At 68.7% G+C, this 57175-nt stretch carries 53 protein-coding genes, 5 tRNA genes and 1 pseudogene (2 of these 59 cut by a window edge); 16 read left to right on the plus strand and 43 right to left on the minus strand.

Going from position 1 to position 57175, the window contains the following annotated elements; translation table 11 throughout:
* Positions 1-72 carry the 3' end of a peptidylprolyl isomerase gene (locus tag ACFWGD_RS00270; RefSeq protein WP_377776530.1) on the plus strand. The gene continues 768 nt to the left of window position 1, outside the view, so the window shows 72 of its 840 coding nt (coding positions 769-840); its start codon lies off the left edge, out of view; its stop codon occupies positions 70-72.
* 104 nt (positions 73-176) lie between these two features.
* Here the strand turns inward: ACFWGD_RS00270 and ACFWGD_RS00275 are convergent, their stop codons facing one another.
* The 8 genes from ACFWGD_RS00275 to ruvC all read right to left on the minus strand — a co-directional run bounded on the left by ACFWGD_RS00275 (position 177) and on the right by ruvC (position 9310).
* Entirely contained in the window at positions 177-2438 is a 2262-nt protein-coding gene (locus tag ACFWGD_RS00275; protein ID WP_377776531.1) for a RelA/SpoT family protein, read from the minus strand.
* Positions 2431-2997: an adenine phosphoribosyltransferase gene (locus tag ACFWGD_RS00280; RefSeq protein WP_377776532.1), complete on the minus strand. Its 567-nt coding sequence runs from the start codon at positions 2995-2997 to the stop codon at positions 2431-2433. The genes ACFWGD_RS00275 and ACFWGD_RS00280 overlap by 8 nt, the downstream gene beginning before the upstream one ends.
* 179 nt (positions 2998-3176) lie before the next feature.
* On the minus strand, positions 3177-4532 hold the full coding sequence (gene secF, locus ACFWGD_RS00285; RefSeq protein ID WP_377776988.1) for a protein translocase subunit SecF: 1356 nt from the start codon (positions 4530-4532) through the stop codon (positions 3177-3179).
* Between the two features lie 26 nt (positions 4533-4558).
* Positions 4559-6439 (minus strand): protein translocase subunit SecD, encoded by a 1881-nt coding sequence (secD, locus tag ACFWGD_RS00290; protein WP_377776533.1) that lies wholly within the window; start codon positions 6437-6439, stop codon positions 4559-4561.
* Positions 6440-6514: 75 nt separating this feature from the next.
* Entirely contained in the window at positions 6515-6934 is a 420-nt protein-coding gene (gene yajC, locus ACFWGD_RS00295; protein WP_377776534.1) for a preprotein translocase subunit YajC, read from the minus strand.
* A 94-nt stretch (positions 6935-7028) separates the two neighbouring features.
* Entirely contained in the window at positions 7029-8078 is a 1050-nt protein-coding gene (gene ruvB / locus ACFWGD_RS00300) for a Holliday junction branch migration DNA helicase RuvB (RefSeq protein WP_377776535.1), read from the minus strand.
* A 39-nt stretch (positions 8079-8117) separates the two neighbouring features.
* Entirely contained in the window at positions 8118-8762 is a 645-nt protein-coding gene (ruvA, locus tag ACFWGD_RS00305; RefSeq protein ID WP_377776536.1) for a Holliday junction branch migration protein RuvA, read from the minus strand.
* A complete protein-coding gene (gene ruvC / locus ACFWGD_RS00310) occupies positions 8759-9310 on the minus strand; it encodes a crossover junction endodeoxyribonuclease RuvC (protein ID WP_377776537.1) in 552 nt (183 codons plus the stop codon). The genes ruvA and ruvC overlap by 4 nt, the downstream gene beginning before the upstream one ends.
* Positions 9311-9530: 220 nt before the next feature.
* Here ruvC and ACFWGD_RS00315 point away from each other — a divergent pair, with 220 nt between their 5' ends.
* Together ACFWGD_RS00315 and ACFWGD_RS00320 are read left to right on the plus strand one after the other, a co-directional pair.
* Positions 9531-9992 (plus strand): DUF3817 domain-containing protein, encoded by a 462-nt coding sequence (locus ACFWGD_RS00315; protein WP_377776538.1) that lies wholly within the window; start codon positions 9531-9533, stop codon positions 9990-9992.
* Complete coding sequence (locus ACFWGD_RS00320) at positions 9980-10966, plus strand: phosphotransferase family protein (protein WP_377776539.1); 987 nt, start codon at positions 9980-9982, stop codon at positions 10964-10966. The genes ACFWGD_RS00315 and ACFWGD_RS00320 overlap by 13 nt, the downstream gene beginning before the upstream one ends.
* 83 nt (positions 10967-11049) lie before the next feature.
* On the opposite strand, the gene ACFWGD_RS00325 is transcribed toward ACFWGD_RS00320, so the two are convergent.
* The 14 genes from ACFWGD_RS00325 to ACFWGD_RS00390 form a co-directional block, all read right to left on the minus strand.
* A complete protein-coding gene (locus tag ACFWGD_RS00325) occupies positions 11050-11811 on the minus strand; it encodes a YebC/PmpR family DNA-binding transcriptional regulator (protein WP_377776540.1) in 762 nt (253 codons plus the stop codon).
* Positions 11812-11933: 122 nt separating this feature from the next.
* A complete protein-coding gene (gene pdxT, locus ACFWGD_RS00330) occupies positions 11934-12518 on the minus strand; it encodes a pyridoxal 5'-phosphate synthase glutaminase subunit PdxT (RefSeq protein ID WP_377776989.1) in 585 nt (194 codons plus the stop codon).
* Between the two features lie 82 nt (positions 12519-12600).
* Positions 12601-13491, minus strand: coding sequence for an acyl-CoA thioesterase (locus ACFWGD_RS00335; protein ID WP_377776541.1), 891 nt, complete (start codon positions 13489-13491; stop codon positions 12601-12603).
* Positions 13492-13605: 114 nt separating this feature from the next.
* Entirely contained in the window at positions 13606-14508 is a 903-nt protein-coding gene (gene pdxS, locus ACFWGD_RS00340; protein ID WP_377776542.1) for a pyridoxal 5'-phosphate synthase lyase subunit PdxS, read from the minus strand.
* Between the two features lie 118 nt (positions 14509-14626).
* Positions 14627-15130 (minus strand): NUDIX hydrolase, encoded by a 504-nt coding sequence (locus ACFWGD_RS00345; protein ID WP_377776543.1) that lies wholly within the window; start codon positions 15128-15130, stop codon positions 14627-14629.
* A complete protein-coding gene (locus ACFWGD_RS00350; protein ID WP_377776544.1) occupies positions 15127-16266 on the minus strand; it encodes a glycosyltransferase family 4 protein in 1140 nt (379 codons plus the stop codon). The genes ACFWGD_RS00345 and ACFWGD_RS00350 overlap by 4 nt, the downstream gene beginning before the upstream one ends.
* A 1-nt stretch (position 16267) precedes the next feature.
* Positions 16268-17233 (minus strand): phosphatidylinositol mannoside acyltransferase, encoded by a 966-nt coding sequence (locus ACFWGD_RS00355; protein WP_377776545.1) that lies wholly within the window; start codon positions 17231-17233, stop codon positions 16268-16270.
* Complete coding sequence (gene pgsA, locus ACFWGD_RS00360) at positions 17230-17892, minus strand: phosphatidylinositol phosphate synthase (protein WP_377776546.1); 663 nt, start codon at positions 17890-17892, stop codon at positions 17230-17232. Before pgsA ends, ACFWGD_RS00355 begins: the two co-directional genes overlap by 4 nt.
* 49 nt (positions 17893-17941) lie before the next feature.
* Entirely contained in the window at positions 17942-18613 is a 672-nt protein-coding gene (locus ACFWGD_RS00365; RefSeq protein WP_377776547.1) for an HIT family protein, read from the minus strand.
* A complete protein-coding gene (gene thrS / locus ACFWGD_RS00370) occupies positions 18585-20642 on the minus strand; it encodes a threonine--tRNA ligase (protein WP_377776548.1) in 2058 nt (685 codons plus the stop codon). Before thrS ends, ACFWGD_RS00365 begins: the two co-directional genes overlap by 29 nt.
* Positions 20643-20732: 90 nt before the next feature.
* On the minus strand, positions 20733-21962 hold the full coding sequence (locus tag ACFWGD_RS00375; protein ID WP_377776549.1) for a Dyp-type peroxidase: 1230 nt from the start codon (positions 21960-21962) through the stop codon (positions 20733-20735).
* Between the two features lie 93 nt (positions 21963-22055).
* Positions 22056-22682: a copper chaperone PCu(A)C gene (locus ACFWGD_RS00380; RefSeq protein WP_377776550.1), complete on the minus strand. Its 627-nt coding sequence runs from the start codon at positions 22680-22682 to the stop codon at positions 22056-22058.
* 5 nt (positions 22683-22687) lie between these two features.
* A complete protein-coding gene (locus ACFWGD_RS00385; RefSeq protein ID WP_377776551.1) occupies positions 22688-23263 on the minus strand; it encodes a copper resistance protein CopC in 576 nt (191 codons plus the stop codon).
* Positions 23264-23531: 268 nt separating this feature from the next.
* Positions 23532-23603, minus strand: a tRNA-Val gene (locus ACFWGD_RS00390).
* A gap of 450 nt (positions 23604-24053) precedes the next feature.
* On the opposite strand from ACFWGD_RS00390, the gene ACFWGD_RS00395 reads away from it, so the two are divergent.
* From ACFWGD_RS00395 to ACFWGD_RS00410, 4 genes are all read left to right on the plus strand, one after another.
* Positions 24054-24126: transfer RNA gene (locus tag ACFWGD_RS00395), tRNA-Gly, on the plus strand.
* Between the two features lie 68 nt (positions 24127-24194).
* Positions 24195-24265, plus strand: a tRNA-Cys gene (locus ACFWGD_RS00400).
* Between the two features lie 32 nt (positions 24266-24297).
* Positions 24298-24372: transfer RNA gene (locus ACFWGD_RS00405), tRNA-Val, on the plus strand.
* 18 nt (positions 24373-24390) lie between these two features.
* A tRNA-Gly gene (locus ACFWGD_RS00410) sits at positions 24391-24466 on the plus strand.
* A 131-nt stretch (positions 24467-24597) separates the two neighbouring features.
* Here ACFWGD_RS00410 and ACFWGD_RS00415 read toward each other — a convergent pair.
* Positions 24598-25104 carry a ferritin gene (locus tag ACFWGD_RS00415; RefSeq protein WP_377776552.1) on the minus strand — a complete coding sequence of 169 codons (507 nt, stop codon included), beginning with the start codon at positions 25102-25104 and terminating at the stop codon, positions 24598-24600.
* A gap of 118 nt (positions 25105-25222) precedes the next feature.
* Between ACFWGD_RS00415 and ACFWGD_RS00420 the strand changes: the two genes are divergently transcribed.
* Genes ACFWGD_RS00420 through msrB form a run of 3 tightly spaced genes read left to right on the plus strand, consistent with a single transcriptional unit; the run spans position 25223 to position 27802 of the window.
* Positions 25223-25987 (plus strand): dihydrofolate reductase family protein, encoded by a 765-nt coding sequence (locus ACFWGD_RS00420; RefSeq protein ID WP_377776553.1) that lies wholly within the window; start codon positions 25223-25225, stop codon positions 25985-25987.
* A gap of 10 nt (positions 25988-25997) precedes the next feature.
* Positions 25998-27356: a glycosyltransferase family 87 protein gene (locus tag ACFWGD_RS00425; RefSeq protein WP_377776554.1), complete on the plus strand. Its 1359-nt coding sequence runs from the start codon at positions 25998-26000 to the stop codon at positions 27354-27356.
* Positions 27353-27802 (plus strand): peptide-methionine (R)-S-oxide reductase MsrB, encoded by a 450-nt coding sequence (msrB, locus tag ACFWGD_RS00430; RefSeq protein ID WP_377776555.1) that lies wholly within the window; start codon positions 27353-27355, stop codon positions 27800-27802. Before ACFWGD_RS00425 ends, msrB begins: the two co-directional genes overlap by 4 nt.
* On the opposite strand, the gene ACFWGD_RS00435 is transcribed toward msrB, so the two are convergent.
* The 4 genes from ACFWGD_RS00435 to hemE form a co-directional block, all read right to left on the minus strand.
* Positions 27771-28013, minus strand: a complete 243-nt coding sequence (locus ACFWGD_RS00435) for a hypothetical protein (RefSeq protein ID WP_377776556.1) — start codon at positions 28011-28013, stop codon at positions 27771-27773. The genes msrB and ACFWGD_RS00435 overlap by 32 nt on opposite strands.
* A 184-nt stretch (positions 28014-28197) precedes the next feature.
* Positions 28198-28902: a hydrogen peroxide-dependent heme synthase gene (gene hemQ, locus ACFWGD_RS00440; RefSeq protein WP_377776557.1), complete on the minus strand. Its 705-nt coding sequence runs from the start codon at positions 28900-28902 to the stop codon at positions 28198-28200.
* A 178-nt stretch (positions 28903-29080) separates the two neighbouring features.
* Positions 29081-30523 (minus strand): protoporphyrinogen oxidase, encoded by a 1443-nt coding sequence (hemG, locus tag ACFWGD_RS00445; RefSeq protein ID WP_377776558.1) that lies wholly within the window; start codon positions 30521-30523, stop codon positions 29081-29083.
* A complete protein-coding gene (gene hemE, locus ACFWGD_RS00450; protein WP_377776559.1) occupies positions 30520-31617 on the minus strand; it encodes a uroporphyrinogen decarboxylase in 1098 nt (365 codons plus the stop codon). Before hemE ends, hemG begins: the two co-directional genes overlap by 4 nt.
* A 97-nt stretch (positions 31618-31714) precedes the next feature.
* Between hemE and ACFWGD_RS00455 the strand changes: the two genes are divergently transcribed.
* On the plus strand, positions 31715-32290 hold the full coding sequence (locus tag ACFWGD_RS00455; RefSeq protein ID WP_377776560.1) for a DUF3000 domain-containing protein: 576 nt from the start codon (positions 31715-31717) through the stop codon (positions 32288-32290).
* 745 nt (positions 32291-33035) lie between these two features.
* On the opposite strand, the gene ACFWGD_RS00460 is transcribed toward ACFWGD_RS00455, so the two are convergent.
* The 6 genes and pseudogenes from ACFWGD_RS00460 to ACFWGD_RS00485 all read right to left on the minus strand — a co-directional run bounded on the left by ACFWGD_RS00460 (position 33036) and on the right by ACFWGD_RS00485 (position 39936).
* Entirely contained in the window at positions 33036-34241 is a 1206-nt protein-coding gene (locus ACFWGD_RS00460) for an MFS transporter (RefSeq protein WP_377776561.1), read from the minus strand.
* 759 nt (positions 34242-35000) lie between these two features.
* Positions 35001-35407 (minus strand): annotated as a pseudogene (locus ACFWGD_RS00465) (transposase); the annotation flags it as partial.
* A 306-nt stretch (positions 35408-35713) separates the two neighbouring features.
* Positions 35714-36469: an ABC transporter ATP-binding protein gene (locus tag ACFWGD_RS00470; protein ID WP_377776562.1), complete on the minus strand. Its 756-nt coding sequence runs from the start codon at positions 36467-36469 to the stop codon at positions 35714-35716.
* Complete coding sequence (locus tag ACFWGD_RS00475; protein ID WP_377776563.1) at positions 36466-37608, minus strand: iron chelate uptake ABC transporter family permease subunit; 1143 nt, start codon at positions 37606-37608, stop codon at positions 36466-36468. The genes ACFWGD_RS00470 and ACFWGD_RS00475 overlap by 4 nt, the downstream gene beginning before the upstream one ends.
* A 26-nt stretch (positions 37609-37634) precedes the next feature.
* Entirely contained in the window at positions 37635-38801 is a 1167-nt protein-coding gene (locus ACFWGD_RS00480) for an ABC transporter permease (protein WP_377776564.1), read from the minus strand.
* A gap of 136 nt (positions 38802-38937) precedes the next feature.
* Entirely contained in the window at positions 38938-39936 is a 999-nt protein-coding gene (locus tag ACFWGD_RS00485) for a siderophore ABC transporter substrate-binding protein (RefSeq protein ID WP_377776990.1), read from the minus strand.
* Positions 39937-40170: 234 nt separating this feature from the next.
* On the opposite strand from ACFWGD_RS00485, the gene ACFWGD_RS00490 reads away from it, so the two are divergent.
* Positions 40171-41421, plus strand: a complete 1251-nt coding sequence (locus ACFWGD_RS00490) for an HRDC domain-containing protein (RefSeq protein ID WP_377776565.1) — start codon at positions 40171-40173, stop codon at positions 41419-41421.
* Here ACFWGD_RS00490 and dxs read toward each other — a convergent pair.
* The 4 genes from dxs to dut all read right to left on the minus strand — a co-directional run bounded on the left by dxs (position 41418) and on the right by dut (position 46201).
* Complete coding sequence (dxs, locus tag ACFWGD_RS00495; protein ID WP_377776566.1) at positions 41418-43361, minus strand: 1-deoxy-D-xylulose-5-phosphate synthase; 1944 nt, start codon at positions 43359-43361, stop codon at positions 41418-41420. The two genes, ACFWGD_RS00490 and dxs, sit on opposite strands and share 4 nt — an antisense overlap.
* A gap of 133 nt (positions 43362-43494) precedes the next feature.
* Positions 43495-44703, minus strand: coding sequence for a class I SAM-dependent RNA methyltransferase (locus ACFWGD_RS00500; RefSeq protein WP_377776567.1), 1209 nt, complete (start codon positions 44701-44703; stop codon positions 43495-43497).
* A gap of 7 nt (positions 44704-44710) precedes the next feature.
* Entirely contained in the window at positions 44711-45538 is an 828-nt protein-coding gene (locus ACFWGD_RS00505; protein ID WP_377776568.1) for a DUF3710 domain-containing protein, read from the minus strand.
* A gap of 162 nt (positions 45539-45700) precedes the next feature.
* Entirely contained in the window at positions 45701-46201 is a 501-nt protein-coding gene (gene dut / locus ACFWGD_RS00510) for a dUTP diphosphatase (RefSeq protein WP_377776991.1), read from the minus strand.
* A gap of 84 nt (positions 46202-46285) precedes the next feature.
* On the opposite strand from dut, the gene ACFWGD_RS00515 reads away from it, so the two are divergent.
* On the plus strand, positions 46286-46804 hold the full coding sequence (locus ACFWGD_RS00515; RefSeq protein ID WP_377776569.1) for a DUF3093 domain-containing protein: 519 nt from the start codon (positions 46286-46288) through the stop codon (positions 46802-46804).
* 12 nt (positions 46805-46816) lie between these two features.
* On the opposite strand, the gene ACFWGD_RS00520 is transcribed toward ACFWGD_RS00515, so the two are convergent.
* Positions 46817-47113, minus strand: coding sequence for a DUF4193 domain-containing protein (locus ACFWGD_RS00520; RefSeq protein ID WP_291343490.1), 297 nt, complete (start codon positions 47111-47113; stop codon positions 46817-46819).
* Between the two features lie 170 nt (positions 47114-47283).
* Here ACFWGD_RS00520 and cei point away from each other — a divergent pair, with 170 nt between their 5' ends.
* Positions 47284-47880, plus strand: a complete 597-nt coding sequence (cei, locus tag ACFWGD_RS00525) for an envelope integrity protein Cei (RefSeq protein WP_377776570.1) — start codon at positions 47284-47286, stop codon at positions 47878-47880.
* 17 nt (positions 47881-47897) lie between these two features.
* On the opposite strand, the gene ACFWGD_RS00530 is transcribed toward cei, so the two are convergent.
* Positions 47898-48872: an inositol monophosphatase family protein gene (locus ACFWGD_RS00530; protein ID WP_377776571.1), complete on the minus strand. Its 975-nt coding sequence runs from the start codon at positions 48870-48872 to the stop codon at positions 47898-47900.
* A 35-nt stretch (positions 48873-48907) separates the two neighbouring features.
* Here ACFWGD_RS00530 and ppgK point away from each other — a divergent pair, with 35 nt between their 5' ends.
* Complete coding sequence (gene ppgK / locus ACFWGD_RS00535) at positions 48908-49663, plus strand: polyphosphate--glucose phosphotransferase (RefSeq protein ID WP_377776572.1); 756 nt, start codon at positions 48908-48910, stop codon at positions 49661-49663.
* Positions 49664-49963: 300 nt separating this feature from the next.
* On the plus strand, positions 49964-51562 hold the full coding sequence (locus ACFWGD_RS00540; RefSeq protein WP_377776573.1) for an RNA polymerase sigma factor: 1599 nt from the start codon (positions 49964-49966) through the stop codon (positions 51560-51562).
* A 147-nt stretch (positions 51563-51709) separates the two neighbouring features.
* Here the strand turns inward: ACFWGD_RS00540 and ACFWGD_RS00545 are convergent, their stop codons facing one another.
* The 4 genes from ACFWGD_RS00545 to ACFWGD_RS00560 all read right to left on the minus strand — a co-directional run.
* Complete coding sequence (locus ACFWGD_RS00545; RefSeq protein WP_377776574.1) at positions 51710-53554, minus strand: DUF222 domain-containing protein; 1845 nt, start codon at positions 53552-53554, stop codon at positions 51710-51712.
* Between the two features lie 317 nt (positions 53555-53871).
* Entirely contained in the window at positions 53872-55545 is a 1674-nt protein-coding gene (locus ACFWGD_RS00550) for an SLC13 family permease (protein WP_377776575.1), read from the minus strand.
* A gap of 156 nt (positions 55546-55701) precedes the next feature.
* A complete protein-coding gene (locus tag ACFWGD_RS00555; RefSeq protein WP_377776576.1) occupies positions 55702-57027 on the minus strand; it encodes a DUF418 domain-containing protein in 1326 nt (441 codons plus the stop codon).
* On the minus strand, positions 57027-57175 hold the 3' portion of the coding sequence (locus ACFWGD_RS00560; protein ID WP_377776577.1) for a DUF418 domain-containing protein. The gene runs 1036 nt beyond the window's last position; only the last 149 of its 1185 coding nucleotides appear in the window; its start codon lies off the right edge, out of view; it ends in the stop codon at positions 57027-57029. Before ACFWGD_RS00560 ends, ACFWGD_RS00555 begins: the two co-directional genes overlap by 1 nt.

Here is a 57175-nt window from a genome sequence, read left to right on the forward strand (position 1 = left end):
GGCATCGAGGGCGGCCAGCCCGACGGCGCACCCGCCGAGGAGGTCCGCATCGAGTCCGCGACGGTGTCGTAGACGGTCGACGCTTTACGACGGCCACCGGCCCCGCACATCACTGTGCGGGGCCGGTTTTCGTCGTCAAGCAAAGACCTGCGAAGCAGGCGCGGGAGTGAGGCGCCCTACCCTCCGCTGGTGACGCGGAAGACGTCGTAGACGCCCTCGATGCCGCGCAGCACGGAGATGATGTAGCCGAGCTGCTTGATGTCCGAGACCTCGAACGTGAAGCGCATGACCGCCACCCGGTCCTCCGCGGTGTGCGAGGAGGTGGCGATGATGGACACCTTCTGCTCGCTGATCGTGCGGGTGATCTCGGAAAGCAGGCCATGGCGGTCCAGCGCCTCGATCTGCACCGTGACGGTGAAGACCGCGCCGGAGGAATCGCTGGCCCACTCGACGTCGATGAGGCGCTCGGGCTCTTCCTTCAGCTTCGCGGCGTTCGTGCAGTCCGTGCGGTGGACGCTGACGCCGCCGCCGCGGGTGACGAACCCGAAGATTTCGTCGCCCGGCACCGGGGTACAGCACTTGGCCAGCTTGGCCATCATGTCCGCCGACCCGGCGACCAGGACGCCGGCGCCGTCGGCGCGGCGGCGCTTCTCCGGGGCCTGCAGCTTCGACAGCGGCGTACGGGCGGCGAGCTGATCCTCGGCGTCGTCCTTGCTGGAGAACTGCGCCATCAGGCGGTTGGTGACGTGCTTGGCGCCGACCGTGCCCTCGCCGATGGCCGTGTACAGCGCATCGACGTCGGCGAAGTTGAGCTCCGAGGCGATCTGCTTCATCGTCTGCGGCGTGAACAGGCGGTGCATGGGCAGGCCGCCGCGCTGGACCTCGGCGGCCAGGGCGTCGCGGCCGGCGTCGAGTGCCTCCTCGCGGCGTTCCTTGGCGAACCACTGGCGGATCTTCGCCTTGGCGCGCGGGGACTTGACGAACGACGCCCAGTCCTTCGACGGGCCCGAATGCTGGTCCTTGGAGGTGAACACCTCGACGCGGTCGCCGGTCTTCAACGCCGATTCGAGGGCAACGAGCTTGCCGTTGACCTTCGCGCCGATGCAGCGGTGGCCGATTTCGGTGTGCACCGCGTAGGCGAAGTCGACCGGCGTGGCGTCCATGGGCAGCGTCATGACGTCGCCCTTGGGCGTGAACACGAAGATCTCGTTGGAGGCGAGGTCGTAGCGCAGCGAGTCGAGGAACTCGTTGGGGTCGGCGGCCTCCCGCTGCCAGTCGAGCAGCTGGCGCATCCACGCCATCTGGTCGACCTCGGCGGAGTCGCCCTTGTGCGAGCCCTTCGTCTCCTTGTACCGCCAATGCGCCGCAATGCCGTATTCGGCGTTGTAGTGCATCTCGTGGGTGCGGATCTGCACCTCCAGGGCGTTGCCGCCCGGACCGATCACCGTCGTGTGCAGCGACTGGTACACCCCGAAGCGCGGGGCCGAGATGTAGTCCTTGAAGCGTCCCGGCATCGGCTGGAACAGCGAGTGCACCGCGCCCATGGCGGCGTAGCAGTCCTTGGTGGTGTCCACGAGGACGCGGATGCCCACGAGGTCGAAGATCTCGTCGAAGTCGTGGCCCCGGACGATCATCTTCTGGTAGATCGACCAGTAGTGCTTCGGCCGGCCCATGACGACGGCCTCGATGTGCGCCTCGCGCAGATCGGCGGTGACCTCGTCGGAAACCTGCTTGAGGTAGCGGTCGCGCTGCGGGGCGCGGTCGGCGACCAGCCGCACGATCTCGTCGTACTTCTTCGGGTACAGGATGGCGAAGGAAAGGTCCTCCAGCTCCCACTTCACGCTGGCCATGCCCAGGCGGTGGGCCAACGGCGCGATGACCTCGAGGGTCTCGCGGGCCTTCTTCGCCTGCTTCTCCGGCGGCAGGAAGCGCATGGTGCGCATGTTGTGCAGGCGGTCGCAGACCTTGATCACCAGCACGCGGGGATCCTGGCTCATGGCCACGACCATCTTCCGCACCGTCTCGCCCTCGGCGGCCGAGCCCAGCGCGACCTTGTCCAGCTTGGTCACGCCGTCGACCAGGCGCGCGACCTCCGGGCCGAAATCGGCGGTGAGGTCATCGAGGGAATAGTCGGTGTCCTCCACCGTGTCGTGGAGCAGCGCGGCGACCAGCGTCGTGGTGTCCATGCCGATCTCCGCGGCGATCGTCGCCACGGCCAGCGGGTGGGTGATGTACGGTTCGCCGGACTTGCGCTTGACGCCCTCGTGGAGCTTCTCCGCGACGTCGTACGCGCGCTGGAGCTGCGACAGATCCGCGCGGGGATGGACCTCGCGGTGGATGGCCACCAGCGGATCGAGGACCGGGTTGACCTTCGTCCGGGCGCCCGTCAGGCTGCGGGCGAGTCGTGCACCGTAGCGGCGCGGCGAACGATCAGCCATTCTCCGCCCCAGAAGCAGACTCGGCGGTGCCGTTGACCACGTACAGCGGCAGCTCGGACAGCTTGTCGCGGCCGCCAAGGCCCGGGACCTCGAGCACCGCGCACAGGCCGGTGACTTCGGCGCCGCACTTTTCCAGGAGGGCCCGCGCCGCGGCCATGGTGCCGCCGGTGGCCAGGACGTCGTCGACGAGGACGACGCGCTTGCCTTCCAGGTCCAGGCCCGAGGCCGGGACCTCCAGGGCCGCCGACCCGTATTCGAGGTCGTAGGACTCCGTGTGCACCGGCGGGGGCAGCTTGCCCTTCTTGCGCACCGCCAGCACGCCCAGCCCCATGCGGTAGGCCACCGCGGAGCCGATGAGGAATCCGCGCGCGTCCAGGCCGCCGATGACGTCGGCGCCGAATCCCTCGCACGCCTCCGCGACCTCGTCGACGATGAGGCGGAACCCCTCCGGGTCCGCCAGCACCGGGGTGAGGTCCTCGAAGAGGACGCCGTCGGTCGGGAAATCGGGCACCAATCGGATCAGATCGTCAAGTGCGGCCCGCGCGTTTTCATATCCCACGGAGATCCTCGCTTTCAGGGAAACGGGAGCAAAACTCGGCCTCGAGGCGTTGTCGCGACAACGTTACCCTCATCTTTCCACGCGACGTGCACGCCACGGGCATGACCCCGGGCTCCCCCGGAAACGGCGGCGGCCCGCCCGGAAAGCACAATGCTTTCCGGGCGGGCCGGTCTGTCCCGTCAGCGTCCGGGGCGCCAGGTCGACGGGCGCGGCCCGTCTCCCCCGGCGGCGCCCGGGGCACCGCCGGCGATGTCGTCGGCCGCACTCGGGCCGGACTTATTGGGGCCGGACTTCTTCGGGGCCGCAGGAGCCTCCGGGGCCGTGGCGCCCTCCGCGACTCCGCGAGTCGGCGGCGTGGGCGTCGCAATCGAGCGGCGGGCCGGAGCGGGTGCGGGTGCGTCGTCGTCACGCAAGGTGGCCGACTCGACGGCCGCGGCGGCCGGGGACGCGGAGGCCTCCACGACCTGGCCGTCGCCGTCGCCGAAACCGGGGGCCGTGCCATCGGCGCGGGCCGCGGCAACCTTCCGGTCGTGCTCGGCGAAGGACTTCTGGCGGCGCTTGAGCGACACCAGGAACGACGCCGCGAGGAAGATCGACGAGAACGTGCCCTGCACGATGCCGATGACCTGCACCAGCGCCAGGTCGCGCAGCGTGCCCACGCCCAGCAGGCCGACGGCGATGATCATCAGCGCGATGATCGGCAGCAGCGACGACACCGTCGTGTTGATCGAGCGCATGATCGTCTGATTGACCGCCAGATTGACCTGCTCCGCGTACGTGCGGCGGGTCGACTGGCGGAAGCCGGCGGTGTTCTCGCGGACCTTGTCGAAGACGACGACGGTGTCGTACAGCGAGAACGACAGCACGGTCAGCAGGCCGATGACCGTCGCCGGCGTGACCTCGAAGCCGACCAGCGAGTAGATGCCGGCGATGACGATGCCGTCGATGGCCAGCGCGCCGATGGCCGCGATGGCCATGTCGCGCTCGAAGCGGAACGCGATGTAGGCGAAGACCAGCGCCAGGAACACGGCCATGGCCAGGATCATGCGCTCGGTGACCGCGCCGCCCCACGATTCGGAGACGGTGGAGTCGCCGATGGCGTCCGGCGTGGCCTCGCCGCGGGCGTCGACCGGCTGGAACTCGTCGTAGAGGGCCATGCGGGCCTCGTTGATGGTGTCCTCGCCGAGGCGCTCGGAGGTGATCTCCAGCACGCGGGCGTCGCCGGCGCCGATGATCTGCACCAGGTCCGGGGCGACGCCGGTGGCCTCCTCGAAGACCTCCTCCGCCTGCTCCTCGCTGACGCCGGCCGGCGGCATGGTCATTCGGGTGCCGCCCTCGAAGTCGATGCCCAGCGCGAAGCCGCGGAAGGCCATGGCGGCGATGCACACGAGCAGGACCACGGCGGTGATCCAGTACCAGGTGCGGCGCTTGCCCACGACGTCGATGCCGCCCGAACCCGTGTACAGCCGGGTGAAGAAGCCGCGGTCGGCGACGGTCCGGTCCCGCTCGTCGATGTCGGTGGCCGAATCGGCCACCGCAATGTTCCGGTTATCCGACATGGTCACTTCGCCTCCTGGAGCTCGGTGCGGGCCTGGCCCGCTTTACGACGGTTGGCGCCCCGGTCCGAGGCGAGCTTCATCACCGAACCGAACCCGTTCATCGACGGCTTCGCCAGGCCCGGGAACTTGCGCGTGGCTAGGATCACCAGCGGCGCGGTCACCAGGAAGGCGGTGAGGATGTCGAAGATCGTGGACAGGCCGAGCGTGAACGCGAAGCCGCGGACGTCGCCGACGGCGAGCACGTAGAGCACCACGGCCGCGATGACCGACACGAAGTTGCCGGCGAGGATCGTCCGCTTGGCGCTGCGCCAGGCGTGCGGCACCGCGGAGCGGAAGGTCCGGCCGATGCGCAGCTCGTCCTTGATGCGCTCGAAGAAGACGATGAAGGAGTCGGCGGTGGTGCCGATGGAGATGATGATGCCGGCGATGCCGGCCAGGTCGAGCGAGTACCCGATCCAGCGGCCCAGCAGGACCAGGACGCCGTAGATCATGGCGCCCGAGGCGGCCAGCGAGATGATCGAGATCGCGCCGAGGCCGCGGTACAGGGCCAGGGCGTAGAGCACGATGAGGCCGATGCCCACCAGGCCGGCGAGCACGCCCGCCGACAGCGACGCCGAACCCATGGTGGCCGGGATGGTCGTCGCGGTGCCGCCGGGCTCGCCGTCCTCGCCGGCGAAGCTCAGCGGCAGTGCGCCGTAGCGCAGGTTGTTGGCCAGCGTCTGGGCCTCGTCGATGCTGAAGTCGCCGGTGATGCGGGTGGCCTGGCCGACCGGGGTCGCGTCCTGGATCACCGGGGCGGAAATGACCTCGGAGTCCAGCACGATGGCCACCTGGCGCTGCAGGTAATCGGTGGTCAGCTGGGTCCAGGTACGGCCGCCGGCGTCGTTGTTGCCGGACTTGAAGCTGAAGGACACCTGGACCTCGCCCGACTGCTGGTCGTAGCCGCCGTTGATCGGCGCGTCGGTGTCGATGTCATCGCCCGACAGGCGCTTGCCGCCGACCTCGTCGGTTTCGCCGACGAGCAGCGGTGCCGGGTCGAGCAGCATGGCGGCGCCCGGGGTATTCGGGTCGCAGGTCACCAGCGGCTTCGACGGGTCGTCCGCGCCGGCCAGCGGGTCGGTCGCCTCCGGGTCGTCGCAGCGCATGAGGCCCTGGACGGCGAACATCGTCGTCGGATCGTCGGACTGGCGGGTGGCCAGCAGGACGTCGCGGACGCGTTCGCGGCGCTCGGCCGCCTCGACGGAGTTGGCGGGTTCCGCGGGCGCCTCTTCGCTGACCGTGCCGGGCTCGCCGACCTCGAACTGCAGCTCCGAGGGGACGGGCTCGCCGGGGTTCTGCTCCTCGAACATCGTCTTTGTGCGCTCCAGATCGGCGCTGAGCGACTCATTGAGCTCCTTGAGCCCCGCGTTGGCCTCCTCCGGGGAGATCAGGCCGACGGACACCCAGTCATTGGCGATCTCGAGGGTCTTGCCGGCCAGCGCCGAGGGGTCCGGGGCCTCCATCTGCGCGACGGGGCGGAAGAACAGCTGGGAGGTCTGGCCGAGGGCGCGGGCCTCCTGCGAGTCCTCGCCGGGCACCGTGATCACCAGCGTGTCGCCGTCGGCGACGACCTGGGCGCCGGTGACGCCCATGCCGTTGACGCGGTTTTCGAGGATGCGGCGCGCCTGGTCGAGCTGGTCCTGCGTGGGCTGCTCGCCCTGCGGGACGAGGGTGACGCGGGTGCCGCCCTGCAGGTCGATGCCGAGCTTCGGCGTTGCCTCGCGATTGCCGGTGAAGAACACCAGCACGTAGGTCAGCACGAGCACGGCGACGAACAGCAGCAGCGACCACTGCGGCCATTTCGCGCGGAAACCGCGGTTGGCGCCGCGGGATGAGCTTGCCAAGGGGAACTCCTGGGGGTGTACGGGGTCGGTGGACCTGCGTCGGACCGTGCTTGACGACGGGCCGGCGGTGCCTTCTTAGACGGCATCGCCGCGCTTGGCGGCCCGGGCATCGGTCTCCGAGATCGGATCGGCCTGCTCGACCTGGTCGGCGTGATCGGCCGGGGCGGCCTGCTCAGTCTGCAGGACCTGCTCGTTCTGCACGGTTTCGGGGGCGGGCTGGCCGGCGGCCTTGGCCTCTTCTTCGTTGACGTTGCGGACGATGGCGGCGCGCTCCCAGCGGGTGACGATGCCCTCGGCGATTTCGAGGTCGACCGTCTTCTCGTCCACTGCGACGACGATGCCGTGCTGGCCGGAGCCGGTGAGCACCTCGGCGCCCGGGGCGAGGCGGGACTGCATCTCGCGGATCTGGCGCAGCTGCTTGTTCTGGCGGAAGGTCGTCCAGATGGGCAGAGCCAACAGAACGACCATGAGGATGAGAAGGAGAATCGGGTCCATGAGCGGAGAGTCTAACGTCTGGCCCCCGCGCCGCCGCGAACCCCGTGCCGGTTGAGACGTGGCTCACCCGGACGGGCGTCCCCGCACGTCGCGCTCATCCCAGCCCGATGGTGCCCTCCGGCGGCTCCAGGCCGAGGTGGCGCCACGCGGTGGTCGTGGCGATGCGCCCCCTCGACGTCCGCGCGATCATGCCGGCGCGCACCAGGTACGGCTCGCAGACTTCCTCGACGGTGCCGGGCTCCTCGCCGACGGCCAGCGCCAGGGAGTTGACGCCGACGGGGCCGCCGCCATGGCCCCTGACCAGCGCGTCGAGGACGGCGCGGTCGAGCCGGTCGAGCCCGAGTTCGTCGACGTCGAAGACCAGCAGTGCGGCCCGGGCGGCGCCGACGTCGATGACGCCGCCGGCGTGGACGTCGGCGAAGTCGCGTACGCGGCGCAGCAGACGGTTGGCGATGCGGGGCGTGCCGCGCGACCGCGAGGCGATTTCCACCGCCGCATCGGCGCTGACGTCGACGCCGAGGATGCCCGCGGCGCGGGTGACCACCTTCGTCAGATCGGGGACGTCGTAGAACTCCATCTGCGCGGTGAAGCCGAAGCGGTCGCGCAGCGGGCCGGTGAGCATGCCCGACCGCGTCGTCGCGGCGACGAGCGTGAACGGCGGGATCTCCAACGGGATCGACGTCGCACCGGGGCCCTTGCCCACGATGACGTCGATGCGGAAGTCCTCCATGGCCATGTAGAGCATTTCCTCGGCCGGCCGGGCGATGCGGTGGATCTCGTCGATGAAGAGGACGTCGCCCTCCATGAGGTTCGACAGCATCGCGGCCAGATCGCCGGCGCGCTCGAGGGCGGGGCCGGACGTCATGCGCAGCGACGTGCCCAGCTCCTGGGCGATGATCATGGCCATCGTCGTCTTGCCCAGGCCCGGCGGGCCCGAGAGCAGGATGTGGTCGGGCGTGACTCCCCTGCCCCGGGCGCCGCCGAGGACGAGCTCGAGCTGGCTGCGGACCTTGGGCTGGCCGATGAATTCGTCGAGCGATTTCGGCCGGAGGCTGACTTCGGCGTCGACCTCCGCCGACTGCGCGCGTGCGTCGACGTCGCGCTGGTCGGGGAGATTGAACTCGGTGCGCTCCACATCAGACATGATCGATCATCCTATTCGTCGTGCGGCCTCTTCCCCGGGTCACGCGCCCAACGCCTTCAGCGCCGCACGCAGGGCGGCCGAGGTGTCCAGCGACGGATCGGCGGCGAGCACATCGGACACCGCCGCGGAAGCCTCCTGCTCGCGGAAACCGAGCCCCGTCAGCGCGCCGACGACCTGGTCCGCGTCGGCGGCCGGGGCCTGGGCGTTGGCGCCAAGCCTGGCCGACGCTGCGCCACCCTCACCGTCGCCGGCACCGTCGGCGCCCATGCCGGCCGGCACCGCGAAGGCCGCGACCTTGTCCTTGAGCTCGACGAGCATCCGCTCGGCCATGCGCTTGCCGACGCCACTGGCCGACTGCAGGCGCTTGGCGTCGCCGGCGGCCACGGCGGCGGCGATGTCGCCGGGATCGAGGACCTGCAGCACGGCCATCGCCAATCGCGGGCCCAACCCCGACACGGTCTGCAGCAGTTCGAACATCTCGCGTTCGGAGGCCGACGCGAATCCGTAGAGCGTCATCGCATCCTCGCGGACCACCAGAGTGGTCAGCACGAAAGCCTCTTCGCCGCGGACCAGCGTCCCCGCGGTCCGCGCGGTGACGGTGACCAACCGGCCGACGCCGCCGCATTCGATCACGACGTGGGCCGCGCCCAGGTCGATGACGGTGCCGCGCACCGATGCGATCATCGCAATGCCTCCTTCGCGCGCGCCAGCAACGGCGCCCGCCAACAATGGCAGATGGCCAACGCGAGCGCGTCGGCGGCATCCGCCGGTTTCGGGGGTTCGGACAACCCCAGGATCCGCGTGACCATCGTGGTCATCTGCGCCTTGTCGGCGCGGCCGTTGCCGGTCAGCGCCTTCTTGACCTCCGACGGCGTGTACATGTGCACCGGCAGCCCGCGGCGGGCCGCGGCGAGCATGAGCACGCCGACGGCATGGGCGGTCTGCATGACGGTGGATACGTTGCCGCGCTCGAAGATGCGCTCGATGGCCACGACGTCGGGTTCGTACCGGTCCATCCACTCCTCTGCGGCGTTGGACAACCGCAGCAGACGGTCCTGCAGGTCGAGATCCGACGGGGTGCGCGCCACGCCGACCGCCACCGGCGTCACGGCCCGGCCGCGGCCGCCATCGGCGACCGACAAACCGCACCGGGTCAATCCCGGATCGATACCCATGACCCGAATGGTCACCGCTTCCCCGCTTTCCCGGTCGTCCTCCGCCAACTGCGGCATCGTGCTCCGACCTTCATTCCCGGCCGCCGCCTCCAACTGCGATCACGGCCCGCCGATTCCGGCCGCCGCGTCCGCCCCATTCTTACCACATCATCCGAACAGGTGTGCGCCATCGTCGCAAAGCAAGCCCTTCCCCGGACCGGCGCGCCAGGGGCAACCGAAAGTCGGAGGGCGGGCCCGTCTTGGTCGCGGAGGGTGCGACCACGTAATTTGTGGGGTCATGGACACGCCCAAATCCCTGTACAGCAAGCTCGCACTGGCCGAGATGGTCACCTGGACCATCCTGATCATCGGGCTGATCCTCAAGTACGCCGCCGACATGCCGCTGGCCACCCGCATCGGCGGTTCGATCCACGGTTTCGTGTTCCTGTCGTACGCGGTGGTCACCGTCCTCGTGTGGGTCAACCAGCGCTGGTCCTTCGGCCGCGGCGTCCTGGGCCTGGCCTCGGCCGTGATCCCCTACATGACCGTCCCGTTCGAGCGCGCCACCGAGCGCGCCGGCAAGCTCGACGGCCCGTGGCGCTTCCGCGACACCGACGAGGCCCCGCGCACCCTGCCGGAGAAGATCCTCGCCCCCATCGTGCGCAACCCCGTCGCCGCCGCCGTGGTCATCCTCGTCGGCGTGGCCATCGTGTTCACCATCCTGCTCAACGCCGGCAAGCCGACCGAGTGGTTCAACTGACGGGCGGCGACCGCACCGACGTCCTCGCCGCCGCCCGGGAGGCATTCCCCGGCCTGACGTGGCAACACGCCGAGATCCCCGATCAGGGCCTCGACCACCACGTCGCGGTGCTGTCGGGGGCTACGGGCGTTCCCGGTTCTGCCGGTGCCACCACGGCCGAACCCCTCACCGTCGTCGCCCGCCTGGCCACCGCACCGGGCGTGGTCGGCCGCGCCGACGTCGAGGCCGGGGTGCTCGCCGCGGTCGACCACCGCGCCCCCGCCGCAGTGCCCCGGGCGCTGGCCACCGATGGCGACAGCCTCACCCTGGCCCGCCACATCCCCGGCGAGCCACTGTCGGATCGCGTGTGGGGCTTGCTTGACGACGCCCACCGCCGCACCATCGCCGCCCACCTCGCGGCCACCCTCGATGCCATCCACGGCATCGACGCCGCCGGCATTGACGGCCATGACGGCCTGGGCGGCATCGGAACTGCCGAATCACTGCTGGCCGGCGTGGGCGCGTCGTGGTTCCCGATCAAGCACTCAACATTGGCAAAGACCGTCGACGAGCATGTGCTGCCCATCCTCGATGCGCGGGAGGCGGAGCTGACCGGGACCATCATGGCCGAGGCCGAGGCCACCTTCATCACCGATCCGGTGGCGCCTCGGCTCATCCACGGCGACCTGCACGAGACTCACCTGCGCTGGGATGACACTGCCGGCCGGGGCAGTCTCGGCGTCATCGACTTCTCCGACATGACGCTGGCCGACCCCGCCATCGACGTCGCACATCTGGCCGGCATCTCCCCCGATCTGCACGCGCGGGTGGTCTCCGACCTCGCCGCCGCCGACGCCGATCTCGAGCGCCGCGCCGCGATCTACTCGCGGTGGGACGCCGTGTTCCTCCTGGCCGACCACGTGGTCACCGGAAGGACCCCGGAAACGACTGCGCGCGCCCTGTTCGGGCGCGCACTGGAGTCGATGGGGCGATAGCGGGTCCGCCGGGAGTTCCGGCGCACGCCGGGAACCCGGCGGTCCCTGGGAACCCGGCGAGCCCCGCGAACCCGCCGAAACGGCTAGTCGTCGAGCTCGGCGAGGACCTCGTCGGAGATGTCGGCGTTGGAGTAGACGTTCTGCACGTCGTCGGAATCCTCCAGCGCATCGACCAGGCGCAGGAACTTCTTCGCGCCATCGGCGTCGAGCTCGACCTCGGTGCCGGCACGGTAGTCCTGCTCGGCGGAGTCGTACTCGATGCCGGCGTCGACGAGCGCGGTGCGCACGGACATCAGGTCGGTGAAGGCGCTGACCACCTCGAAGTTCTCCCCGAGATCGTTGACCTCCTCCGCACCGGCGTCCAGCACGGCCATGAGCAGGTCATCCTCGGTGAGCTCCGACTCGGCGCCCTTCGGCACGACGACGACGCCCTTGCGCTCGAACATGTACGACACCGAACCGGAATCGGCCATGTTGCCGTTCTGCTTGTTGAACGACGAACGCACGTCGGACGCCGCACGGTTGCGGTTGTCCGTCAGGCACTCCACGATGACGGCGACGCCGCCCGGGGCGTAGCCCTCGTAGACGATGGTCTCCCAGTCCGAGCCGCCGGCTTCCTCGCCGGAACCGCGCTTGCGGGCCCGCTCGATGTTGTCGTTGGGGACCGAGGCCTTCTTGGCCTTGCGGATCATGTCGTCCAGCGTCGGGTTGGCCGTAGGGTCGCCACCGCCGGTGCGCGCCGCGACCTCGATGTTCTTGATCAGCTTGGCAAATTCCTTGCCCCGCTTGGCATCGTTGGCCGCCTTCTTGTGCTTGGTGGTCGCCCACTTGGAATGGCCCGCCATCTGCTGGTCCAAACTCCCTTTTGTCTCGAGGATGCCGATGGCCCCTCGACCGGGGCCGACCGGTCCGCCGGACCATTTCCGGCGGCCGTGCAAATTATACAGGCAGCGCCCGCGGGAATAGATCAGCCGACGTCGAGCCCGGCGCACTCGCGCAGGAACAGCCGGTGCACGCGGACGTCGCCGTCGACCTCCGGGTGGAAGCTCGTGGCCATCACCGCACCGTCGCGCACGGCGACGATCGCACCGGCGGCGGGCCCTTCGGGCACCGTGGCCAGCACCTGAACGCCATCGCCGAGGGCCTCGACCCACGGCGCGCGGATGAACGTCGCCGGGACGGGGCCGTCGATGCCGTCGAAGGCGAGGTCCGTCTCGAACGAGTCCACCTGCCGGCCGAAGGCGTTGCGCCGCACCGTCGCATCGAGCGCGCCCAGCTGCACCGCATCCTCGCGGGTGTCCAGCACCGACGAGGCCAACAGGATCATCCCCGCACACGTGCCGAACGCCGGGAGACCGTCCCGCAGGGCGTCGCAAAGCGGCTCGAGCAAGCCGTTGAAGCGCATGAGCTTGGACATCGTCGTCGACTCCCCGCCCGGCAGGATCAGTGCGGACAGGCCGTCGAGGTGCTCCGGGAGCCGGACCTTGCGGTGCGCGACGCCGAGCTCGTCGAGGACGCGCTCGTGCTCGATGACGCCGCCCTGCAGGGCCAGGACGCCGACGACGGGGCTTGATTCGGCGCTCGTGCCGGTGCGGGCGTCGGGCTCGGGCCCAGACTCAGACTCGGACCTAGACTCAGTCAATGTTCTCCCCCAGCTTCGACTTCGACGCGGGCGTGAACGGCACCGGGTCCATGCCCTCCATGCCCGGCGGCAGGTTCCTGGTAAGTCCTTCCTGCGTGACGACGGCAACGAGCTCCCCCGAGCGATTGAAGATCCGGCCATGGGTCAGAGCGCGACCGGCGTGGGCCGACGGCGACACCTGGTCATAGAGCAACCATTCGTCGGCGCGGAACGGGCGCAGGAACCACATCGCGTGGTCCAGGCTCGCCTCCTGGATCTTCGCTCCCGGGTGCGGGACCTTCGCCGAGGACAGCAGCGTCATGTCGGACATGTACGCCAGGGTGGAGACGTGGAAGGTCTCGTCGTCGGGAAGCCGGTCCTTGGCGCGGAACCACACCACCTGCTGCGACGGCGTATACGGGTTGTGCGTGAACTGCTCCGGGGGCACGACGCGGATGTCCCAGTCCGACCACTCCTGGAACAGCAGGCGGCGGGCACGGGGCATGGCGGCGACGTCGACGACGACGTCCTCGGGGGCCGGCACGTCGCGCATGCGGTCCGAATGCTCGATGCCGGTGTCGCCGCGGCGGTGGAAACTGGCCTGCATCATGAAGATGGTGCGGCCATCCTGCACCGCGCGGACGTGCCGGTGCACGAAGGACCGGCCGTCGCGGATCCGATCCACCGAGTAGATGGTCGGGATGTGCGGCCGGCCGGGGCCGACGAAATAGGCGTGCAGCGAGTGGACCGTGAACTCGTTGTCCACCGTGCGCGTCGCAGCCGCCAGCGCCTGGCCGGCGACCTGGCCGCCGAACGTGCGCTGCAGGACCGATTCGATGACTGGGCCGCGGTAGATGTCGCGGTCGATGCGCTCCAGATCGAGCACTTCGCGGATGTCGGGCATGGTTCCAGTATCACTTACGCCGTCACGCGCCGCGCAGCCGGGGCGAACCCGGCCGTGCGGCGCGTGATGCGGGCGCTGATGTACGGGGCGCGGACGGGCGCGCCCCGAGAGGGGCTACCAGCCGCGCTCGGCCAGGCGGTGCGGCTGCGGGATCTCGTCGACGTTGATGCCGACCATCGCCTCGCCGAGGCCGCGGGACACGTCGGCGACGACCTTCGGGTCGTCGAAGTGCTGCGTGGCCTGGACGATGGCCTTCGCGCGCTCCGAGGGGTTGCCGGACTTGAAGATGCCCGAGCCGACGAACACGCCCTCGGCGCCGAGCTGCATCATCATCGCGGCGTCGGCCGGGGTGGCGATGCCGCCGGCGGTGAACAGCACCACGGGGAGCTTGCCCTTCTCGGCGACCTCGCGGACGAGCTCGTACGGGGCCTGCAGCTCCTTGGCCGCCACGTACAGCTCATCGGGGGCCATCGACTTCAGGCGGTTGATCTCGCCGCGGATGGTGCGCATGTGGGTCACCGCGTTGGAGACGTCGCCGGTGCCGGCCTCGCCCTTCGAGCGGATCATCGCCGCGCCCTCGTTGATGCGGCGCAGGGCCTCGCCCAGGTTCGTGGCGCCGCAGACGAAGGGCACGGTGAACTCGAACTTGTCGATGTGGTTGGCGTAATCGGCCGGGGTGAGCACCTCGGACTCGTCGATGAAGTCGACGCCCAGGGACTGCAGGACCTGCGCCTCGACGAAGTGGCCGATGCGGGCCTTGGCCATCACGGGGATGGACACGGCCTCGATGATGCCCTCGATCATGTCCGGGTCCGACATGCGCGACACCCCGCCCTCGGCGCGGATGTCGGCGGGCACGCGCTCGAGCGCCATGACGGCGGTCGCGCCGGCGTCCTCGGCGATCTTCGCCTGCTCCGGGGTGACGACGTCCATGATGACGCCGCCCTTCAGCATCTCGGCCAAGCCGCGCTTGACGCGGGCGGTGCCGTGGCTGGTGTTGTTGTCGGAGGTGGTCAACGAAACCTGCTTTCTGGGAGGTTCAATCCGGTGTTCGTGTCCCCGGCGCGATGCGCCCGGTGACTGACAACTATAGACCCGGTAATAGACAGTGCCGTCTATCGGCCCCGAACTTCGTTCAACGCCCCTGGGGCGCCTCGACGGAGACGTCGAAGTACTCGGGGATCGGCGCCGTGCCGGCCAGGCGGAGGCCGCGGACCAGCGGACGCATCCGCAGCATCCGGGTGTCGGTGACGGCCTCGTTGTAGAAGCGCCGCGCCAGCTCCACGCGGGTGGTCGCGTCGTGCAGCTCGATGGCCAGCGCCGGCTCCGGCGGGCGGGCATCCAGCGCCTCGGCGAGCTTCGCGCCGAGGGTGTTCTCCGCATCGGCCCGGGCGTGCGGGTCGGCGGCGGTCAACCGCCGCGACTCCGCCCGCGCCACGTCGGCGCCGAGCTCCGGGTACGCCGCACGGGCCACCGCGCCGCGCCGGCCCAGCGCCGCCTCCAGCGAAGCCCGCGCGAGGTCGGCGCGCACGTGCATCCTGTTCAGGCGCGTGGCGGTGGCCGACGCCAGCAGCGCGGCGACGAGCAGGACCGCGGCCAGGATCGCGAGCACCACTGCCCACCACGGCACGAGAATCACGAGACGACCACCTTTTCCCCGTCCATGCGGACGGTGTCGTAGACCTGCAGCACCTTATCGGCGATCGACGACCAATCGAACTCCCACGCCCTCTCGTGCCCGGAGGCCACGAGCTCGGCGCGGCGGTCATCGTCGGAAAGCAGGGCGATTGTTGTCCGCGCGAGGTCGGCGGAATCGCCGTTGCGGAAATGATCGCCGAAGCGGCCGTCGTCGAGGACCAGGCGGAAGGCGTCGAGGTCCGAGGAGATCACCGCGGCACCCGCCGCCATGGCCTCGACGAGCACGATGCCGAAGCTCTCGCCGCCGCGCTGCGGTGCGATGTAGGCGTCCGCGGACTTCAGCGCGGCGGCCTTGGCCTCCTCGGAGACGCGGCCGGTGAAGCGCAGGACGTCGGCATGCTCGCCGGCGCGGCGCACCGCCTGTGCCCGGTCGCCGTCGCCGATGACCAGGATCTCCAGCTGCGGGAACACCCGCCGAATCGCCGGCACCGCGTCGAGCAGCACCGGCAGGCCCTTGCGGGGCTCGTCGAAACGCCCCAGGAACACCAGGCGCCGCACGCCCGGCTCCGGCGCCCCGATCTCCGGCACGCCGGCGGCATCGGGGGCCGCGGCGTAGTCCGCCACGCGCACGCCGTTGGGCACGAGCACCGGGTCTCCCCCGAGCTGCTCGACCTGCCAGCGCCGAGCGACCTCGGACACGGCGATGCCGCCGCGGATGCGCTCGAGCATCGGCCGCAAAAACGGCGTGGCCAGCTTGAGCGCCAGCGATTGCGTCGCCGCCGAGTGGTACGTGGCCACGATCGGCCCGACGGCGGCGCGCACGGCGAGCATGGAGTAGCTCGGCGAATTGGGCTCGTGGATGTGCAGCACATCGAAGTTTCCCTCGTCGATCCAGCGCCGCACCTTCCGCGCGGTCACCGGCCCGAACGCCAGCCGCGCCACGGAGCCGTTGTACGGGATGGGGATGGCGCGGCCGCCGCGCTCGACGAAGTCGGGCACCTCCGCCGTCGGGCCCGCGGGGCCGATCAGGCTGACGTCGTGGCCGCGCGCGCGGAACTCCTCGCACAGGTCGATCGCGTGCGCCTGCACGCCGCCGGGCACGTCGAACGAATACGGGCAGACCATTCCGATGCGCATGTCAGGCCTCCCCCGCCGGACGATCCGGGGCCGGGTCCCCGTCGGAGTCGCGCTCCTGCGCCTCTGCTTTGCGACGTCTCCGCGCCTCCCGGTCCGCCGTCCACAGCGGCTGCAGCATGTGCCAGTCGGCGGGGTGGGCGGCGATGTCGGATTCCATGAGCGCCGCGCAATCCTGCACGACGTCGGCCAACTCGCGGCCCTCGGCGGGCACGGCCGGGTGGACCTTGAGCCCCCATTCGTCGCCGTCGAACCACAGGCCGGCCACGTGGAGCGCGGCGCCCGTATCCCGGGCCAGCTGCGCCGCACCGATGGGCATGACGGTCTTCTCTCCGAAGAAGTCGACCTCCGCACCACGGCCGCCGAAGTCGCGTTCGCCGACGAGCGCGACCACGCCACCGGCATCCAGCCGCGTGCGCAATCCCGCCATCGGGGGCTCCCCTCCGGTCAGCGGCAGGATCTCGAATCCGAGGCCTTCCCGGAAATCCACGAAGGCGTCGTAAAGCTCTTCGGGGCGCAGGCGCTCGGCGACCGTGGTGAATCCCCCGAACCGCCGCGCGGCCCACATCCCCGCCATGTCCCAATTGCCGGAATGGGTGACCAGCAGGATGATGCCGCGTCCGGCGGCCTCCGACTCGTCGAGCAGGTCGCGGCCGCGGATCATGCCGGCGACGCGGTCGGCCAGCTCCGGGCCCGCGATGGCGGGCAACCGGAACGCCTCGACCCAATAGCGCACGTAGCTGCGCATGGAGGCCCGGACCAGGGCGTCGGGGACGTCGTCGGCGGGCAGGCCCGTCACGCGCGCGAGGTTGCGGCGCAGCTGCGCCGGACCCCGGCCATCACCGGAAAACCGATCGGCGGCCTTCATCGCCGCCCACATCACCGGGCGCTCGGGCAGCTTGCCCACGAGCTTCCAGCCGGCCAAGTAGCCCAGCGCGGCCAGGTCCTCCCGGGTGCGGGGCAGCCTCATGCGCGCTCCTCCGCCGCACCGTCGCGCGCGCCCTTGGGCGGGGCGATCGGGTCACCGGCGCCGGCGCCGCGGCCGACCATGACCAGGCGCTGGAGCACCGTGATCACGGAACCGGCGGCGAGCAGCCACATGGAAATCTCCACCGCCCACGGCACGCCCAGGCCCTCGAAACCGATGCCGACCAACGCGATGATCAGGCGCTCCGGGCGCTCGACCAGGCCACCGTCGACGGTGAACCCGGACGCCTCGGCGCGGGCCTTGACGTAGGACGTCACCTGGCCGGCGACCAGGCAAATGAGCACCGCGACGATCAAGTGCCCCGCCGCACCGTGCGAATGGAACACCCACCACAGGATCGCGCCGAACAGGGCGCCGTCGGTGATGCGGTCGCAGCTGGCGTCGAGCACCGCGCCGAAGCGGGTGCCGCCGCCGCGCAACCGCGCCATCGTTCCGTCGAGCAGGTCGAACGCCGCGAACAGGCCGGTCAGCACAGCCGCCGCGAACAGGTGCCCGGTGGGGATCAGCGTCACCGAGATCGCGATGGCCGCGACCGTGCCGAAGACCGTCATCGCGTTGGGCGACACGCCCATAGAGTTCAGCCGGCGGGCGATCGGCTCGACGACGGGGGCGATGGGCCTGCGGCCGTGCGCGCTGAGCATTGTCGGTCCTCTCGGTTGATCTTCGGCTGTGGCTGAATCTGGGCTGGCGCTACCAGGCTTCGACCAGAATGGCGCGGGTGTCGCGCAGCATCTGCGGCAGCACCTTGACGCCGTCGATGACGGTCATGAAGTTGGAGTCTCCGGACCAGCGCGGGACCACGTGCATGTGCAGGTGCTCCCCCACGGATCCGCCGGACGCGCGGCCCAGGTTGAACCCGACGTTGAGCGCGTGCGGCCGCGACACCTTCTTCAAGGTGCGGATCGCCCGCTGCCCGAACGCCATCAGCTCCGCCATCTCCTCGTCGGTGAGGTCCTCCAGGTTGGCCACCTGGCGGTACGGCACGACCATGAGATGCCCGGAATTGTACGGGTACAGGTTGAGCACGCAGTACACCCACTCGCCGCGCGCCACGATCAGCGCGTCCTCGTCGGAGCGCTTCGGCAGGTCGACGAACGGGTTGCGCGATCGGGTCTCGCTTGACGACGATCCGCCGGCACCCTCGCCGGCCCCGTCACCCGAAGGGGCGGCGGAATCGGCATTGGAATCGGCCTTGGAATCGGGCTCGGAATCGGCTTGCGCCTTCGAGGCGCCGTTGTCCGCGATGTAGTGCATCCGGTACGGCGCCCACAGGCGTTCGAGTCGGTCGGGCTCGCCCGCGCCACGGTCGACCATGGCGTCGGAGGGGTGCCCGTCAGCGTCGCGAAGCAATGTTGTCCCCATTGGGCTGATCGTTGATCCGCTCCGCGACCCAGCCGGCAATGAGATCGGCGGCCTCGGCCACCGGCACGCCGTTGATCTGGGAGCCGTCGAGGAAACGGAACGACACCGCGCCGGCCTCCACGTCGCGCGCGCCGGCCAGCACCATGAACGGCACCTTCGCCTGCGTGTGGTTGCGGATCTTCTTCTGCATGCGGTCATCGGAGACGTCTACGTGCGCGCGCAGGCCGCGGGACTTCAGCTCCTTGGCGAAGGCCTCCAGGTGCGGGACACAATCGTCGGCCACCGGGATGCCCACGACCTGCTCCGGCGCCAGCCACGCCGGGAACGCGCCGGCGTAGTGCTCCAGCAGCACGCCGAAGAAGCGCTCGATGGAGCCGAACAGCGCGCGGTGGATCATGATGGGACGCTTCTTCGTGCCGTCCGACGCCGTGTACTCCAGGTTCATGCGCTCGGGCATGTTGAAGTCCAGCTGCACCGTGGACATCTGCCACGTGCGGCCGATGGCATCGCGGGCCTGGACCGAGATCTTCGGGCCGTAGAACGCCGCCCCGCCCGGGTCCGGCACGAGGTCGAGGCCCGACGCATCCGCGACCCGCTGCAGGATCGCCGTGGAGCGCTCCCAGATCTCGTCCGAGCCGACGAACTTCTTCTCATCCTTCGTGGACAGCTCCAGGTAGAAGTCGTCCAGGCCGTAGTCCTTGAGCAGGGAGATGATGAACTCCAGGACCGTGGTCAGCTCCGACTCGAGCTGGGACTCCTCGCAGTAAATGTGGGCATCGTCCTGAGTGAAGCCGCGGGCGCGGGTCAGGCCGTGGACGACGCCCGACTTCTCGTAGCGGTACACCGTGCCGAACTCGAACATGCGCAGCGGCAGCTCACGGTACGAACGGCCGCGCGACCCGAACACCAGATTGTGCATCGGGCAGTTCATCGGCTTGACGTAGTAGTCCTGCGGCTGCTTGGTGCAGTTGCCGTCGGCGTCGTACTCGCCGTCGAGCTTCATCGGGGGGAACATGCCCTCCTTGTAGAAGCCCAGGTGGCCCGACTGCTCGAACAGGTCGCCCTTGGTCAGGTGCGGGGTGGTGACGAAGTCGTACCCGCCCTCGAGGTGGCGGCGGCGGGAATGCTGCTCCATCTCGTTGCGGATGATGGCGCCCTTGACGTGGAACACCGGCAGGCCCGAACCGATCTCGTCCGGGAAGCTGAACAGGTCCAGCTCCGAGCCGAGGCGGCGGTGGTCGCGCTTCTCGGCCTCCAGCAGCATGTCCAGGTGGGCGTCCATGGACTCCTTGGACTCCCACGCGGTGCCGTAAATGCGCTGCAGGCCGGCGTTGGCCTGGTCGCCGCGCCAGTAGGCCGCCGACGAACGGGTCAGCGTGAACGCCGGGATGTAGCGGGTGGTGGGCACGTGCGGGCCGCGGCACAGGTCGAACCACTCGGTGTCGCCCGTGCGGGGGTTGACGTTGCGGTAGCCGGTCAGCTCGGTGCCGCCGACGTCGACCGTCGCGTCCTCGTTGGCGTCGATGTCGCCGGAGGACTTGTCGGCGATGAGCTCGAGCTTGTACGGCTCGGCCGCCAGCTGCGCCGACGCGTCGTCCGGGGACTCGAAGACGAAGCGCTCGAACTTCTGGCCCGACTTGATGATCTTCTTCATGCGCTTTTCGATGCGCTTGAGATCCTCCGGCGTGAACGGCTCGGCGACGTCGAAGTCGTAGTAGAAGCCGCCGTCGATCGCCGGGCCGATGCCCAGCTTCGTGCCGGGGAATTCCGCCTGCACGGCCTGCGCCAGCACGTGGGTGGTCGAGTGGCGGATGACCCCGCGGCCGTCCTCCGTGTTCGCGGCGACGGGCTCGACGGTCTCGTCGGCGGCCGGAACGTAGGACAGGTCTCGCAGGTCACCCTGCGGGTCGCGGACGCAGACGATGGCGTCGGGACCCTTGTTCGGGTAACCCAGGTCCCGCATGGCGGCACCGGCGGCGACGCCCGCGGGGACGGTGAACGGGGCGGGGATGGTGATTGCTTCGGACACGGCTGGCGTGGCTCCTTCTGGCGGAATCGGGCGGGTGTCGCATACCTGGCGACCCCCGCGGACCCCACAACCTTAGCGCCCCGGGGCCGGTCAGTCTTCCAGGAGGTCCTGGGCCCAGTACTCGTCGCCGGTGGTGCCGCGCGGCATGACGAACACCGCCGAACCGATGTGGAACGTCCACTCGTTGAGGCGGTCGGCCTCCGCCAGGCGTTCCTGGATCGGGTGGAACTGCTCCAGGGGATCCTTCTGGTAGCAGATGAAGACCAGGCCGGTGTTGGACGTGAAGCGCCCGTCCGGCTCCGGCGGCAGGTCGTAGTTGTAGACGCGACGCAGGATCTGCTGGTTCGGGTACTGCCGCGGCGGCATGGCGCGGGCGACGTGGCTGTTGCGGTCGATGACCGGCAGCCCGTACTCGTCGGTGGCCTCCAAATCGACCGGGTCGAACTCGTTTTCCTGGCCCAGGGGTGCGCCGGTGTCCAGCGTGCGGCCGGCGACCTCTTCGCGGCTGGGCCGGTCGAGGATGTCCCAGCCGTCGATGTCCATTTCGATGCGGCGCACCACCATCGCAGAGCCGCCGCGCAGCCAATCGGGGCCGGATTCGATCCACACGACGCGGTCGAAGTCGTTCTCCTCGCGGGGATTGACCGTGCCGTCGAGCTGACCGAAACGATTGCGCGGGGTCGCCGTCGGTTCCTTGGCGCCCTTGGCGTTGAGGAAGCCGGACTGCACCCACCGCACGTCCAGGTACGGTGCACCGTTTTTGATCATGAACCGCGCCGCGTGCGACAGCATCAGCGGATCATCGCAGCAGATCTGCAGGCACAGATCGCCGTCGTTCCATTCCTCGCGCAACTGGTCGGTCGGGTACTCCGGCAGCGGGTCGAGCCACTCGGGCTTGACGTCCTCGCGGTCGGCGGCAATGAAGAAGTTCGGGCCGAGCCCCAGCGTGAAGGTCAGGTTCGCCGGGGCCTCGTACATCTCGGGTTCCAGGTCGGTGCGCGGGGCCTCGCCCTTGGCCATGCGCCGCGCATCCTGCGTCCACACCCGCATGAGCCGGCGCAGCCGGGTCCGGTCGACGTCGTCCTTGATGTCGAACGCGATCAACCAGAGGTTGGCCGGCGCCGGGGTGGCGATGCCCGCCTGGTGCTCGCCGTCGAACTCGACGGTCTGCGTCTGCAGCGGGGGCAGCTCCGGTTCGTCGGGCTCGCGTTCGAGCCCGATGGCGGCGGCATTTCCCGCGGCGGCGACGCCGAGCGCGCCGGCCCCCGCGCCCGCCCCGAGTCCGGTGAGGAAACGGCGGCGGGACAGGTTGCTGCTCATGGGGGTGATGCTCCTGGTTCTCGATGTGCTGTGGTGCCGGCCGGACCCGTCCGGGCCCGGCCGAACCGGGATGGTGGTCCCGGCTTTTGCGGCCTAGTGTCCGGCGTGCTCGTCGTCGCCGGTGTTCATGTTGGTCATCTGGCCGTCCTCGCCCATGCCCGGGTTGGACAGGGACCCGTCCGGCGCGTAGTCCTCCTCGCCGGCCGGCTGGACGCGGACCTCGATGTCCTGGGTCAGGGTCGAGCCGTCGGAGAACTCCAGGACCAGGGTGTACTGCTCGCCCTGCTCCATGGCCTCGCCGTTGTCCATGATCATCAGGTGGTCGGCGCCCGGGGCCATTTCGTGCTCGCCGCCGGCCGGGATCGAATGGCCGCCCTCGACCTCGACCATCTTGCCGTCGGTGACGGTGTGCTGTTCGAAGGAGGTGCCCTCGGCCAGGCCCTCAATGCGGAAGGAAACGAGGTCGAGGTCTTCGTCGGTGTGGTTCTTCAGCACGCCGAAGATGCCGGTCATCTCCTTGTCGGCCGGCTTCTCCTTGATGTAGGACTCCTCGAAGGTCACGGCGGACGACGCCTCGGCCTCGGTGGAATCGGCGGACGTGGTGGCGCTGCCGTTGGCGGCGGTGGTGTCCGCGGAGTCGTCGGCCGAGCATCCGGCGAGGACGAGGGCGATCGCGGCGGAGCCGGCGACGAGGGCCTTGGTGGTGCGGTGGAGCTTCACGGGGATCAATCTGCCTTTCGGTTGATGACGGCCACTCCGGCGACGACGGAGAGGATCACGGCGATCAATCCGCCGCCGGCGATCCATGCCCACGTGGGCACGCCGCCTTCCTCTTCCTGGGTGTCCCCGGCAGCCGCGGCGTCGGGGGCCTTCTCCTCCGCCGTGCCGACCTTCTGGTCGCCGACGGTGAAGGACAGTTTGCCGCGGGTGGAGTGCCCGTCTGACGAGGTGATCTGGAATCCGACGACGTAGTCGCCGGGACCCGGGTCCAGTGATTCGGGAACGTCGACGGCGATGACCTGTCCGTCCAGCGTCGGCTGTTCGGTGAACAGCACCTCCTTCGAGTCGGCGTCGCTGAGCGCCACCGTGTTGAAGGAGTCGCGCGGGACCCCGGAGAAGGTCATCTCGATGCGCCGCGGGAATTCGTCCAGCGTCTGGCCATCGGCGGGCACGGAGGCGATGACGGAGTCATGTGCGTGGGCGACGGGCGCCTGCTCGGCCCCGCCGAGTGCGGGCGCGAACGCCAGCCCGGTCGCGAGCGTGGCGGCGATGGCCGTACGCCCGATGAACTTGTTGCGCATGTGCACCGGCAGTGTCCTCCATGGCCGCGGGCGGCCGCGTCGATTACGGGATTCGGGTGAATCGGACGTCATCGCCCGATCCGGTGAACTAGTCGGCGCATGAGCGCGATTGGTTCCCGTGATGATCGTTGATTCCCCGGCGAATACCCCCGAGTGTAACCGGAACATGCGTTAACTTCGATCACCCCATGGGTGATCCGCGCTACCCGCGACCCGGGCCGCGGGCGCACGAAAAAACCGCCGGAGGATTGACCTCCGGCGGTTGCGGTAGTCCCAACTGGGTTCGAACCAGCGACCTTTCCGGTGTGAACGGAACGCTCTTCCGCTGAGCTATGGGACTGCACGTAGTCGGGAGTTGCTCCCGCTTACGGGTGATTAAGTTAGCACGCCTTCCATCGGCGGCCTAATCGCATGTTCACCGCGTGTTTGGGCCGGCGCGGGGCCGGCATTGCCCGACCTCAATTGCTTGACGACGGTTCGCGCGCACCCCTCCACCCTTCACGAGAGGATGAGCGCCCACCTCCTCCACGAACGGGTGAGCGCATGAGCTTCAACCCGCCGCACCGGGCACCGCTCCTCCCAACACACCAGACACCAACCCAGACCCCCACCCAGACACCGCCCCAGACTGCGCCCCACACACGGCGCTCCACACGCTGCGCTGCGCGCTGCCCGATAGGCGAAACGGCTTACATCCAGGGGATTTGTGGATTTTCGGCGAATCCCGCTAATGTTCTTCTCGCACCGCAAGCGGGGCACGGGAGACCGGGCAAGCGCAACGGAATGCAGTGCGGATGTAGCGCAGCTGGTAGCGCATCACCTTGCCAAGGTGAGGGTCGCGGGTTCGAGTCCCGTCATCCGCTCGGATTTTCTCCGGAGCAACACCATCTGGTATAACTTCTGAGTGAATCACGAGAGGCGGCAACGCCACGGTGGAATGGCCGAGTGGTGAGGCAACGGCCTGCAAAGCCGTGCACACGGGTTCGATTCCCGTTTCCACCTCGCATCAAATTGCATAAGCAGTTTCTGCACAAGCGCGTTTAGCTCAGCGGGAGAGCGCTTCCCTGACACGGAAGAGGTCACTGGTTCGATCCCAGTATCGCGCACCAAGGCACTTGGTGCCTCAGGCGGATGTAGCGCAGCTGGTAGCGCATCACCTTGCCAAGGTGAGGGTCGCGGGTTCGAGTCCCGTCATCCGCTCCACTTCCCCGCCGGATCTTCGGATCCGGCGGGGATTTTGCATTGCCGGACTTTCCTTGCCCGGGCACCACGGCGAAACCCGCCACCGCGTCGATCATGCGGTGGCGGGTTCGTCGTCAAGCAATCGTGGCGTACTAGACGCCAAGGTCCTCCTGGCGGGCGCCGAGCTCCTCGTCGATGCGCAGCAGGCCATGGCCGTCGGCGCCGATCAGCTCGATGCGGCCGATGATGTTGCGGACGGTGTCCTCTTCCTCGATCTGCTCGTTGAGGAAGAAGTCCAGCAGCGGGCGGGAATCGACGTCGCGCTCGTCGGCGGCGAGGTTCCACAGGTCGCGGATGGAGGCGGAGACCTTCTCCTCGTGCTCGAGGGCGATGCGGAAGGCGTCGATGGCCTTGGCCACGTTGACCTCCGGCGCCGGGATGGCGCCCAGGCGGGCGTGGTTGTCCCGGGCGGCGAGGTGGTCGATGAACTTCTCGGCGTGGACGATCTCCTCCTCGGACTGGGCGCGCATCCACTGCGCCATGCCCCCGAGGTCGAGGCGGTCGAGTTCGATGGCCAGCTGGCGGTAGACGTTGGACGCCTGCATCTCCAGGGTCACCTGGTCGTTGAAGGCCTTTTCGAGCTTGTCGTTGAGTCGCATGCCGCAAGGATATGCGTATGCCGATAAATACGACAAGGATTATTCGGCTTCGCTGAGAAGGCTGGCCTAGCCTCGCACGGTTGGCGGGCGGGAGCCGGCAAACATAGGCTCGGCGATCATGAATGGCAGTGCACGCGGTCGCGGGCTGGAGTGGTTCGGCGACATCGGATCACCCGCCGGCGCGCCGGAGTTGGCCGAAGAGTCGCCGGTGGCCCGGTTCGTCGGCCCGTTCCCCGGCGTCACTCTCATCGCCGTCACCTCCCTCGACGGTCGCGGCGCGATCGACGGCGTCTCCGGCGGCCTGGGCAATCCCGCCGATGCCGCGGTCCTCGCGGCCCTCCGGTCGGTCTCCGACGTCGTCGTGGTCGGGGCCGGCACCGCCCGCGCCGAAAACTACGGCCCCGCCACTGCCCCGACGCGCCTCGCGGTGCTGAGCCGCTCCCTGGACATCGCCCCCGATTCGAGGCTTTTCGACGACCCCTCCAATCCGCCCCTCATTCTCCATGGCGGGGACGCCGATCCGGACCGTCGTGAAGCACTCGTCGCAGCCGGGGCCGAACTGATCGGCCTGCCCGGCACCGGCCCGGACGACGTAATCGGGGCGTTGCGGGAGCTCGGGCATTCCCGCATCGCGCTCGAAGGCGGCCCGGGCGTCTATCGGCAGTTCCTCGCCGCCGATGCCGTCGACCGGGCCTTCCTGACCCTGTCCCCCATGGTCGTCGGCGCGGGGCCCGCGACGCTGGGATCCGAGAGCAGCGTCGCGGAGAGCAGCGTCGCCGAGTCTGCGCTCGCTTCGGCGCTGCCCCTCGAATTCCGAGTGGAGGCCGCGGCGTTCTCCGACTCGCACCTTTTTGTCCGCTATTCCAGGGGTTGCGCCGGGTAGCTTCGTACCCGTGACTACCTCCCCGACGACGCTCGACGGCGCCCGCGCCCGGCGGATGGTGGCCCCGATGCTGTGGCCATTCGCGATCTTCATGATCATCCACCGCGCCTGGGCGCTGCCCCACCAAAGCGGCGGCACCGATGACTTCACCACGGTCTGGCGTGCCCTGGTTCGCTTCGGAGACGGCAACCTCGTCTACACCGCGAACTACGCCCACGTCGATCCGCATTACCTGTACTCCCCCGGCGGCACGCTGGCCCTGCAGCCGGTGACGTGGCTGGGCGATTACGACACCGCGCGAATGTGGTTCATCTTCGCGCAGGCGGCGGGCATCATCCTGGCCATCGTGCTGCTGCTGCGTCTGTGCCGCGTGCCCCTGACCAGCTGGATCGTCCCGTTGACGCTGTCGCTGGCGTTCCTCACCGAGTCGGTGACCAGTACGCTGCGCTTCGCCAACGTCAACGGCACGCTGCTGCTGGCGCAGGTGCTGTTCATCATCCTGCTGCTGCGCGACCGCCGCATCCTCGCGGGCGTCATCCTGGGCCTCGCCATCACCGTCAAGCCGATCGTGGCGCCGCTGCTGTTCCTCGCCTTCGTGCGCAAGGACTGGTCGACGATCCTCGTCGCCTTCGGCATCCCGGTGGCCTTCAACATCGCCGCGTGGCCGCTGGCCGCCGACCCGATGGCCTACGTCGAGCGGACCATGCCGTACCTGGGCGAGGTCCGCCTCCACGCCAACGCCTCCATCTCCGGCGAGCTCCTCTACTTCGGCGCACCGGAGCTGCTGGTCAAGCTGTGGCTCATCGTCTTCGCCGCCCCCGTCATCTTCGCGCTGATCCTGCTGCTGCGCTGGCAGTGGCGCGACGAGATTTTCTGGGCGCTGTCCACCTCGGGCGTGCTCATGACGGGCGTGCTGCTGCTCGGTTCACTGGGCCAGCAGTACTACGCGCTGCTGATCTTGCCGACGGTCGTCGGCGTCTTCCACGGCCTCTTCGGCGCCCGCGACGCCCAGGGCGATGCGCCGCGATCGGTGGTGCTGAACCTGCCCGCGGGCCTGGCCGTGACCATGTTCTACTTCAGCCTCAACTGGTTCATGGACGACTACGAGGTCGGCTCGCAGTTGTGGATCCAGGTCATGGCCTGGATCGGCTGGATGCTGCTGTGCCTGACCATGTTCGGGGCGCTGATCAAGTGGACGATCGAGGAGCACGCCGCCGGCTACGACTGGCTCGGCCGCAAAAACGCCGCGTCCTTCTTCTCCCCGCGCGCGGCCACAGCCGAGGGAACATCCGCCGCCCCCGCCGGCGTTGCACGGGGTGTACGGTCCGGCGGACGAGAGCCGGAATCGATGGAAAGGACCAGGGCATGACCGACCAGAACACCACCGGCACCGACGAGCCCGACACCACAGACTGGAACTTCACCGACGAGCAGTGGCGCGCCCGCCTCAACCCCGAAGAGTTCCGCGTGCTGCGCCAGGCCGGCACCGAGGCCCCCTTCGTCGGCGAATACACCGACACCGAGACCGAGGGCGTCTACTCCTGCCGCGCGTGCGGTGCCGAGCTGTTCCGCTCGACGGAGAAGTTCCACTCGCATTGCGGCTGGCCGTCGTTCTTCTCGCCGCTGGCCGGCAGCGCGGTCATCGAGCGCGTCGACGACAGCCTGGGCATGCGCCGCACCGAGGTCCTGTGCGCCCGTTGCGAGTCGCACCTGGGCCACGTCTTCACCGGCGAGGGCTACCCCACCCCGACCGACCAGCGGTACTGCATCAACTCGATCTGCCTCACTCTCGAGGAGAAGCCGATCGGCCAGTGAGCCCCCGGTAAACGGCGATGATCACGCCGACGCCGAGGACCAGGCCGGCCGCCGACGCAGCCGCGCCGATGGCCTCCGACCGCGGTTGGCCGGACGCGAATTCGACGATGAGCCACGTCGCGACCGCCGCCGCGATCGCCGCGGCCGTGGCGACTCCGATGATCCACGACGCCGATTTCCCCGCCGCGGGACGTGTCTGTCGTTCGGGCATCGCTTCCCCCTCGGGTGGCGCCGGATTGTTGTGGCCCCGAACCTACCATCGGGCCGGCCATCCCGCGCGCCGACTGCACCACGCTTGACGACGGCCACCGCCCCCGCACTCCGATCGGTGGAGTGCGGGGGCGGTGGTCGTCGTCAAGCCTGGGCGAAGGCCATGGCACGCGCCCGGCGGAAGGCTACGGGAGGGCGTTGATGATCTCCGCGACGTCATCGACGCGGCGGCCCGTGTGGAACGGGATCTCCTCGCGGACGTGGAGGCGGGCCTCGGTGTAGCGCATCTTCCACATCAGGTCGACGATGCGGTCGAGCTCCGGGCCCTCGAAGGCCAGGATCCACTCGTAATCGCCGAGCGCGAAGGACGGCACCGTGTTGGCGCGCACGTCCGGGTAATCGCGGCCGGCCTGGCCGTGCTCGGACAGGATGCGGCGGCGGTCGGCCGGCTCCAGCAGGTACCAGTCGTACGAGCGCACGAACGGGTAGACGGCGATCCAGCGGCCCGGCTCCTCGCCCATGATGAACGACGGCAGGTGCGACTTGTTGAACTCCGCCGGACGGTGCAGCGCGGCGTTGGACCAGTGCGGGGTCGACGCGCGGCCCAGCGGCGTCTCGCGCAGGAAGGCGTTGTAGAAGGCCTGGACGTCCTCCATCTTCTCGGCATGGACCCAGAACATGAAGTCGGCCTCGGCGCGCATCGCCGAGACATCGTAGAAGCCGCGGACGATGAGGTCGACGTCATCGGCCTCGTAGCGCTTGAGGAACTCGCGGGTCTGCGCGACCGCCTCTTCGCGGTCATCGCCCAGCGCACCCGGGGTCACCTTGAACGTGGACCACATGGTGTAGCGGATGGTGTCGTTGAGCTTCTTGTAGTCGAGCTTCGCCATGGAACGGCCGTCTCCTTGAAGTCGGTGGTGGTGTGGTGGTGATCGGTGGTGATCGGTGGTGATCGGTGGTGATCGGTGGTGATAAGCGTTCGGTGGACATCGTCCGGGCCGGGACGGGCACTGATGAACAGGCTACCCGCGCCTGCCCGGATGTCCCCTGCCCGGATGGCCCCGAGTGCTACGACAGGTCGTTGATGATCTTCGCCGCAGCGGCCTTCGCATCGGCGATGCAGGCGGGGATGCCGGGGCCGCGGTGCCACGCGCCGGCCGCGGCGACGCGCGGGACGCCATCGAGGTCGGCGTCGGCGAAGCGCATGAGCTCGCCGTGGCCGACGCCGTAGCGCGGGATGCCGCCCCACCAGCGCTGGACCACGACCTCCGCGGGCCGGGCGCCGAAGCCGGTCAGCGACTCCAGATCGACCAGCGCCTTGGCGGTGAGCTCCTCGTCCGACAGGTGGACCAGCGAATCGTCGCCGAAGCGGCCGAAGGAACCGCGGACGATGGCGCCTCCGCGCTCGCCGAGGTGCGGCCACTTTTTCGACGAGAAGGTGAACGCCTTGGCGTCGACGTCGGCGTCGGCCGCGATGAGGATGCCGGAGTAGTCCGGCAGCCCCTCGGCGTCATCGAAGCGCATGGCGACCACGGCCGAGGAGGCCAGGTCGATGCCGCCGATGATCTCGGCGGCGTCGGGTGCGACGCCGGCCAGCAGAGCGCCGGTGGCCGGGGCGGGCGCGGCGAGCACGACGGCGTCGGCCTCGATGACGCGGCCATCGGTCAAGGTCACGTCCTTGCCGCCGCCAGCGGCTGCGTCGGCGATCTTCTCCACGCCGACGCCGAGCTCCAGCTCGGGCGCGGCCTGCTCGACGAGGCGGTCGTAGACCTTGCGGTACCCGTTGCGGAAGGTGCGGAAGATCGGCGCGGCCACGGCCCCCGATGCCAGGCGGGCCTCGTTGGCCTCGGCCCGCTGGTCGAGCACGCGCTGCGCGGCGGCGGTGAGGCTCACCGGCTCGCCCACCTCGGTCATCGCGTCGAGCGCCCCGGCCAGCTGCGGCACGGTGGCGCGCAGGCCCAGATCATCGGCCAGGCTCGAGTACACGCCGCCGAGCAGCGGCGAGACCAGATGATCGACGACCTCGCGGCCCAGCCGCGACTCCACGAGCTGGCCCAGGTTCACGTCGTCGCCATGGACCCAGTGCAGCGGCGGCGTCGCCTCGGGGTCGGTCTCGGCGTCGATGCGGGCGCACGTGTCGTCGGAAAGCAATCCCCGAAGGCCCTCCGACGACGCGGGGACGCCCATGACCGTGGTGCGCGGCATGGAGCGCAGCTCATCGGCGGCGAAGATCATCGACGGCATACCGGACGGGGTGACCAGCTCGTCGCCGAGGCCGAGGTTTTCGAAGAAGTCCGTGGCGTCCTTGCGGAAGCCCAGGTACGCCTCCGCGCCGACCTCGATGGGGCCCTCGGCCGTGTCGACCGTGCGCAACTTGCCGCCCACGCGGTCCTCCGGGTCGGCGACGACGATGCGCGCGCCCGGGCCGAGGCCACGGCGCAGCTGATAGGCGGCGACGAGACCGGTGAGGCCGGCGCCGGCGATGACGACGGTCAGCGGACGGGCGCTCACAGCTCGTGCACCATCTTCACGGTGCGGGTGATGGCGTCGGCGTCGGTGTTCGGCGGCACGCCATGGCCCAGGTTGAAGATGTGCCCGCGGGCGGTGCCGCGCTCGATGGCGCGGTCGGCTTCGCCGCAGATGCGGCGGACCTCGGCCTCGATGGCGGCGTCGCCGGCGAAGAACATTGCCGGGTCCAGGTTGCCCTGCAGCACGCGGGCGTGGGAGGCGCGGTCGCCTGCCGGATCGGCGTCGGCCAGGGTGTTGGAGATGCGCTGGGCGGCGGCATCGAGCGGCACGCGCCAATCGACGCCGACGACCTCGGAGCCGGCCTCGGCCATGGCGCCGAGCAGCTCGCCGGTGCCCACGCCAAAGTGGATGCGCGGGATGCCGGCGTCGGCGACCGCCTCGAAGATCGCCTGCGAATGCGGCAGCACGTGGCGGCGGTAATCGCGCTCGGTGAGGAAGCCGGCCCACGAATCGAACAGCTGCATGGCGTCGATGCCCGCGTCGATCTGCGCGCGCAGGAAGCCGACGACGATCGGCGTGATGCGGCGCATCAGCTTGTCCCACAGCTCCGGCTCGGAATGCATGAGCGCCTTGGTGCGCTCGTGGTTGCGCGACGGGCCGCCCTCCACCAGGTACGACGCCAGCGTGAACGGGGCGCCGGCGAAGCCGATGAGCACCTGCTGGTCGGTGAGCTCGTCGAGGATGCGCGCGATGCCCTCGGCCACCGGGGCCAGGGTGTCCGGATCGAGCTCCGGCAGGCGGTCGATGTCGGACGCCGTGCGGATCGGCTCGGCGACGACCGGGCCGCGGCCGGCGACGATGTCCAGGTCCACGCCGGCGGCCTTGACCGGCACGACGATGTCGGAGAACAGGATCGCCGCGTCGACGTCGTGGCGGCGGACGGGCTGCATGGTGATCTCCGCCAGCAGCTCCGGGTCGAAGCAGGAGTCGAGCATGCCGACGTCCTTGCGGATCTCGCGGTACTCCGGCAGGGATCGGCCCGCCTGGCGCATGAACCACACCGGGCGACGGGACGGGGTGCGCCCGACGGCGGCCTCAAGGAACGGGGCGTCGGTCAAGTTGCGGCGATTAGACATGCCCCCATCATGCCCCATCCGGCATCGGCGACTCCGCCGCCCCCGTCGCGGCGCGCCTCCACTGCCGGGGCCGCCCCCGCCGCTACATTCAACCACCGTGACCGCCACCGAATCCGCTCCGCAGCCCTTCCGCGACGCCGTCGAGTCGATGCACGCCGCGCACGTGCGCGCCGAGATTTCGCTGGGCGACATCAGGCCCCCGCAGAAGCTGGCCCCGTTCAGCCACGCGGTCGGCCTGGAGGTGCTCCACCCGGAAACCGAGCTGGTTCCGGAGACGTCCGAGGGCGACGCCTTCGGCCGCCTGATCCTGCTCCACGATCCCCGCGCGGAAGAATCGTGGTCGGGGTCGATGCGCCTGGTCGCCTACATCCAGGCCGACATGGACGCCGACGTCGCCTCCGATCCCCTGCTGCCCCAGGTGGCGTGGCAGTGGCTGACGGAGGGGTTCGACGACTGCGGCGCCGGCTTCAGCAACCTCGGTGGCACGGTGACCACCACCAACTCGGTGCGCTACGGCGAGATCGGTGGCCCACCGGAGGCCTTCCAGCTGGAGATGCGCGCCTCCTGGACCGCGGAAGGCGTCGACCTCGCCCCGCACGTCGAGGCGTTTTCCCGCGTGCTGGCCAACGTCGCCGGCCTGCCGCCGGAGGGCATCTCCGAGCTGGGCCGCTAGTTTTCCCCGCTAGGTTGCGAACGCTTCTTACCAGTGCATCACCACATCCCGCGGTAGCCTAGGCCAACAAATGGCCCAGCCACTGCCTCCGAGGATTGCCCTTGCCTGCCGCATCAGCAAGCTGCCCGCCAGCGTGAACCAATCCCCAGGTCAATCCGCACAACGCCGTCTAAGACAAACTGCTGCACCATTGATACTCGCCGGTGGCCCTGGACCCGCACTGCCCGTCGTACGTGGCGCTGCCCCTCCACCAACCGATCGGTCACCTGTCCGAGCCACAGGCCAAGACGACCCATCCCCATACCCCTGAGTTCTGCAGCGTCAGGCGATCGGACAGAACCGCGTCGCGACGAAAACTAGAGCCTTCAGCCCGGAATGAGACAAAGCCATAGACCTGGCGGTGTCGTAAGGTCCGCGCTCTGGTCTTCGACGAGCCGGGGCTCTAAACGGTGTGCATGTCCTCGGGGCGAACAAGAACGCGAAAAAATTCGTGCGCGGCGACGGTGCCAGCTCGTTCGTCACCGTACTCGGAGACCACACCCCGGACGTCGACGGCACCGAACCGGCGAGGCTGCTCGACGTCGTCGAAGGCCGCTGAGCGATGGCACTCAACGCCAATCAGTAGGCCCACCTTTGGAAGCCGCATACCGCTCAAGACGCACACATCACGATGACAGTCAGCTACAGCGAGAACCACAGACTCAACGACCGCGCAAGTCGTTCATGTCACCTCCGGACATAACGACTAGGAGTTGGAACACGACGAACTTCCGCGGAGTAGCCAGACGTTGACGCCCAGGCACACGAGCAAGAAAACTCCAACAAGCAGGTAGCCTGCAGGAAGACTGGCACCTAGCGCTATTCCAACAACCGGCAACGCCAATATAGTAACGACGCCGATGATCGCTTGACGCAACGCACCGATTTTGCCCACGTCTCCGCCAGTGCCATCGCGTTGGAGAATAGTAATCTGCTGACTAGACGAAATCGCCACTCCAGCTCCGAGAATTACGGCTCCAATACATATGACCAACCGCCCCTGCGCACTCGTTACGATCCCCAACACAACTATTACCAAAGCCACAATCTGGGCGAGATATCCGTGGGAGATGCCCTTGCGCAGCGAATACTCGGAGGACCGATCGCCAAATCCAATCAACGCCACTCCGCCTGCGCCAAGCGCAAAAAGCGCATCTAGGATCCCCAACCACAGCAGGTCAACAAAGACACGCTCGACAAGTGGAGCCAGGGCAACGGTAAACGTTGAAATAGTCACAAAGTCTGCCCCAATAAGCAAAAGTGCAATACATCGCCTGGGTTCACCCGCGATGGCACGGAAAAGCCTAATCCAGCCAAATTTCTCTGCATTTCCACTATCGGGCAGAGAAGCGATGCCGAAGCGTGCAAATGCCAGCGCCACCGATGAAAGACCAAATGCTCCGGCGACGACAGCCAGTGAGGCATTGACGCCGCCTGAAGATAGAACGAAACCAGAAGCTGCTCCACCCAGGATCTGCCCGGCTTGCACGGACACCGTCCAGCGCAAGTTATATTGAGATAGGTCGGCAGGATCGATACTGCGAGCCCCTGCAGCGAATATGCCGGCCCGATAAAAGGGACGGAGGATATTGATTACGATCCCCAACACTACCGCCCCTACAGCGACAGAGCCGGGAACGATGAGATAGACGGACACCGAAATTGCAGCCAGCAGGGCTGACCACATACAGAGAAGCGCCGCATTAATTCGATCCGACAGACTGCCAGCCGCGACAGCCAGAACAATCGGCCCCAAGTATTCAACGATCACAACCGCCGTAAAAGCCGAAATCGAACCCGTAGCCTCAAATAGACCCTGACCGAGAGCGATCGCATAACCGCCCGAGGCGAAATTAAACAATCCAGATCCAGCTAATAGAAACGCCCCAGGAATTCTTAGTCGCGAACGCACGTGACCTCACCCCTCAACAGAAACGTTCCGAGATTAGCCTTTATCTGATACAAAGAATTAACGTAGAGGTCGACAAGGTAGACCCTTGCCACCATACGAAACAATTCGAGCATTTGGTAGCGACTGTCGCAATTAACAGCTTCCACCATCCCGAGAACAGGGTCCGAGTAAAGAGAAACTTCAGCTTGCATCAATGCCCGATTAATGCTCGATAACCCAGCAGCTTCTATCGCGACATTCCCAACTTAACGGTTGCCGATACTGCAATACGGTCCGAAGAGCGCTCAGACTAATTCACTGGAGTCAATTATAGTTACCACAGCGGTTTCTTACTATAAATGGCACACAGATCATAGATCGAGATACCCACTTTCGCATGACGATTCACAGAGACGCAGAGCCAGATTCTCACATTCCAGCTTCGATCCAGATCGCCAACAGTCTTTCCTTGCCCGCGAATCATGAGACTACTGTTAACCTCCCCCTCGAACCAAGGCACATTGACTCGATAGACGACTGCGCTTGCGCCAATGATCCCATGTTCATCTATTCAATGCAGGACATCAGTGTTATTGCCCAAGTTTGACGACTGTCTGATTCACCCTAGTTCGGGGGTGCGTAGGTCGTTGTGGTCTGGGACAGAGAATTTGGGCAGTGCCTTCGGTCAAGTCCAGCGAAGTGGTGTGCATACCCGTAGAGAAAGCTGGACGAATTAACAGCAATCAGGCCCCGCCAGAGCAGGGCAGTCTCTGCCGATCACGCCAACACGGCCCGGACCAACCGGATCACCGATTCACGGTTGGGGAAGATTCCCACCACATCAGTACGCCGGCGCATCTCCCGGTTGAGCCGCTCCGACCACACCTTCGCCCACACCGGCTTGGGCGCTGCGGTAAACGCCAGCAGTTCATCAAGGTGGTCTTCCAGGTAGTCAGCCGCATGGGGGAATTTCTGGCGGCAGAAGTCGAATACCTCACGTGCCTGGGCTCACACGGTGGCGGAATCGGCCTGCTGGGACGCCGTCTGAATCATCGCCGACAACGTCGGTCACTGCGTCTTGGACACCATGCCGGAGGGTTTTTGGCCAAATGTGTGCGACGCATTGCCAACCTGAAACTGAAGCAAGGGCAATGTAGCCACCCCACATCCGCCAACGCATCATTGACCTCACCGTCAACGACGGACCTACTGCTGCCATCGCCACCTTCGGCGTCACGCTGGTCGCCGAAGTCATCTCCCGCACTCGCCGTCGCAGCGCGGCAGCAGAGAGAACAACGATGGGCTCATCCACCGGTCATTTCCCAAGAGCGCCGGCTTTCGCGACGTCACCAATGAACGCATTGCTGAGGTCGAGCGGATGCTTGTCGCACGGCCGAAGGAAACCTTGAATCTGAAGGCGCCAGCTGCCCAACTCGACGAAATCAAGGGTGTTGCAATCACCGGATAATTCCGCCCCTAGACTCAACACCCGCCTAGTAGTAGACCGCCAGGCGGCCGCGGGGACCGTCGACGACCTCGACGGGAGTGTCGAAGACGTCGCTGAGGATGTCGTCGCGCATGATCTCCTCCGGCGTGCCGAAGTGCACGATGCGGCCGTTCTTCGCCGCGCAGATGCGATCTGCGTAGTGGCCCGCGAAGTTGATGTCGTGGAGCACGATGACCACCGTGCGGCCCAGCTCGGTGGCGGCGCGGTGCAGGTGCTGCATCATCTGCACCGAGTGGCGCATGTCCAGGTTGTTCAGCGGCTCGTCGAGCAGGATGTAGTCGGTGTCCTGCGCGAGCACCATGGCCACGTAGGCGCGCTGGCGCTGGCCGCCGGACAACTCGTCGAGGTACCGGCCCTCGAGCTCCGACAGGCCGAGGAAGTCGATGGACCGGGAGATGATCTTCTCGTCCTCCGGCGTGATCCGCCCCTTCGAGTACGGGAAGCGGCCGAAACCGACCAGCTGGCGCACCGTCAGGCGGGTGACGAAGTGGTTCTCCTGCCGCAGGATGGACACGATCTTCGCCAGGTCCGCGGACTTCGTCGAGGTCACGTCGTAGCCGGCGACCTCGATCGAGCCCTCGTCCATGCCGACCAGGCGGCCGATCATGGTCAGCAGCGTCGACTTGCCCGCGCCGTTGGGGCCGACGAGGGCGGTGACGCCGCCGGCGGGGATCTCCAGGTCCACCGGGCCGATGGACACCTCGTCGTTGTAGTGCTTGGCGACGTTGGTCAGCGTGATCACAGGCGTCCCTTTCGCAGGATGTAGATGAGGAAGAACGAGCCGCCGACGACCTCGATGATGATGCCGACGGAGCCTTCCGCGTAGAAGAAGTTCTTGAGCGCGAAGTACGAGCCCGACAGCACCACGAAACCGGTCAGCCACGCGATCGGGAAGACGTGGCGGTGATCGTAGGTGTCGGCGAGCTGGTAGGCGATCATGGCGACGAGGAAGCCCAGGAAGGTCATCGGGCCCACCAGGGCGGTGGACACCGCCATGAGCATGGACACCATGATCAGCACGATGATGGTGTCCTTCTTGTGGTTGACGCCCAGGTTCGTGGCCGTGTCGCGGCCCAGGCCCAGGACGTTGAGCTTGGTCGAGCGCAGCCACAGCACGCCGCCGGCGAAGGCGATGATGGGCAGGCTCACCAGCAGGTAGCTGGTGTCGGCGTTGGCCACCGAGCCGATGAGGCGGGCGGTGAGCACGTCGAACTCGCTTGGGGTGAGCATGCGCTGCATGAACGTCGACAGCGCGCCCATGCCGCCGCCGAGGATGATGCCGACGAGCAGCATGATCTGCAAGTTGCCGAAGCGCCCGCCGAACAGCCAGCCGTAGAGGATCGCGGAGAACACGACCATGACCGCGACCTGGCCCAGGAACTGCGGGGTGCCCGTGATCGCGGCGACGCCGGCGGCGCCGATGAAGAACACCGCCGCGGTCTGGATGACCACGTACAGCGACTCGAAGCCCATGATCGACGGGGTGAGGATCCTGTTGTGGGTGACCGTCTGGAACGCCACCGTGGCCGTCGCCTGGCAAAACGCCACCACGAGCATGACGGCGAGGTTGCTCACGCGCATTTCCGCGATGAGCCAGAAGCCCCGGGAGCCGAAGGGCATGGGGTTGCCCCAGGCGAGGTTGGCCGTCGCAAAGCCGATGGCCATCGCGGCCAGGACGGCGAAGATGATCCAGTAGCGCTTGCGGGAGCGCGCCGTCGGCAGCGGGCCCGTGCCCGGGCGCCGGCCGGGGCCGGCCCCGTCGGCGGAGCGCTCGGGCGCGGCGTCGGCGGTGTCGAACTCGTCGATGCCGGCGACCTCCGAAAACTCGGCGAACGCCTCCTCCGGCAGGTCCGGCGTGGACCGGTCGATGGCGGTGCTCATGGTTCGCTCCTCTCTGTGCCGGGGGCTCATGCGCGGCGGCGCTGGCGCAGCAGCAGGGTGATGAAGACGACGGCGCCGACGATCGCGAGGATCGTCGAGACCGGGATCTCGAACGGGCGGATGATGATGCGGCTGATGATGTCGCAGACCGTGACCACGGAGATGCCCATGAGGCACACCCACGGCAGGTTCGATCGCAGATCGTCGCCGCGGAACATGGAGACGATGTTGGGCACGATCAGGCCAAGGAAGGGCAGGTTGCCGACGACGACCGTGACGATGCCCGTCGCGATGGCGATCAGGCCCGTGCCGATGAAGACGATGCGGCGGTAATTGAGGCCGACGTTGGTGGCGATCTCCTCGCCGAGGCCGGCGACCGTGAAACGGTCGGCGACGATGAACACGAGCACGACGACGACCGCGACGAACCACAGCGGCTCGTACTGGCCCTTGAGCACCGACGTGAACGACCCCGCGAACCAGATGCCCAGGCTCTGCAGCATGTTCGTCGACAGCGCGATGTAGCTGGACACCGCGCCCACGACGGCGCCGAGCATCATGCCGACGATGGGGACGATCACCGACGAGCGCAGCGTGACGCGGCGCAGGAACGCGAAGAAGATCATCGTGCCCAGGAAGGCAGCGACGACTGCGGCGGTCATCTTCACCAGGATCGACGCTTCGGGGGCGACGATCATCACCAGCAGCAGGCCCAGGCCCGCCCACTCGGTGGTGCCGGTGGTGGTGGGCTCGACGAAGCGGTTCTGCGTCAGCAGCTGCATGACCAGGCCGCACATGGCCATCGCGGCACCGGCCAGGACCAGCGCGATCGTGCGCGGGACGCGGGTGATGCCGAACATCTCCGCGCCGTCCTCGGCGCCGAAAATGTCGTAGACGCCGATGAACAGCGACGTGGCCACCAGGCCCGCGGTGACCAGGATGCCGATGAGCAGGGGCCACGTGAAAAGCCGACCCTTCGCCGCCGCGGGCGCGGCTGCGGGGTCGGTGGTGGTGCTGCGTGCGGGCCCGCCTTCGGCCGCAGTGGTGGTGGCTCCTGCAGCTGTGGCGGTGGCTCCTGCAACTGAGGCGGTGGAAGTGGCGGTGGCGGTGGCGCGGCCGGTGGGGGCGCCGTGGGTCGGGTCCGGCCCGGACGGGTCTCGTCCGGGCTCGGAGTTGGTGCTGGGTGCGGTCATGCGCTCGGGGTCTCTCGGATCGCGGGGGCGGCGCGCTGGGCTTCACCTTCGGACGGAGGTGGCCCCGCCACGCTCGATTGCGTGACCGGGCCAGATCCGACCGGAGGCGCGAACCAAGTGGTTCGCGCCGCGGTGGTTACTTCTTCTCCAGGGCGTCGGCCAGGGTGTTGAAGAACTCGGTGTAGGTCTGGATGCCCTCGTCCACGTAGGTGAACTGCGGCATGTAGACGATGCGGCCGTCCTTGACGGCGGTCACGTTCTGCAGGGCGGCGGAGTCGGAGATCAGCTCGTTGGCCGGGGTGTACTCCTCGCCGTTGTTCGGCGCCACGGCGGCGTCGCGGTCCATGACGATCATCAGATCGGGGTTGGAGTCGGCGATGGCCTCGACGGAGATGTCGTCGCCCTCGTGGTCGGTGGAGGAGTTGTCGACCTCCAGCGCCGGGGTCAGGCCCAGGATCTGGAAGATCGGGCCCAGCGAGCGGCCGGAGCCGGGGGCGGCGTAGTTGATGTTGCCGCCGGAAGTGATCACGCCCATGACCTTGTCCTGGTCGTCGTAGGCGGCCTTGGCGCGCTCGATCGACTTGTCGAACTCCTCGATGAGCTTGTCGGCCTCGTCCTGCTTGCCGAATAGATCGCCGAGGCCCTTGGTCTGGCGGCGCAGCTCCTCGTCGTAGGGCTTGTCCTCGCGCGGGGTGAGGTCGACGATGGCGGCCTCGGGGGCGAGCTTCTTGAAGTCCTCGCCGTACTGCGCGAAGCGCTGGCCGTTGATGATGAGGTCGGGCTCGACGGCGACGACGGCCTCGAGGTCCGGCTCGCGGTGGCTGCCCAGGTTCACGATGGAGTCGTCCTTCTTGTACTCCAGGTTCGCCGGCATGAGGTTGACGGGCGCGGCCGCCAGATCGATGCCCCAGTCCTCCAGGGTGCGGAAGACGCGGTTGTCGGTGGCGACGATGTTCTCGGCGGGGACCTCGACGGACTGCGTGCCGAAGTTGTCCTCGATCTGCACGGTGGTGGTCTCGCCCGTGTTCTCGGCGGCGGCGTCGGTGGAGCCGGAGTCGTCGGAACAGGCGACGAGGCCGAAGGTCAGTGCCGCGGCGGCGGCTGCGGCCACCGTGCGGCGGCGAAGCGTGGTGATCAAGAGGTTGTCTCCTCGTTGTCTCGGACGGATGCGGTATCAGCCGCACGCGCCCCATCTCATCAGTGAATGCGGATCATCGACCCAAGGTAAGCGGCGCTCCCCTTAAAGCCTTAGGACACGCTAACACACGCCAGGTATGCCCCACCTAACCCGAAATCTGCGCGCCGCGTGCAGATCCCCCCGACGCCCTCCCCCGGGCCCGCCGGCGACCTCCGCGTTAAGCTCGTCCTCATGTGCGCAGCTTTGCTCTCCCCCCGCGACGGCACGCCGGAGGTCCTGGTCACCGCCGCCGAAATCGCGGATGCCGGACGGCTTCTCGCGTCCGGGGAGGGCCCGTTGGCGGTGGACACCGAGCGCGCTTCGGCGTACCGCTACGACGACCGCGCCTTCCTGATCCAGCTTCGCCGCGAGGGCGCCGGCACCGTCCTCGTCGACCCCGAAACGGTCCCCGGCGTCATCGCCGAGTCCGGTCTGGCCGGCCACCTCAATCCCCTGGACTGGATCATCCACGCCGCCGTCTCCGACCTCCCCTGCCTGGCCGACCTCGGCCTGCACCCGCGCACCCTCGCGGACACCGAGATCGCGGGGCGCCTGCTGGGGCTGCCGAAGGTCAATCTCGCGGCGATGACCGAGGAGCTCCTCGGCGTGACCCTGGCCAAGGGCCATGGCCGCGAGGATTGGTCGACGCGCCCCCTCCCGGGCGCGTGGCTGGACTATGCGGCTTTGGACGTGGAACTGCTCGTCGAGCTTTGCGACGCCTTGACCGCCGCCCTCGCCGAACTCGACCGCGTCGAATGGCTGCGACAGGAGTCCGAGGCGATCCGTCTCGCCCACGCCCCAGGTGCCAGGGCCGTGCCGGACGGGCAGCGCTGGAGGTCGATGCGCGGCGTCGGCAAGCTCAAGAGGCCCGAACAACTCGTGGCCGGCCGGGAATTGTGGCTGGCCCGGGACCGGATGGCGCGCGAGCGCGACGTCTCCCCCGTGACGGTCCTGCCGCACGACGTGCTGGCGTCGATCGCGGAGAAGCTGCCGCGCACCGAGGCGGAGATGACGTCGTTGAAGGGCTTCCCGCGCAGGCGGCGCGGCGCGGCGAAGCTGTGGCTGGGTGAATTGCGCCGGGCCCTGGGCACCCCGCGGGATACGTGGCCGGCGCGGCAGCGCCCGACCGGCACGCCGCGGCCGCACCACCGCAACTGGGAGGAGCGCGCGCCCGAGGCGGCGGCGGTGCTCGACCGGCTCAAGGCCGGCCACGAGCTGCTGGCCGAAGATCTGGCCATCGCCCCGGAGACCCTCTTCAGGCCGTCCGACTTGCGCGAGGTCGCGTGGACGATGTCGGGCGCCGGCGTCGGCGAAGTGCCGGGCACCGACGACGAGGTCCGCGGCCTGCTCGCCGGAATGGGCGCGCGGCCGTGGCAGGTCGACGTCATGTCCGGCCTCGTGTCCGAGGCGGTGCTGCTGCCGCGCAGGCAACCGCTGGGCTAGCCGCGCTGGATGTCCGCCCACCACGCCGACACGTCGTCGGCGATGGCGTCGGCGGTGAGGCCGAGCTCGTCGAGGATCTGGCCGCGCGAGGCGTGGTCGAGGAACTTCTGCGGCACCGCGAACTGGCGCATGGGCACGTCGATGGCCGACGCGCGCAGCACGTCGCCGAGCAGCGAACCGACGCCGGCGTGGACCACGCCATCCTCGACGACGACCACCATGCCATGGGACTCGGCCATGGCGACGATGTCGCCGGGCACCGGCACGACCCAGCGGGGGTCGACGACGGTGACGTCGATGCCCTCGTCCTCCAGCGTGCGCGCGGCCTCCACGGCCGCGGCGGCGAAGGAACCCACGGCGACGACGAGCACGTCGCCGCCGCTGTCGCCGGCGTTCGCGTTGCCGGCGTTCGCGTTGCCGGCGCCGCTGCCGCCGTTGCCGTTGGTGCGGTGCAGCACGTCGACGCCGTCGGCGGTGCGCTCGACCGCGTCGACGTCCTCGGCGATCTTGCCCTTGGGGAATCGCACGACGGTCGGGCCGTCCTTGACGTCGACGGCCTCGCGCAGCTCCTCGACCAGGCGGGAGCCGTCGCGCGGGGCGGCGACGCGGATGCCCGGGACGATCGACGTCAGCGCCATGTCCCACACGCCGTTGTGGCTGGCGCCGTCCGAGCCGGTGACGCCGGCGCGGTCGAGGACCAGCGTGACCGGCAGCTTGAGCAGCGCCACGTCCATGAGCAGCTGGTCGAAGGCCCGGTTGAGGAACGTCGAGTAGATGGCCACCACGGGGTGCATGCCGGCCAGCGCCAGACCGGAGGCCGACGTCACCGCGTGCTGCTCGGCGATGCCGACGTCGAAGAACCGGTCCGGGTGCGCCGCTCCGAATTTCACCAGCCCGGTCGGGCCCGCCATCGCGGCGGTGATGGCGGCGATGTCCTCGCGCTCGTCGCCGATCTTCACCAGCTCATCGGAGAACACCGAGGTCCAGTCGCGCACGGGGCTCGACTTGGACTCGCCCGTGACGGGGTCGATGACGCCGGTGGCGTGCATCAGGTCGGCCTCGTTGGCCTCGGCCGGCGCGAAGCCACGGCCCTTGTGGGTCTTGGCGTGGACGATGACGGGGCCACCGAATTCGCGGGCGTGGCGCAGCGCGTTTTCCATGGTCCGGATGTTGTGGCCGTCGACCGGCCCCATGTACTTCAGGCCGAGGTCGGAGAACATCTCGTGCGGCATGACCGTCGACTTCAGGCCCTCCTTCGCGCCGTAGACGATGCGCGCGAGGAAGTCGCCGACCGGGCCCATGCGCTGCAGGCCCGACTTGCCCTGCCGCATGACCATGTCGTACGCCGGCTGCAGCGCCAGCGCCGCGAGGTTCTCGGCCAGGCCGCCGATGGTCGGCGAGTAGCTGCGGCCGTTGTCGTTGACCACGATGACCACCGAACGGTCCTTGCCGGCGGCGATGTTGTTGAGCGCCTCCCAGCACATGCCGCCGGTCAGCGCCCCGTCGCCGACCACCGCGACGACGTGGCGGTGGTGCTCGCCGCGGATGGCGAAGCCCTTGGCCAGGCCGTCGGCCGTCGACAGCGCCGCCGAGGCGTGCGAGGACTCCGTCCAGTCGTGCGGGCTCTCGGCGCGCGCCGGGTAGCCGGACAAGCCGTCCTTCTGGCGCAGCGAATCGAAGTCGCCGGTGCGGCCGGTGAGCATCTTGTGCACGTAGGCCTGGTGGCCGGTGTCGAAGACGATGGGGTCCGACGGCGAATCGAAGACGCGGTGCAGCGCCATGGTCAATTCCACGACGCCGAGGTTCGGGCCCAGGTGCCCGCCGGTCGCGGACACCTTCTCCACCAGGAACTCGCGGATTTCCGCGGCCAGATCATCGAGCTGCTCCGGGCGCAGCGCGCGCACGTCGGCGGGTGAATTGATCGATTCGAGGAGAGCCATGAACCGGTACCCGTTCCTTTCACGTCTCGGCGACCCGGCGTAAATCACCGGGATGGTCTTTCAATACTACGGGCGGCGGCGGGGCCGGGTGACTAAGGCACACCTCGCGAGTCGCGCCGCCACGGTCCCGCTGTCAGGCGGCGGGGACGAGCACCGCGAGCGTCTCCAGGTGGTGGGTGCCGGGGAATGCGTCGACGACCTCGATGGAGTCGATGCGGTAGCCGTTGTCCGCCCACGTGCGCGCGTCGCGGGCGAACGTCGCGGGGTCGCAGCCGATGTGCAGGACCTTCGCCGGATGCGCCGCCGCGATCGCCTGGACGGTCTGCGCGCCCGCGCCGGTGCGCGGCGGGTCGAGCACGACCAGGTCCACCTTGTGGCCCAGCTTGCCGACGACCGACTCCACCCTCGAGGTGCGGAATTCCACGGGAAGGCCCGCAAGCGCTTCGCGGCCGACGTTGGCGGCCTGGGCGAAGGACTCGACCGAGGTGACCTTGCCGCCGTCTCCGACGAGGTCGGCCAGCGCGGCGGCGAATACGCCGACGCCGCCGTAGAGGTCCCACGCCCGACCGCCCGGCGTGGCGGGCAGCAGCTCGCCGATCCGGGCGACGTAATGGTCGGCGGCGGCGCGGTGCGCCTGCCAGAAGCCGTCGACGGGCACGGCGAACTCGCGGCCGCCGACGCGCTCGACGGCCGTCGGCTCGCCTTCGACCTGGGTGGCGCGGCGCTTGCGGCCCTTGCCCACCACGTGCAGCACGTGGCGGTCGCCGTCGGCGTCGCGCACGACGTGGAGCTCTCCCCCGGCGGGCACGGCACCGGCTTCTCCGAGGGACGTCGTCAAGCCCTCGCAGTTCTGCGCGCAATCGACGCCCGTGACCAGGTCGCGGGACTTGCGCTTGCGCAGGCCCGCGCGGCCGCCGTCGTCGACGCCCAGGCGCACGCGCGTGCGCCAGCCGGTGGCCGGAGCCAGTGCGGTGACGGACGGCTCGGGAAGATCGGCGAGGTCGAAGCGCCCGATGCGGCGCAGCGCGTCGAGCAAGACGTCGCGCTTGAGCTGCGGCGCGAAGGCGGGGTCGACGAAACCGAGGTCGCAGCAGCCAGCGCCCTCCGCGGCGGCGGCGCATGCGGGATCGATGCGGTGCGGCGATGGGTCGAGGATCTCCACGGCCTCGCCGCGCCACAGCTTGGCGTCGGCGTCGTCGAGGGCGATGCGGACGCGCTCGCCGGGGATGGCGCCGCGGGCGAGGATGACCCGGCCGTCGAGGAGCGCGATCGACTCCCCGCCATGCGCCGGGCGGTCGACGACCGCCTCGATGATGGTGGGGCCGGTGGCCGGGTTGTCCATGATGCTCCTACTGTCCCTGCGGGTTCTGCTGCCCGGCCTGGCCCTGCTGGCCCTGCTGGCCCTGCTGGTTTTCCTGCTGGGCGGCGTAGGCCTGGCGGATCTGCTCGGCCATCTGCACCGGGAGGGTCACCGGCAGCGGCTGTCCGGCGGGCATGGGGTTGTCGCCGCGGTTGACGAAGCAGCGCGCCATCATGCCGCGCCCGATCTCGGCGAGCTCGTCGGCGGAGGCGACGGGGCCGGACAGGGTCAGGCGCATCATCCAGCGCGGGCCGTCGGCGCCGATGATGCGCATCTGCATGTCGTCGCGCACGCCGACGACCTCGTCGCCCCACGGGCCGTCCTCGAAGTGGACATCGAGGCCGTCCTTGGACAGGCCCTCGGCGATCTCGCGCCCGGAGGTCTCCCACAGGCCGCCCGACGTCGGGGCGGCGAAGGCGACCGGGGTGATGCGGCCGGCGGTAGTGACCACGTGCAGCATCGTCGGACCCTGCGGGCCCATCTCCACCTGGATGTCGCCGACGTGCGGCACGGCCAGCAGAACGGAGCCCAGGTTGACGCTGGCCTTGGCGAAGTCGGAGAAGTCGAACTCCTCCGGCTTCGCGTCGGCGATGTCGAACGGGCCGGACTCGACGGGCTGCAGTCCGTCCTCGCGGGCCTCGCCGACCGGGTTCACGGTGCCGCGGTCGACGCCGGTGCCGGAGGCAGAGTCGGTCGCGTTGGCGCCATTGCCCGCGCTGGCTGCGGCGTCTGCGCCGGCGGCTCCGTCTGCATCGTGTGCGGCCTTGCCGTCGTTCTTCTTGTTGCCGAAGGGCCACATGGCCATCGTCTCCCTCATGTCTGTGGGTCTGGTGCGCTGGCGCGGGCGGTGTTGTTTCGCGCCGCCGCGCGCCGTGCTTGCCGACGTTTCTTTCGCTCTGTTGATGTTCAGCGTAACGGCATCCCGGGTGCGGGGCCGCCGGACGGTGCCTTTTCCTCCGCCCGCGGGCGTGCCGGCGCGTCAGCCTCGAGCGGGCGGGGCTCCGGCGACGCCGGTGGATCCGTGGCCGCGTTCGCCGCGATCGGTGGCGTCGAGTTCGTCGACGACGACGAAGGGGCTCAGCTCCACCTTTTGCACGAGCAGCTGGGCGATGCGGTCGCCCTTGGCGATGCTGATCGGCTCGCGCGGGTCGAGGTTGATCAGGCTGATCTTGATCTCGCCGCGGTAGCCGGCGTCGACGGTGCCGGGCGCGTTGACGATGGACAGCCCCGCGCGGGCGGCCAGACCCGACCGCGGGTGCACGAGCCCGACCGTGCCAGCGGGCAGGGCGATGGCGATGCCGGTGCCGACCAGGGCGCGCTCGCCCGGCTCGAGCACGAGGTCCTCGGCCGAGGAAAGGTCCACGCCGGCGTCGTCGTGATGCGCCCGAACGGGGGCGACCGCGTCGGGGGTCAACAGCCGGACCCGGACGGGCGCGGCGCCGGCGTCATGGGTGGTGTCGGGGAGTACGTCGTCGTTCAGTGCTTCAGCGTTGCGTGCGTCGTCGTTCACGTCACCAGACCCTACGCACCGCGGTCGACCGCCGGAACCGGATGGGTAGGATGAATGCCCGTGAGCACTTCTGACGACACCACCACGACGGCCACCGGCGGCGACATCATCTACCGCGAGCAGTTGTGGGTGCCCTGGTGGTACTGGGCGCTCGCCGTGCCCGCGATCGTGGTGTGCACCGCGCAGGTCGCGTTCAACCGCAGCATCGTGTGGTTGATCGCCGGCGGGTTGCTGATCACGCTCATCGGCCTGTGGATCCTGGTCACGCTGTCCAAGACCAAGATTTCCGTCGAGGTCGACGGCACCGGCGAGCGCTGGCTGCACGCCGGTTCCGCGGTATTGCCCGCATCGGTGGTCTCCAAGTCGCTCGTCGTCCCGGAGTCCGCGCACCGCAATGCGCTGGGCAGGCAGCTCGACCCGGCGGCCTTCCTGGTCACGCACAGCTGGGTGCGCACCATGGCGCTGCTCGTCCTCGACGATCCGGACGACCCCACCCCCTATTGGCTGGTGTCCACGCGCAAGCCCGAGAAGCTCCTCGACGCGTTCCTCGGCGCCGACCGCGAATCGGCGTAAGGCAACCGTGTTCTAGGCGCAGTCGCGGCAGATCGGGAATCCGTCGCCGGGATCGTGCGCCATCATGGAACGGTGCTGCACGAGGAAGCACGAACCGCAGGTGAACTCGTCGTCCTGGCGGGGGACGACGGAAATCTCCAGCTCCTCCCCCGAAAGGTCGGCGCCGGGGAGCTCGTAGGGCTCCACGATCTCGCCGTCATCGTCGTCGGCGATGCGCTTGTCGTCGCCGGCGGCCTGCAGGCCCTCGAGCGAGTCGGTGGCGATGTCCTCGTCTTCTCGGGTGCGGGGCGAATCGTAATCGACAGCCATATTTCGGCCCTCCTCCAAAGGGGTCGCGGCACTCCGTGTGTTGCGCCGTATTCTTCGCGGATACTAGGGCAATTCTCAGAATCTGTCATATCCCCTGGACAACGCCGCTTTTTCGGCGATATCCACGACAAGTGAATGGGGGCCACCCGGCAATGGCTAGCATTGTGTCCATGACGCACCGTCAGCCGAACGTTCCCCGGCGCCGAAATTTCGCCCCTTACGGCATCATCGTCGCGCTTTTCGCGGTCGCCGCCGTCGTCGCGTGGTCGTTCGCCTTCACCCGGACGGTGGCCGCCACGTCGGTGGCCTGCGAGCACCCCGACGCCGGCGCCGTCGTCTCCGCCGCCGACCTTTTGGGCGAGGCCCCGGCCGCCCCGCGCGACATCCCGGTGCGCGTGCTCAACGCCAACGGCGAGTCCGGTCAGGCCACGGAGGTCTCGGAGGGCCTGGTCGGCCTCGGTTTCGCCACGGTCCCCGACGGCGCCGTCGGCAACGATCCGCTCAGCCCCGACCTGGACTTGAACTGCTACGGACAGGTGCGCTTCGGGGCGGGCTTTGCGACGCACGGCGCCACCCTCCACGCGGTCTTCCCCTGCCTTGAGCTCATCCACGATGCCCGCGAGGACGGTTCCGTCGACATCGCATTGGGCACGGGATTCCGGGGCCTGGACGATTCCGGCCCCGTCCGCTCCGCGATGGACTCGCTGCAGGCCGGCGACGGGGTCGACGCCGCGGCGCTGCAGTCTCTCAGCGGCCGAGCCTGCTGATCTGCTGCTGCAGTCCCTCAGCGGCCGAGCGTGCCGATCGGCTCCAGCGCTCCCCTGGATTCCAGGGCCCCGTGGAACTCGTCGGCGACCGACGGCGCCACCGCGGCGACCAAGTCACCATCGGCCGACGTCGCGTCCGGGCCGGGCAACGTCACCACGGCACCGGCTTCCGCCGCGATCAACGCCCCCGCCGCCCAGTCCCACACGTTGAGGCCGTGCTCGTAGTAGCAATCCACCCCGCCGGAGGCCAAAAGGCAGAGATCCAGCGCGGCTGAACCGATGCGGCGGATGTCACGGACGTCGGAAAGCAAATCTGCTGCCAGGGCCCCCTGCACGGCCCGGCGCTCGGCGGCGTACGCGAAACCCGTGGCGACCAGGGACACCCCCAGGTCGGTCGGGGCGGAACAGTGCAGGGACTCCTCGCGGCCGGAGGCGTCGCGGACGACGGCGCCCTCGCCGGCCGCGGCATGGTAGACGCGCTCGCGGGCGACGTCGGCGACCGCACCCGCCACGATGCGGCCGTCCTTCTCGCAGGCGACGCTGACCGCGTAGGCCGGGATGCCGTAGAGGAAGTTCACCGTGCCGTCGATCGGGTCGACGATCCAGCGGATGCCCGAGGTGCGCGGGGCGGAATCCGTATCGCTGGATTCCGCTCCTTCTCCCCCGCCTTGTTCCCCGCCTTGCTCTCCACTCTCTCCGATGCCTTGCTCCCCACCGAACTCTTCGCCGAACACCGCATCGCCGGGGCGCAAAGAGGCCACGAGGCGGCGGATCAGCTCCTCCGACTCGCGGTCGACGACGGTGACCGGGTCGACGCGGCTGGACTTGGCTTCCGTGCCCTCGGCGCGACCGCCGCCGACGCCGAGCTCGCGGCGCCGCACCCGGACGTGGCTCGCAGCAGCCTCGGCCAAAACCACGGCCATACGGCGCAATTCCGCAGGGGAGGCGTCGAATGCGGGGGTGTGGGCGGGTTCGGCGGAGTTGACGGTCATGGGGCCATTGTCCTCCTTTTCGTACAATCGGCCACATGGCAGACAACATCGGTTTTGGCGTGGACGTGGGCGGTTCCGGCATCAAGGGAGGTGTCGTCGACCTCGACACGGGCGAGCTCGTCGGCGATCGGATCAAGATCCTCACGCCCCAGCCGGCGACCCCCGACGCGGTGGCCGAGACCATCGCGGAGATCGTGCGCATCGCCGGCTGGAAGGGCCCGGTCGGCGTGACGTTGCCGTCTGTGGTGCGCAATCAGACGGCGCTGTTGGCGGCGAACATCGACAAGTCGTGGGTGGACATGGATTGCGCGGAGCTGTTCGCGCGCCACCTGCCCGACAATCCCGCGCACGTGCTCAACGACGCCGACGCCGCGGGACTTGCGGAGGTCCGTTTCGGCGAGCCCCACGCCCGCGAGGGCTCGGTGATCCTGCTGACCTTCGGCACCGGCATCGGTTCCGCTTTGCTTCACGACGGTGCCCTCTACCCCAATTCCGAGCTCGGCCACCTCCTCATCGGCGACACCGAGGCCGAGCACATGGCGTCCGCCGCGGTGAGGGAGCGCGAGGAGCTCAGCTACAAGAAGTGGACGAAGCGGGTGTCCAAGGTGCTGCGGACGTACGAGGGGCTGTTCTGGCCGAACCTGTTCGTCGTCGGCGGCGGCATCAGCCGCAAGCACGAGAAGTGGGTGCCGCTGCTGGAGTGCGATACCCCGGTGGTGCCGGCGAAGCTGCACAACAACGCGGGTATCGCGGGCGCGGCGCTGGCCGCGTCGCAGGGGCTGCGGCCCTGATTCGTGCGCCCGGTGCGCAACCCCCGCACGGGGGCGCGCCGAGGTGATCGACTCCGTTGGGTTACACTGGGGAGTTGATTCACGGACGGTTGAACATGACGAAGCCGGGGCGGCACGACCCGACCCCGCGATACGGCAGCCGAGATCCGTGGCACGAAACATCGACATTGCAGGCATTTGGCCGGCGGTGGCGCTCTTTTGGCGTCCCGTCCCTCGCAGACCGGAATTCGGTTGGCGGGGCCGCGCACCGGTTCATCCCGGCACGCCGGCGGCAATCGACATCATCGTGAAAGGGCTTTCGTGACAGCCAAAGAATCCGATCAGCCGGACGGCCAGGGCACTGCGGGCGGCTCCGCCGACTCGCCGGCCCCGGCCAAGAAGGCAGTGAAGAAGGCGATCAAGAAGGCCGTGAAGAAGACGGCGGCCAAGAAGACCGCCGCGAAGAAGACCGCGGCGAAGACGGCGACGGCCACCACGACGGCCGCCGCCGCGTCCACCGGGCCGCAGTCGGCCCCGGCCGCGTCCGACTCCCCTGCTGCGGCGACCACCGCCGCCTCCCCCGAATCCGCCGACGCTGCCGCGGACTCCTCCGACTCGGCCGTCGCCAAGGCTCCGGCCAAGAAGGCTGCGGCGAAGAAGACCGTCAAGAAGGCCGCGAAGAAGACCGCGGCGAAGAAGACGGCCAAGAAGTCGGCCGCCAAGAAGACCACCGCGAAGAAGGCGGCGGCGAAGAAGACCGCGGCCAAGGCCACGAGTGCCGAGGCCAAGGATGCCCAGGCCGCCGAGGGCGCTGAGGATGAGGAGCTCGAGGGCGACGATTCCGACCTGTCCATTGAGGGCGACTTCGATCCGGAGCTTGACGAGGGCAACGAAGAGACGGAGGACGACGCCGAGGAGGAGTCGGACACCGTCGACGAGGTCTGGAATGAGGACGAATCCGCTGCTCTGCGCCAGGCCCGCAAGGATGCGGAGCTGACGGCGTCGGCCGACTCGGTTCGCGCCTACCTGAAGCAGATCGGCAAGGTTGCGCTGCTGACGGCCGAGGAAGAGGTGTCGCTGGCCAAGCGCATCGAGGCCGGCTTGTACGCGCAGTACAAGATCGATCTGGCGAAGGAGGCCGGCGAGCGCCTCGCGCATGCGCAGCGCCGCGATCTCCGCGAGATTTCGCGTGATGGCCAGCGGGCGAAGAACCACCTGCTCGAGGCGAACCTGCGTCTGGTGGTGTCGCTGGCGAAGCGCTACACCGGCCGTGGCATGGCGTTCCTGGATCTCATTCAGGAGGGCAACCTGGGCCTGATCCGCGCGGTGGAGAAGTTCGACTACTCCAAGGGCTACAAGTTCTCCACGTACGCGACGTGGTGGATCCGCCAGGCGATTACGCGTGCGATGGCCGATCAGGCGCGCACGATCCGTATTCCGGTGCACATGGTCGAGGTCATCAACAAGCTGGGCCGCATCCAGCGTGAGCTGCTGCAGGATCTGGGCCGCGAGCCTACTCCGGAGGAGCTGGCGCGCGAGATGGACATCACCGAGGAGAAGGTGCTGGAGATCCAGCAGTACGCCCGCGAGCCCATTTCGCTGGATCAGACGATCGGCGATGAGGGCGACAGCCAGCTGGGCGACTTCATCGAGGATTCCGAGGCCGTCATCGCCGTCGACGCGGTGAGCTTCACCCTGCTGCAGGATCAGCTCGGCGATGTGCTGGAGACTCTGTCGGAGCGCGAGGCCGGCGTCGTCCGCCTGCGTTTCGGTCTGACGGATGGCATGCCGCGCACGCTCGACGAGATCGGCCAGGTCTACGGCGTCACGCGTGAGCGCATCCGCCAGATCGAGTCGAAGACGATGTCCAAGCTGCGCCACCCGTCGCGTTCGCAGGTCCTGCGCGACTACTTGGAATAGGCCGTACTTCGGGCCGAACGTCTCGGTTTACCGTCCGCCACACCGCCCGCATCACTGCATGGGCCGTGGCGGGCGGTTCGTTCATGGTGGGGGCTCACTCCCCTGCCCTCCGTATCCGGCGTCACCTTTTGGAATCACTGGGCGGCGTCACTTTTCGGATTCTTCCTCGCCGTTCTCCCGAGTGGGCTGTCTCCCCTTTTTCGCATGCCGCTTTCTCGCATGGCGTCGCAACGCACGACCCGGATTCGCCCACGCCGCAGGATGCTGATTCTCCCGCGGCACACGCCCAGCACCATCACCTGAACCCCCGGGATCACCCGCACCACCGCCTGGACCGCCTCGTGGACTCGGACCCCGCGGAGTTGCTGGCCCGCCCGAATCGTTGTGCGGCGGGGTCCACACGATCCGCGGCTCACCCGGGCCATGACCCTTGCGCGACCACCACTTACCCGGATCCCGCCGCGAATCATCCACATTGGCGTGCGTCTTCGGATCAACCAGAGTCATCAGGTTCAAATCCGTGCCACCACCGAACTGCCACGCCTCAGTGTGGTGGATATGGCACCACGCCGCCGGCGCCGACGACCCCGGAGCACTGCTCATCCCCTCGGCACCCAGCAACGCCAAGTACTGCGCCATCGTCCCCGCACGCTCCGACCGCCCCAAGTACAACGGCTCACCGTTGAAGTCGAGCACCTCCAGGAACAGATTCTTCACGTCGCAGTTCTCGATGGCCTCCGACACCGACATGTGCACGTTGGTATCCGTCATCACCACACCGGTCATGTCCATGAGCTGATCCAGCGTCGCCACCACGACCACCGACGTCGTACCCCGCGCCGGCTGCAACCGTCTCCTGCGCGGCGGCGGCCGACCCGTCCGCGCCCGTCCGGTCCCTGCGGCCCGTGTCGCCGGCTCCTCTGCCATGCGGGCTGCTTCGTCGATGGTGTGGTCGAACATCGTGTCGGCCTGCGCTCCGAAATCAGGGTCGATCAGCGGCACCGGCCCCACACCGGGACCCGTCACACCATCCTCCGAACACAAGTCCTGATGGTCCTGGCACTTCCCCGCCGGACCAGAATCAGGCCCCTCATCCGGACCAGCCGCCGGACCAGCATCAGGTCCAGAATCCGGCCCCACATCAGCACCCGCAGTCCCCGGGCCCCAACCCTCGTCCGCGGCGGGGAATGCACCAGGGCCGTAGCCTGCGGCCAACGCGGCCTCGAGAGCATCATGAAGACGCTGCGACGGGCTGCGCTCATCACCGGCGGCCTCACCACCGGGCAACAAACCACCCGGCCGGCCATGATCGGCGGCCAACCGCTTGAGTATCGCCGCCAGGTGCGGCGTCAACTGCCCCGAAATCTTGCTCATCCCATCGTGGCCCTGCACGCCGACCCGCACACCACGGGCACGCTTACGGTCGGCATCGGTATACGGGTCATCGATGCCCAACATCGCCCGCAACATCGGCGCCAACTGATCCAAATCATCGACGTCGACGTGCTCGACGAGCTCGGCGATGTGCGGATCGGCCACCCTCGTCAACTCCGCGTGGACGCTGTGCGGGAAACCGCGCAGCACCCGGTCGACCTTGTCGACGGCATCGGCACCGATGACACCGGCCTCCACCTTCGCCCGCAGACACGGCATGTAGTCCGGGTTGCCGGCGTCGCCGAGTGCTTGGTGCCCGGGTGAGAGCCTGCGGTGGGCTGCCCGGCGGCGGCGTGCCTCACCGCGGCTGATGCGCTGCGACCGTGCCAGTGCCGCGGGGATCTTGCCGTCTGCCACCGGGGCGTCATCGCGGCGTGCCTGGAGGTACTGGGCGTCGACGACGGCCAACTGCTTGCGGGCGGTCTCCAGGCGCCCGTAGGCCGCCTCGCGCTGCGTGCGGGTGAGCCGGTCCCACGCACCGGTGGCGACGGTGGCCGCGTCGGCGAGGGCGTCGATGGCGGCGAGCAAGTCGGCGGCACATCCGGCTGGGGTGGTCATGAGCCCCAAGCTAGGACCGGGGTGAGTCGTATGCCAGTGCGAAACCGAGGTTTACCGGCCCACGGCACGGTCACTTCGTGGAATGTGGTGAGGCACAGGGGTTTTGGGCCCGGCAGGAGTTTTCACCGGCGCTACCCCCGTTTGCTACACCCGTGATTGTACTTTCGATTCGTCCGCGACTATGCGGTCGGAAGATGTGGCGGGAGGTGCAGATGTGAGCACCGCCCCGAACCACTTCCCGGGCATGCGAGAGGCGGCGCACCGGGCATCGGTGCGCCGCCTCGTCGTCAAGCAAAAGGCTCTGCCGACCCCGCCGGCTAGTACACGACGCCGAACACCCAGCCGAGCAGCGTCATCGCGGCGGCGGAGATGACCACCAGCGCGATGATGTTCAGCCAAATGCCCGCACGCACCATGTTGCCCATGGACACGTAGCCCGAGCCGTAGGCGATGGCGTTCGGAGGGGTGGCCACGGGCATCATGAAGGCGGACGTCGCGGCCAGCGCCACCGGCACGGCCAGCAACATCTGATCCATGCCAAGGCCGATCGCCATGGCACCGACCAGCGGCAGGAAGGTGGCGGCGGTGGCGGTGTTGGAGGTGAACTCCGTCAGCACCAGCACCACCAGCGCAACGACGACGACCAGCAGGACCACCGGCAGGAAGCCGAGCCCGGACATCTGCTCGCCGATCCAGTCGGACAGGCCGGAATCGGTGAACTGCTTGGACAGCGCCAGGCCGCCGCCGAACAGCAGCAGCACGCCCCACGGCAGGTCGAGGGCGTCCTCCCAGCGCAGCAGCTTCACGCCGTCGGGGCCACCCGGGATGAGGAACAGCGAGATGCCCACGCCCATGGCGATCACGGCGTCGACGAGCATCGTGTCGGGCCAGATCACCGGCACGAACACCCACGCCAGCGCGGCGATGATGAACACGACGAGCACCCGCACCTCGCCCTTCGACATGCCGCCGAGCTTGGCCAGCTCCTCCTTCATCAGCGCGCGGCCGCCGGGGATGTGGTTGATCTCCGGCTTGAAGATCACGCTGGTCAGCAGGAACCACGCCGCGGCCATCAGCACGACGGCGACGGGCACGCCGACGAGCATCCACTGGCCGAAGCCGATGTTGACGCCCTGCTCGGCCATGTACGCCGCGAGCATCGCGTTGGGCGGCGTGCCGATGATCGTGCCCAGCGACCCGATCGACGCCGCGTAGGCGATGCCCAGCATCAGCGCGATGCCAAAGTTCGACTTCGGCTCGGGGTCGGTGGAGTGCTCGTAGGTCTTCTCCCCCGCCTCGGAATTGCCCGCCTCGGCGTCATCGTCGAGGTCGCCGTCGGCGTCGAGCATCTGGGCTTCGCCCTTGCTTGGCGACGGCCCGTCGGCACCCGCATTGGCCGCCTTCCCCGACTTGGCCTCCTCGCGCAGCATCCCGACGATGAGCGACAGGACGGAGACGCCGATGGGCAGCATCATGACGGCGGTGGCGGTGTTGGACACCCACATGGACAGGAAGCCGGTGGCGATCATGAAGCCCAGGACCAGCAGCTTCGGCGACGATCCCATGGCCACGAGCACCCACAGCGCGACGCGCTTGTGCAGGTTCCATCGCTGCATGGCCAGCGCCAGCAGGAAGCCGCCCATGAACAGGAAGATGGTCGGGGCGGTGTACTGCCCGGAGAAGTCGCCGATGGACGCGATGCCCAGCGCGGGGAACGCGACCAGTGGCAGCAGCGCGGTGACGGTGATGGGGATGGCCTCGGACATCCACCAGGCGGCCATGAGCACGGCGATGGCCGCGGTGCCGCGCAGCATGTGGTCGAGGTCGGACGGCATGAAGAAGTACACCGCCAACGCCAGGACGATGCCGGTGATCAGGCCGAAGCGTTTGCGGAACAGTTCCCGGGGGCCGTCACCCCGATCCAGCTGCCCCGGCGATTTTTCTGCGGCGGCCTTGGCCCCCGGTGAGGTGGATGAGGTGGTCGTCGACATCGTGGCGTCGCTCCCTTTGCGCGGGCGCCGGTTCGGACGGGTGGCGTCGGTCACGGCGCGGGCATGGACGTGGTACGCCTCCCAGAGTATCCCACTGACAACACGCCCCTATGATGGGCCCACCGAGTGGGCAGCTTTACGACGCCGCCCGCCCCGTCACCCGTTGCGCCCGTACGTCGCGCGGCGGTGCAGGGCCTCCAGGGGCCCGGGCTTTTCGGCCTTGGCCAGCGCCCATGCCCCGATGAGCGTCACCAGCCACACGGCGGTGGCCCACAGGCTGATGATGGTCAGCGACTCCCCGGAGAACAGGTCGAGCATCCACGATGCCGCGATGATCATGAACAGCACCGACTGGGCGACGTAGCCGGACATCGACCGCTGTCCCAGCGCCTGCAGCATGGCCAGCGGCAGCGGCGGCACGATGGCGTCACCGCGCTGGGCGGCGTCGCGGATGCGCCGCTGGACCGGCAGGCACAGCAGCGCGATGAGGGCGATGAGGCCGGGGCCTGCGAGGATGCCGGCGGCCTGGCTGAGCCCCTGGGCCCACGTGCCGTCGATGACGCCGAGCTTGGACAGGCCGGACGGGATGCCGGTGGCCACGGCGGCGATGGCGCCGACGATGGCGACGATGACGAGCAGCTTCTTGTGCGCGGCGGATTCCTCGAGGATGCGCATGCGGGCGGCGACGACGCCGACGAGCATGAGCGCCATCAGCTGCGGCCCCGCCAGCGCGACGGTCAGCGGCGCGGATGCCACGGAGACCGCGCCGATGAGCAGCTGCCGGCCGAAGTAGCCTTCGCCGAACATGGCCAGGCCCTCCATCTCGGCGCCGGCGGCGCCGGTGGCGCCCATCGCGCCCATCGCCCCACCCATGAGCATGCCGGTGGCGATCGACAGCACCCCGAGCACGCCGGCGATCCACAGCAGGGTCTTGTTCCGCAGCGGGACCAGGAACGTCACGATCAGCCCCATCAGCGCGTACGTCAGCAGGATGTCACCGAAGAACAGGAAGATCGCGTGGACGACGCCGAACAGCGCCAGCCAGCCGTAACGCTTGAGCAGCAGGCCGCGCGCCGCCGACCATGGCATGCCCCTGGAGTATTCGCGCATGACCAGCATGCCGATGCCGTACCCGAACAGCATCGCGAACATGGGCAAGCCGCGGACGTTGACCAGGACGTCGTTGAGCACGGTGACCACGCCGTCCGTCGGCATGCTGCGCTTGGGGCCGTCGGCCTTTCCGCCGATCATCAGCCAGGCGGTCGCGGCGTTGGCCACGGCGATGCCCAGCAGCATGAATCCGCGCGCGACGTCGGGGGCCAGGATCCGCTCCTTGACGCCGGTGTGGTGGAAGGACGGCTTCTGCTTGACGACGGGCTGCGCCTGATCCTGCGGCGCCCGATCCCGCGGCGCCCCCATGGCGGGGGCCGGTCGCGGGTGGCGGTGGGCGTCGTCAAGCGGGTCCGGGGTGCGATGGTCCATCAGTTCCTCCTGGTGTCGCCGGCGCCGTAGGTCAGGCGGCGGTGCAGGGATTCGAGGGGGCCGGGGCGGCCGGCGGCGTGCAGTGCGCGGGCGGCGATGAGGGTGACCAGCCATACCGCGCACGCCCACGCGACGATGATGGTCAGGG

Origin of the sequence: Corynebacterium sp. NPDC060344, from assembly GCF_042725215.1 — a bacterium.
In the GTDB taxonomy this organism is placed as follows: Bacteria; Actinomycetota; Actinomycetes; order Mycobacteriales; family Mycobacteriaceae; genus Corynebacterium.

Excerpts from the sequence above, each read along its gene's own strand:
- ACFWGD_RS00275 (WP_377776531.1), bottom strand. The coding sequence starts at position 2,438 with ATGGCTGATCGTTCGCCGCGCCGCTACGGTGCACGACTCGCCCGCAGC.
- yajC (WP_377776534.1), bottom strand. The coding sequence starts at position 6,934 with ATGGACCCGATTCTCCTTCTCATCCTCATGGTCGTTCTGTTGGCTCTG.
- ruvB (WP_377776535.1), bottom strand. The coding sequence starts at position 8,078 with ATGTCTGATGTGGAGCGCACCGAGTTCAATCTCCCCGACCAGCGCGAC.
- ruvA (WP_377776536.1), bottom strand. The coding sequence starts at position 8,762 with ATGATCGCATCGGTGCGCGGCACCGTCATCGACCTGGGCGCGGCCCAC.
- ruvC (WP_377776537.1), bottom strand. The coding sequence starts at position 9,310 with ATGCCGCAGTTGGCGGAGGACGACCGGGAAAGCGGGGAAGCGGTGACC.
- ACFWGD_RS00315 (WP_377776538.1), top strand. The coding sequence starts at position 9,531 with ATGGACACGCCCAAATCCCTGTACAGCAAGCTCGCACTGGCCGAGATG.
- ACFWGD_RS00325 (WP_377776540.1), bottom strand. The coding sequence starts at position 11,811 with ATGGCGGGCCATTCCAAGTGGGCGACCACCAAGCACAAGAAGGCGGCC.
- ACFWGD_RS00335 (WP_377776541.1), bottom strand. The coding sequence starts at position 13,491 with ATGCCCGACATCCGCGAAGTGCTCGATCTGGAGCGCATCGACCGCGAC.
- ACFWGD_RS00350 (WP_377776544.1), bottom strand. The coding sequence starts at position 16,266 with ATGCGCATCGGAATGGTCTGCCCGTATTCGTTCGACGTGCCCGGCGGC.
- ACFWGD_RS00355 (WP_377776545.1), bottom strand. The coding sequence starts at position 17,233 with ATGAGGCTGCCCCGCACCCGGGAGGACCTGGCCGCGCTGGGCTACTTG.
- pgsA (WP_377776546.1), bottom strand. The coding sequence starts at position 17,892 with ATGCTCAGCGCGCACGGCCGCAGGCCCATCGCCCCCGTCGTCGAGCCG.
- ACFWGD_RS00365 (WP_377776547.1), bottom strand. The coding sequence starts at position 18,613 with ATGGGGACAACATTGCTTCGCGACGCTGACGGGCACCCCTCCGACGCC.
- ACFWGD_RS00375 (WP_377776549.1), bottom strand. The coding sequence starts at position 21,962 with ATGAGCAGCAACCTGTCCCGCCGCCGTTTCCTCACCGGACTCGGGGCG.
- ACFWGD_RS00385 (WP_377776551.1), bottom strand. The coding sequence starts at position 23,263 with ATGCGCAACAAGTTCATCGGGCGTACGGCCATCGCCGCCACGCTCGCG.
- ACFWGD_RS00415 (WP_377776552.1), bottom strand. The coding sequence starts at position 25,104 with ATGCGACTCAACGACAAGCTCGAAAAGGCCTTCAACGACCAGGTGACC.
- ACFWGD_RS00420 (WP_377776553.1), top strand. The coding sequence starts at position 25,223 with ATGAATGGCAGTGCACGCGGTCGCGGGCTGGAGTGGTTCGGCGACATC.
- msrB (WP_377776555.1), top strand. The coding sequence starts at position 27,353 with ATGACCGACCAGAACACCACCGGCACCGACGAGCCCGACACCACAGAC.
- ACFWGD_RS00435 (WP_377776556.1), bottom strand. The coding sequence starts at position 28,013 with ATGCCCGAACGACAGACACGTCCCGCGGCGGGGAAATCGGCGTCGTGG.
- hemQ (WP_377776557.1), bottom strand. The coding sequence starts at position 28,902 with ATGGCGAAGCTCGACTACAAGAAGCTCAACGACACCATCCGCTACACC.
- hemE (WP_377776559.1), bottom strand. The coding sequence starts at position 31,617 with ATGTCTAATCGCCGCAACTTGACCGACGCCCCGTTCCTTGAGGCCGCC.
- ACFWGD_RS00475 (WP_377776563.1), bottom strand. The coding sequence starts at position 37,608 with ATGAGCACCGCCATCGACCGGTCCACGCCGGACCTGCCGGAGGAGGCG.
- ACFWGD_RS00480 (WP_377776564.1), bottom strand. The coding sequence starts at position 38,801 with ATGACCGCACCCAGCACCAACTCCGAGCCCGGACGAGACCCGTCCGGG.
- ACFWGD_RS00490 (WP_377776565.1), top strand. The coding sequence starts at position 40,171 with ATGTGCGCAGCTTTGCTCTCCCCCCGCGACGGCACGCCGGAGGTCCTG.
- dxs (WP_377776566.1), bottom strand. The coding sequence starts at position 43,361 with ATGGCTCTCCTCGAATCGATCAATTCACCCGCCGACGTGCGCGCGCTG.
- ACFWGD_RS00500 (WP_377776567.1), bottom strand. The coding sequence starts at position 44,703 with ATGGACAACCCGGCCACCGGCCCCACCATCATCGAGGCGGTCGTCGAC.
- ACFWGD_RS00505 (WP_377776568.1), bottom strand. The coding sequence starts at position 45,538 with ATGAGGGAGACGATGGCCATGTGGCCCTTCGGCAACAAGAAGAACGAC.
- ACFWGD_RS00515 (WP_377776569.1), top strand. The coding sequence starts at position 46,286 with ATGCCCGTGAGCACTTCTGACGACACCACCACGACGGCCACCGGCGGC.
- ACFWGD_RS00520 (WP_291343490.1), bottom strand. The coding sequence starts at position 47,113 with ATGGCTGTCGATTACGATTCGCCCCGCACCCGAGAAGACGAGGACATC.
- cei (WP_377776570.1), top strand. The coding sequence starts at position 47,284 with ATGACGCACCGTCAGCCGAACGTTCCCCGGCGCCGAAATTTCGCCCCT.
- ACFWGD_RS00530 (WP_377776571.1), bottom strand. The coding sequence starts at position 48,872 with ATGACCGTCAACTCCGCCGAACCCGCCCACACCCCCGCATTCGACGCC.
- ppgK (WP_377776572.1), top strand. The coding sequence starts at position 48,908 with ATGGCAGACAACATCGGTTTTGGCGTGGACGTGGGCGGTTCCGGCATC.
- ACFWGD_RS00545 (WP_377776574.1), bottom strand. The coding sequence starts at position 53,554 with ATGACCACCCCAGCCGGATGTGCCGCCGACTTGCTCGCCGCCATCGAC.
- ACFWGD_RS00550 (WP_377776575.1), bottom strand. The coding sequence starts at position 55,545 with ATGTCGACGACCACCTCATCCACCTCACCGGGGGCCAAGGCCGCCGCA.
- ACFWGD_RS00555 (WP_377776576.1), bottom strand. The coding sequence starts at position 57,027 with ATGGACCATCGCACCCCGGACCCGCTTGACGACGCCCACCGCCACCCG.